A 55,736-nucleotide genomic window follows, 5' to 3' on the forward strand; every position below is an offset into this window, starting at 1 on the left:
GTCGTCTTCGCCGGTGCGACCGTCTTCATCGCCCTGGTCGGTCTCGGGGTCGTCGGAATCCCCGAACTCACCAAGATGGGCATGGGCGGCGCGGGCGCCGTGGCCGTCGCCGTACTCGTCGCACTGACCCTGGTCCCCGCGCTGTTCGGCTACTTCGGCCGGCGGATACTGTCCCGCGCCGTCCGCAAGGCCACCCGGCCGGGAACCGCGCGCCCGCACCCGGTGTCCGAGGCGCCCGGCCGACCCGGGCTCGGCACCCGCTGGGCACGGTTCGTGCTGCGCCGGCCGGCGAGGGTGCTGCTGATCGCCGTACTCGGTCTCGGCGCCGTAGCCCTCCCGGCGCTGAGCCTCGAACTCGGGCTGCCCGGGGACGAGTCCAAGTCGGTGGAGACCACCCAGCGCCGCGCCTACGACCTGCTGTCGGAAGGCTTCGGACCCGGCTTCAACGGGCCGCTCACCGTGGTCGTGGACACGGCGGCGTCCTCGGGGTCCGCGGACAACCGGGCCACCACGGACCTGGTCGCGAAGACCGTACGGGGAGTGGACGGGGTCGCGTCGGTCGGTGATCCGGTGCTCAGCCGGACCAAGGACACGGCCGTCCTCACCGCCGTGCCGCGGACCGCGCCGAACAGCGGCGAGACCAAGGACCTGGTGCACGCGATCCGGGGCGCGGTCTCCGACGTCGAGGCCGACACGGGCGCCGCCGTCCTGGTGACCGGCACCACCGCGCTGAACATCGACATCTCCGAAGCCATGTCCGATGCCCTCATCCCGTATCTGTCCGTGGTCATCGGCCTGGCGGTGCTTCTGCTGATGGTGGTCTTCCGCTCGGTCCTGGTCCCGGTCAAGGCCGCGCTCGGCTTCCTGCTGTCGGTGGGAGCCGCCTTCGGCGTCCTCGTCGCCGTCTTCCAGTGGGGCTGGGCGGCGGACCTGCTCGGCATCGAGCAGACCGGACCGGTCATGTCGCTGATGCCGATTCTCATCATCGGCATCGTGTTCGGCCTCGCCATGGACTACGAGGTCTTCCTCCTCACCCGGATGCGGGAGTCCTACGTCCATGGCGCGTCTCCCGGCGACGCGATCGTCAACGGGTTCCGGCACAGCGGACGGGTGGTGGCCGCGGCGGCGATCATCATGATCAGCGTGTTCGCCGGATTCATCGGGATGAGCAGCCCGACCATCCAGACGATGGGCGTCGGCCTGGCCGCCGCCGTGGCCTTCGACGCCTTCGTGGTCCGGATGGCGATCGCACCCGCGGTCCTGGCCCTGCTCGGCCATCGGGCCTGGTGGCTGCCCCGTATCCTGAACCGCATGCTGCCGAATGTGGATATCGAGGGTGCGGCACTGAGCAGGCAGGCCCCGCAAGTCCCGTCCTCCGCGACCGAGTCGGACGCAGCGGTGCCGCGGCTCCCCGTCCACCGGCACTGAGCCGGCCATGACGAACACGGGTGGCGGTGGCCCGCGACCACGCGGCATGTGGTGGCGGGAGGCGGCGATCATCGCGGCGGCGTTCGCGCTCTGTCTGCTCGGCGGTGCGCTGTCCGACGACGGCAGCGCGCTGTCGGCGCCGCCTGCCGCCGCCTACCTCATCGCAGTGGTGTCCTGTGCCGCACTGCCCGTGCGGCACAGGGCGCCGCTGGCCGCCATGGCGGTCACGACCGTGTGCGGTGTGCTGGTGCCCCCCCTGGGTCTCCTGCTGAGCCCGCTCATCGTGACCCCGGCCGTGATCACCGCCTACTCGCTCACCGCGCGCACGGAACGGCACGCGGTGAGCGCGCTGTCGCTCACCTCCGCGGCGCTGCTGGTCGCCTCCACCCCCCTGTTCGGGGCCCTCTCGTGGAAGGACGCGAGCAGGCTGGGAGCGGTGGCGGCGTTCCCGCTGGTGGCCGGCGTACTGGGTCACTCGACGCAGAACCGACGGGCCTATCTGGCGGCCGTGGAGGAGCGGGCCCGGCGGGCCGAACAGAGCCGGGACAGCGAGGCGCGCCGGCGAGTGGCCGAGGAACGGGTGCGCATCGCCCGGGAACTGCACGACCTCGTGGCCCATCAGATCACCCTGGCCAACGCGCAGGCCACGGTCGCCGCCCACCTCTTCGACACCCGGCCGGAGCAGACGCGTAAGAGCCTGAAGGAGCTCGTCGAGACCACCGGCGACGCGCTCGACGACCTGCGGGCCACGGTCGGTCTGCTGCGTCAGTCCGGGGACACGGCCGGGCCCGTCGAACCGGCGCCCGGACTGTCCCGGCTGCCCACGCTCCTGGAGTCCTTCCGCCGCGCGGGTCTTCAGGTGTCGGTGCACCAGGAGGGCACGGCCAGGCCACTGCCGCCGGGAGTGGACCTCACCGCCTACCGCATCGTCCAGGAGGCTTTGACCAACGTGACCAAGCACGCAGGTACCGGAAGCGCCCGCGTGGGCCTCGCCTGGAACCGCGATCGCGTGACCATCACGGTCGCCGACGACGGAGGGAGCGGCCCTGGGGCGTCGACCGCATCCACGGGACCGAGTGCGTCCACGGCGGCGGACCGTCCGCACGGTTACGGTCTGATCGGGATGCGTGAACGTGCCACCGCGGTCGGCGGACACCTCACCGCGGGCCGGCGCCCGGAGGGCGGCTTCCTCGTCTCCACCCAACTGCCCCTCCCGCCCGCCAAGCACACGACGCGGGAGACCGACGGAGGTGCGCCGTGACACTCCGAGTGCTGCTCGCCGACGATCAGGCCCTGCTGCGCGGCGCCTTCCGCCTGCTTCTCGACAGTGCCGACGACATCACCGTGGTCGGCGAGGCCGCCGACGGCAGGGAGGCGGTGAGACTCACCCGGGAGCTGCGCCCGGACGTGGTGATCATGGACATCCGGATGCCCGAGGTGGACGGTCTCACCGCCACCTCGGAGATCTGCGCGGACCCGGACCTGCGGGCCAGCCGCATCCTGATCCTCACCACCTACGAGACCGACGAATACGTCGCTCAGGCGCTGCGCGCGGGGGCCGGCGGCTTCATCGGCAAGGGCATCGGGGCCGAGGCCCTGCTGGACGCCGTGCGGACGATCGCCGACGGCGACACCCTTCTGTCCCCGGTCGCGACCCGCTCCCTGGTCGCCCGTTTCCTGGCCACACCGGACCACGCCCCGTCGCATCACGCCGAAGAGCTCGCCGTGCTCACCCCGCGCGAACGCGAGATGGTGGCCCTGGTCGCGACCGGCCTGTCCAACCAGGAGATCGCCGAGCGGATGTTCCTCAGCCCCTTCACCGTCCGCGCCCATGTGCAGCGCGCCATGACGAAGCTTCAGGCCCGCGACCGGGCGCAACTCGTCGTCATCGCCTACCGGGCGGGCCTGGCCCATGCCACGCCCGACGGCGGCAACTAGGGCCTGGCTGAGCCGAATTCGGGCAGCGTGAGGGCTGAGTGGGCCGGTCGTGCCGGGGCGGAGGGCATGGTGACGAGGTCGCGCAGCATGGTGTTGCGTTGTTCCAGGGCCTGCACCGTGGTGGGGAAGAGCGTGGCCGCGCCGTTGTCGACCAGGGCCTGGTTCATGGCCACGAACTCGCGCACGTCGCGTTCGTAGGCGGCGAAGGCCGCGGTGTGGTCCCGGTTCGTGGCCAGGGCGTGGGCGAGCATGTAGGCGCCGACCAGCGCCAGGCTCGAACCCTGTCCGGTGAGGAACGAGGGTGCGTACGCGGCGTCGCCGACGAGCGCGACGCGGCCGCTGGACCAGTGGGGCATACGGATCTGACCGGCCGTGTCGAAGAACAGGTCATCCGCGTCGCGCATGGCGTTGACGATGCCGGGGACCTCCCAGCCCTCGCCCGCGAAGGCCGTGGCGACCAGGTCCCGTTGGGCGTCGGGGTTCCGGAGGGCGTCGAAGGGTGGTTCCGGTCGGTGGAAGGTCAGGAAGGCGTGCAGCTCGTCGCCGTCCCCGACGGCGTAGAGGGCCGCGGCCTTCCCCGGGGTGTTCCACAACATGAGCTCGCGGGAGAGCCCGAGGGTGTTCGGCATGGTGAAGAGGGCGAAGCAGTAGCCGAGGTAGCGGTGGAACCGTTCTTCGGGGCCGAACAGGGACTCCCGGGTGTGGGAGTGCATACCGTCGGCGCCGACCACCAGGTCGAACGTGCGCTGTTGCCCACTGTGGAAGGTGACGTCGACCCCTTCTCCGGACTGGTCGAGGGTGTCGATGGAGTCGTCGAACAGGAATTCCACGTCGTCGCGAACCCTCGCGTAGAGGTTCGCGGCCAGATCCCCACGACGCACTTCGAGGTCCTGTCCTTCGACACCGCCGGCAACGGCGCGCGGGTCGAGCGCGGTCAGTTCACTGCCGTCGGCGTTGAGGAAGGTGAAGCGACGCGAGTCGATGTGCGCGTCCCGCAGTTGCGGCAGTATCCCCATGCGCCGGACCACCTCCGTCGCGGTACCGCGGATGTCGATCGGATAGCCACCGGCGCGCAGCGCGCCTGCCTTCTCCACCACGGTGACCTCGAACCCGGACCGGCGCAGCCAGTACGCCAGCGCGGGTCCGGCGATGCTGGCCCCGGAGATCAGGACCCTGCCCTTCGCGGTAGTAGACACGTCCGTCGAGAGACCGGTAGATGTCATGCCTGAGCTTCCTTCTTCGTGAAACGGACGACGAGCAGTGACAGGGCGGCGACGAGGCCGGCGATGACGAAGCCTGTGACGAAGGCCGATTCGGTCGGCAGGCCCGTCATCGGGTCGGCTCCGGCGTCGAGGATCGCGCCGCCGACCTGGACGCCCAGGGCGATGCCGATCACGCGTGCCGCGACGAGCAGGCCAGTGGCGATGCCGGTGTCCTCGGTCTCCACGGCGGTGGTGGCGCTGACGAGCAACGCCGTGGTGCCGACGCCCGCCGCGAACGCGGTCAGCGCCTTTGCGAGGACGAGATGCCATTCCGCGCCGTGCGCCGACGCCAGGGCGACCATCGTGGCGGCCGTGACGAGGGCGCCCACGATGACCACGGCACGCGGACCGAAACGCCGCGCCGCGATCCCGCCGACGGAATCGCTCAACGACCCGACGACGGCGCCGGGCAGCAGGAACAGCCCGATGTCGGTGGTGCTGACTCCGAAGCCGTATCCGTCGGCCGAGATCGCGAACAGCTGCGGGAGCAGAAAGAGCACCATCCCCGAACTGGCGCAGATGACCAAGGTGAGCACGCACGCGTGCCACACCGCCGGCTTGGCCAGCATGCCCAGATCGACCATCGGCGAGGCCGCCCGGCGCTCGACGACGACCCATCCGGTGGCCAGGGCGACCACGACCACCGCGATGGCGGCGACCGTGAGCAACGGCAGGCCGTTCGTCACCTTCACGAGCCCGACCATGAACACGAGCAACGCACCGCTCAGCAGAATCACGCCGGGCCAGTCGATCCCGTGGTCCGACCGGACCGGCGGATCATGCGGCATCAGCCGGGCCACGACCGACGTCGTCGCGATGATCGCGATCGTCGGCAGCGTGAACATCCAATTCCAGGACAGCGCGTCCGCGATCGGCCCGGCAACCAGCGTTCCCACCATGCCGCCGCCCGTGAACAGCGCCATGACCAGCCCGATCGCCACCGCTGACTCCCTTGCCGGGAGGTGCTTGCGGACCAGGATGAACGAGAGGGGCAGCACACCCACCATGACGCCCTGCAATACCTGACCGAGCAGCAGCACCGGCAGGTTCGGCGCCAGACCGGCCAGCAGACCACCGGCCGAGACCACGGCGCTCAGCCAGACCAGCACCCGCTTTCCGCCGTGGCGGTCGCCGAGTTTGCCTATGACGGGTGTGACGACCGCGCCGGTGACGAGCAATGCGTTGGCGACCAGTGCCGCTTCGCCGGAACTGACGGCCAGCTCACGTTGGAGCAGCGGGAGCGCGGGCTCCACCACTGACTGAAGGGTGCCGAGGGCGAGGGCCAGGATGCCGAGGGCGCCGATCGACAGCCGCCCTATCCGGACCGGGGAAACCGCAACTGCGGACATAGGTGTCCTTTTCATCATTGATACGAGGGGAAATGGGCCTCCAACATTTCCCTCCGGCGCCCGGCTGGGGCATCGTCCTCAGCCGCCGTCTTCCCCTGGTGCGCCCGGACCAGGGGAAGAGGTGTCCTGGTGCCGGCGCACCACTACCCTCGATTTCCGGTATGCGGTAACTTCTTTCCGAAACCGTCGTTGATCGTGGGCGCGAGTCACGGCGGACGAGGAGGAGGACAACCGCATGCCCATCCAGCAGTCCGAGGTGCTGTACACCGCCGTCGCCACCGCCGAGAACGGCCGTGACGGCCGGGTCGCCACCGACGACGGCAAGCTCGACGTCGTCGTCAACCCGCCCAAGGAGATGGGCGGCAGCGCCTCCGGCACCAACCCGGAGCAGCTGTTCGCCGCCGGCTACAGCGCCTGCTTCCAGGGCGCGCTCGGCGTCGTCGCCCGCCAGGAGAACGCCGACGTCTCCGGCTCGACCGTCACCGCGAAGGTCGGCATCGGCAAGAACTCGGACGGGTTCGGGATCATCGTCGAGATCTCGGCGCACATCCCGAACGTCGACGCGGCCACGGCCACGTCCCTGCTTCAGAAGGCCCACCAGGTCTGCCCGTACTCGAAGGCAACCCGCGGCAATATCACCGTGACGCTGGTCTGACCACGATCGTTGCTACGACGGAGGCCGCACCCTTGGACGTGGGGTGCGGCCTCCTTGTCGAGCCCGTGGTCCTGCCTGCGGTCAGGTCGCCTGCGCCGCCTTGTGGGCGGCCGGCACGAACCGCTCGTTCTCCGGTGCGGCGCCGCCCGGAAACGCGAAGCGACGGCGGGTGTAGCCGTACGCAAGGCCGCTCCGCGGGTCGGCGAAGGCCTGGGAGCCCGGCGCGCCGCTGTGGCCGAACGTCCCGGCGCCGAGGAACGGGTACAGGACGTCGGCCGTTGCCTGGAAGCCCAAGCCGTACGAGCGGTGCGCGCGGGCGACCAGGTCGTAGCCGGTGGAGTGGATCTGGCCTACCTCGGCCGTGGTGTCCGGCTTCAGCAGTGGTGGCCGGCCGTCCACCTCGCTGATCGCCGCCGCGTACATCCCGGCGAGGCCACGCGCGGACGCCACGCCGCCCGCCGAGGCCTGCCCCTTGGCGCGCACGGTCCGGGAGTTGGCGAAGTCGGACAGCTCGCCCGCGCCCGGTACCTGGGCGTTGAACGCGATCGAGGCCAGCGTGTGCGGGCCGGTCGGGTTCGCGTCCAGCTCGGCCTGCTGTTCCGGCGTCGGGGCCATCGGCTGCACCGAGCGGAAGCGGGGTTCCAGGGCTTCGGGCAGACCCAGGTGGAAGTCGAGGCCGTACGGCGCCCGCACCCGGTCCTCGAACAGTTCCTGGAGTGTCCGTCCCGTTGCCCGGCGCGCCACCTCGCCGGTGAGCGCACCGATGACGTAGGCGTGGTAGCCGAAGGCCGTGCCGGGGCGCCAGAACGGGCGCTGGTCCGCCAGCCGTTCGGCGATCACGCGGTCGTCGGCCAGCTCCTCGGGAGAGAAGCCGGCGTCGAGACCGATCAGGCCCGCCCGGTGCGTCACCAGATCACGCAGGGTGAGGGCGGCCTTGCCCTCGGCGCTGAACTCCGGCCAGTAGTAGGTCACTTTGCGGTCCAGCTCCAGCGTGCCCTCCTGCACGAGAAGCGCGATCACGAGGTGGGCGGCGCCCTTGGTGCAGGAGTACACGCCGTAGAGCGATGTCGCGTCGGCACCGTCGCCCGCCCACAGGTCGACGACTCTGCGGCCGTGCGCGTACACGCACAACTGCCCCTCGTAGTCGGCGCGTTCCGTCGCCACGAACGCGGCGAACTCCTCGCGTACCGCCTCGAAACCGTCCGCGACGGTGCCGTGGATCTCCTCGGTCGTCACCCACCACTCTCCTCACTCGCCTGCGCCACGGCCAACAAGGCCCGGGCGACCTGCGCGAATTCCCCCTTCGGATGGTCCCGGAAGAGGGGTTCGGTGCCGAACAGCACGGCACCTGGACCGCTGACGACCGAGGCCTGCCCGGCCGCCGCGTCCGGACCGCCGGAGCCGTCCTCCAACGGCCGCCAGTGCCCGGAGACCAGCGGGTTCCCGGTCGCGTACGACTGCTCCACCCGCACCTCCGGTCCGAGGTCGGTGAACCAGACCGGCGCGTACACGAACCCGTGCTCCGGAGCGCCGCCGGTGACCGGCCCGCCCGCGTTCACCACGCGCACCACGCCGTTGGCGTCCCCGTTGCCCTCGACCGGCTTGGCGGCGAGCAGTCCGGCCGCGGAGTTGAGTTCCGCGCCCGTGGCACCTCGGCCGACGAGACCGTGGCCGGTGAGGAAGGCGTCAAGTGCCGTGCGGGCGGCCGGATTCAGGCGGTCGTAGGACAGTCCTGCCGAGACGAAGAGGACGTCTGCGGTCGACCAGTCGAAGCCCGCGTTGAGGATGCCCGTCGAGACGGGCGTGACCTCGAAGTCCATCTCCCGCAGTGCGAACAGCTCGCCCGCCGTGACGGCGGCGGCCACCCGGAGCCGGCGCAGTTCGGTGGTGCCGCGGGTGTGGGTCGCGTCGAAGGACACGTCGTACGTCCGTGCCGCGGTGACCGCGGCCTTGCGTGCGGACGACGGGACGATCGCGCTGCCGTCCGCTGCCCGGCGTACCGAAACACCTTGCCGGAGAAGGGAGTTGAGGGCCCCGATCTCCTGCGGGGTGTCGAGGCGGAGCCGCAGGGTGCCGCGCGGGGCGACATATCCGACGGACGCGGCCGCGTCCACGGTGCGCAGCGCTCCGTACGGCAGGCTCCCGCGCTGAGCGGACTCCACCGTGGCGCCCCACAGGCGGCCGAGGCTCCAGCCCGAGATGTCGTACATCACCGACACCTTGTCGCTGATGTCGGTGCCGTCGGCCAGGAGGACGTTCGCGAGGCCCCGCTTGGACTGGTGCATGTCGACGACGTAGGAGCCGGCCGAGTAGGTGCGTCCGGCGAGGCGGAAGGGGCGGGTCGCGCGGGTGACGACGACGTCGTTGGCGAGGAGATGGTCCACGAGACGGGCCGCCGCGGTGGCGGAGCGCTGGGAGCGGGCGCCCGCAGGAATGACGTAGGCGCGGGGGAAGTCCGTGGTGTACACGTCCTCGGGGCCGATGCCGGGGACGCCCGGGACCGTCTCCTGCGACACCGGGACCTGTGCCTCGCCGGCCGCGCCGCGCCGGAAGACCTCGATCTGGTCGGCGATCAGTGTGCTGCGGTGGGTGCGGGTGAAGTCGAGGGTGGCGCGGATCGCGGCGCCGGCGACATCGACGTTCACGGCTGACCTGCGACGCAACTCGGCGGTCGGGAGGGTGTCGTACTCCTCGTTGTTCACCGCGAGCGGGATCTCGACGGTGTGCGCCGCCACCGCGCCCTGGAAGGCCGCGTACTGCGGGGTGAAGATGGGCGGCCAGTCGTCCCAGCCCTCCTCCTGGTCCCGGAACGGGATCTGGGCGGGCTCGACGCCGTCCTTCTCCGGGGTGTAGCCGAGGCCGTTGACGGCGGACTCCATGCCGAGGGCGCCCGCGTAGGTGTTCTTCAGGAACAGGTCGTACTCGTAGTTCTCGCCGTGCGGGGGAGTGGTGGGCTCGATGAGGGTGCCGTTGACGTAGCCGTGCAGGTCGAGCATGACGGCGGGTTGTTTGTCGATCTGGATCTGGCGCATCGCGCGCACCTCGGGCTGCGAGGCGGTGGCGAAGTCCCGGTTCATGTCGAAGCCGCCTGCGTTCGTGCGGGTGCCGGCGATACGGCCGTCCGGATTGGCCGTGATGTTGAAGTACAGGCGGGAGCGGGAGAGGAGGTCCCTGGTCTTCGCGTCCTTCGCGGTCGCCAGCTGCTCGATGAGGCCGAGGGAGGCGTCAGTGCCCTCCCACTCGTTGCCGTGGATGTTGTTGTTCACGAACAGCGGGACCTTGTAACCCGCCTTGATCTCCTGGGACTTGGCGGCAGCCGCGGGCGCCCTCTCGATCAGCTCGCGCATCCGCTCCTGGGAGCGGGCCTGGCGTGCGCTCTCCGGGGCGGTGACCGTGACGAGGTAGAGGCGGTGCCCGCCGGCGGAACGGCCGACGACCTCGACGCTCACCCGGTCGCCGAGCGCCTGAAGGGCGTTCAGCTTCGGGGCGATCGCGTGGTACGGGGTGAGGCCGAGCTTGATGGACTTGTCGGCGGGGTTCTCCGGGTCGGGGGTGAGGACCTGCTCCCGGGGATAGCCGGTGCCCGAATCGGTCCTGGCGGTCAGGGCGTTGAGCGCTCGCCTGGCCGCCACCGCCGGGGCTTGTGCGGCCTGCCGGTCGAGCGCGGGACCTTCCCGGGTGACCGGCTTCGGGTCGGCCCCGGCGCTGCCGGGGGTGAGGAGAAGTGAGCCCGCCGTGGTGAGGGCGAGGGCGGTGATCAGGACGGGTCTCGCCGCGGTGGTTCTCGTGGTGCGCACGCGTACCTCCTCTGAGCTTCCTGAGATCGGTACGGCGAGGTGTACCTGTTCGACTCAACGGCAACAAGAGGGAGTCCGTGTCGCGGATGCCCCGGATGGCGCATCCACGGCCGGTCGGACGGGGCATGCTGAGGGTGCCCGGCAACGGTGAGTGCGCTTGACGCGAGGAGTGCTCATGGCGACGATCCCTTCGCTCCCCAGCAGGGAAGAGATGCTGCGCATGGCCCGCAGCACGACCGACATCACCGGCCAACTCCTGGACACCGCCCAGAACATCACCAGAATCGCCATCAACACCTTCGACCCACGGGACGGTTCGGGCGCGGAAGTGCTGCGCGTCCTGCGTGAGACCACCGCCGAACTCGCCGAGGCGAGCGCCTCCCCGCAGGCCCAGGAGGCCTTCTACCGCATCGTCGACACCCTCACCCGGCTCGGCACCAGCGGCGCCCCGCTCGCCGTGCACCCGGTGAGCGAACCGGCCCAGGCGCTGCTGGCGGCGCTGAGCGACAGCCTGCTGCCGGTGCTGGACGCGGTGGAGCCGGCGGTGGAGGAGTTCGCCACCGCGCTCGGCGACTTCGTCGAGGCGACGTCACCGCTGCTGCCCGCCGCGGCCGGCCTGGCCGCGGGCCTGCTGCTCGCCCTCACCCCGCTGATCCGGGCGGCGACCGAGGTCCTGCACGAGTCGACCCCTGAACTCCGCCGTGTCGCCGACGCGTTGACCTCCGCGCTGGCCCCGCTGATGCCGCTCCAGGTGGCCCTGGCGGAGCGTGCGGCCGCCGCCGGCGCAGGCGTCGTACGCGCCACGCTCCCGCCCCTGGCGGACCTCACCGAAGCGGCGGCGGCGACCACGAAGGCGGCCCGGCCGGTCCTGATCGCCGGGGAGGAACTGGTGGTGTCGGCCCTGGAGACGGTCCAGCCCCTGCTGCTGGCCGGCGCCTCCCGCGCGGGGCGGGTGGCACGGGCGACGGCGGTACGGGTGACGGCGGCGGTGTCACCCGCGGCCGACCGGGGGGTCGTGGTGGCGGTCGCCGTGGGGGGTTGAGGCAGGGACCGACGTTGACAGGACAAAAGGGGGCCCGCACAATCGTCGACATGATCGGGCACTGGTTCGACACGACGACGGGGCCTCTGCGCGCCCCTGATCGGACCGGATGCGAACGCTCCGGTCGATAGTCGGGTTGCCGCCGAGCCGTGTGCTCGCTGCGCGCAACGCCCTTCGTTCGCGGCGCTCGAAAGCACGCGTGTCTCGCGTCGGCTGACGTCTGCCATCGCACCACGCGAACGAGGAGAGACTCCATGACCGTGACCGTTCCACCTGCCGGATCGCCGACGGCGCTGCGCGAGGCGCGTGTGCCGGAGGGCGGGATGTACGAGGGACCGCGGACCCTGCGGCGGCTGCCCGAAGGGTGGCAGGAGCAGCCGTACCGGCATGTCGAACTAGTGCCACAGGGGTGCACCATCGGGGCGGAGGTGCGGGGCATCGACCTCTCGCGCCCGCTCGGTCCCGCCCTGCGCGAGGAGCTGAACCGCGCCCTGCTGGAGTGGAAGGTCCTCTTCTTCCGCGCCCAGCACCTCACCTCCGCTCAGCAGCGCGACTTCGCCCGCAACTGGGGCGAGTTGGAGACCAACCCGCTGCTCGCCCGCGGGGCCGGCGAGGACGTGGTGCGCTTCGACAAGGGCGGCGATGCCACCCCCACCTTCGAGAACGTCTGGCACGCCGACGTCACGTTCCGTGAGCGGCCCGCGCTCGGCGCCGTGCTCCAGCTGCGCGAGGTCCCGCCGTCCGGCGGGGACACCATGTGGGCGGACATGGCCGCCGCGTACGACAACCTGCCGCGGGACGTGAAGGACCGCATCGACGGCGCCACCGCCGTGCACGACTTCATCCCCGGGTTCGCCCGCTTCTACGGCCCCGAGAGGCTCGCCGCGTTCCAGGACGCGTTCCCGCCCGTGGAGCACCCGGTGGTGCGCACCCACCCGGAGACCGGCCGCCGGCTGCTCTTCGTCAACACCTCCTTCACCACCCGGATCACGGGGATGCAGCGAGAGGAGAGCGACAGCGTGCTGCGCTTTCTCTTCCAGCAGGCGCACGTCCCGGAGTACCAGGTGCGGTTCCGCTGGCAGCCCGGCGATGTCGCCTTCTGGGACAACCGCGCCACCCAGCACTACGCCGTGAACGACTACGGCTCGCACCGCCGCGTGGCCGAACGCGTCGCCGTCGTCGGCGACCGCCCCTACTGACGCAGGCCCCGGACCTTCCCGACCGCCCACCTCATCACTGTCAGTGGTCCCCGATAGAGTTTTCCCCATGCGCGATCTTGGGGTGGGCTTCAACTACCTTCTGAAGGGCCAGCGCTGGGTGGCCCGGCACGGCAAGCAGTACGGCTTCGGGCTGCTCCCGGGCCTGATCACGCTCGTCCTCTATGCGGCGGCGCTGGTCGCCCTGGCGCTGTGGGGCGAGGACTTCGTGTCCTGGGCGACGCCGTTCGCCGACGACTGGTCGAGCCCGTGGGCCGGTCTCTTCCGCGGCTTCCTGCTCGCCGTGCTGTTCGCCCTCGGCCTTCTCCTGTCCGTCCTCACCTTCACCGCGGTCACCCTCCTGATCGGCGAGCCGTTCTACGAGAGCCTCTCCGAGAGGGTCGACCGGGACGTCTCCCCGGACGGCACTGCACCGGAGTCCGGTCTGTCGCTCTGGCACGAGCTGTGGATCTCGGGCCGTGACAGCCTGAGAATCCTCGTTCGGGCCGCGCTCTGGGCCGTTCTGCTCTTCGCCTGCGGCTTCATCCCGTTCGTCGGTCAGACGGTCGTCCCGGTGATCGGCTTCTTCGTCACCGGCTTCTTCCTCACCGAGCAGCTCACCGCCGTTTCCCTCCAGCGGCGCCGCGTCGACCTGCGCTCCCGCCTCACCCTGCTCCGCTCCCGCAAGACCCTGGTCTGGGGCTTCGGCACGCCTCTCGCCCTGGCCTTCGTGGTGCCGTTCGTCGCCGTGTTCCTGATGCCGGGCGCGGTCGCGGGCGCCACACTGATGGCCCGCGACCTGGCCGGCGAGGAGACCGTCGAGGACGGCGCCGAGGACTCCGAGGAGGAGGAAGTCACCCGGTGACGGCCACCGTCAGGATCGCCCGCACCTGAGCGATGATGTCCAGCCGGTTCTGTATGAACTCGGGGTCGGTGACGGCCCCGGTCGCCGGATCGGTGTTGCCCGTGCCGAACTGAAGCACCGGCGTGTGCACATGCCCGCCCGGCAGCGAGTCGTGCAGCCCGAGCCGGTCCCGCAACAGCGTGGCCCGGTAGGCGATCTCGTTGGACAGATAGTCGCCGCCGCCCCCGGCACGGGCCGTCGAACCGGGAGTCGGTCCGTCCGGCCGTACGACGGACTGGGTGGAGCCCGCCGGGATCTCGGTCACGCTCGTGTTGTCGTACACGGGGAACCGCCCGGTGCTCGCGGCCACGATCGCGGCATACGGCAGGCTGGTCGTCGTCCACTGCGGCTGCGAGGCCGGGTCGGTGACCGGGACGATCTCGGGCGTACCGGTGTTCTCGTTGTCCCCGAAGCCGCCCCGCCAGGCGCCGTTCGTCCGCTCGACGTCGAACCGTCCGACCCGGCCCTGGCTCACGGTCGTGAACAGGTCGACCTTCGGGAGGTACGGCCGCAGCGCCCGCTCCACCGTCCCCTCCGTGAAGTCCCGCCAGCGCACCGGGAACACGGTGGTCTCGATCCGCGCCGGACCGTCCGGCGTCTCGATCACCGTGCCGTCGAGGGCCAGCGCGGTCGCCCCGGACGGGTTGGAGATCCGGACGTCCCGGTCCAGCGTGAACGGGTCGAAACCGGTGACCAGGATCCGCTTGAGCCCCTTGCCCTGCGGATAGCGGATCGCGGTCTGCCCGCGCGAGTTCCGCTCCAACGTGTCGATCAGCGCGGCCCGTTGGGTGTCGCTCAGCCCGAACTCCGGCTCCCAGGTGCGGACTTCCCGCGTCATCCCGAGCCGCGCCCAGTACAGCGGCCGGTCGTCGTCCCGGCTCAGATCCCCGGCCGCGGGCTCACGCCCCTGCGCCCGCGCGACGGCCCGCTGCCACAGCGCCGCGCCCTGCCGCTCGACGACCCGGCGGGCCTGCGCATACGACTCCGTCGCGGCGAGCGCCCGCACCAACTCCGGTGTCACCGTGTCGAATCCGGAACGTCTGAGGATCTCCTGCGGTTGCGCCTTGTCGAGCCGCAGCTCCTCGACCGTCGGAGCCGGTGCGGTGTCCGCCGTCGCCGTCGCGGGGGCCGCGAGCCCCGCCAGCAGTGCGAGTCCGAGTACGCCGATCCGAACACGTATGGAATTCAAGGGGTTCAGGTCCTTCCGTCGCTGTGGGGGAGCGTGCTCGGCAGTATGGCGTGACGGAAGGGACATGGGTAGATCGGCAAGGGGACCGGAGTTGATGGTTGCGGTTTTGATTCCCCCGCAGGTGGCCGAGGCAGGATTGAGGTGTCCCTGGTCCCTGAAGCGGAGGCACCCTGATGGTGGCAGATCCTGCCGACCTGGCACGCGAGGTGGTCGTCGAGGCCGCGCTCGGTGGGCTCGACCTCGATGCGAAGGCGCGGTTGCTGTCCGGGCAGGACATGTGGTCGTTGGCCGCGCTGCCGCAGATCGGGCTGAAGTCGTTGGTGATGTCGGACGGGCCGATCGGCGTCCGGGGTGTGCGCTGGACCGCCGACGACCCCTCCGTCGCCCTGCCCTCCCCGACCGCGCTCGCCGCCACCTGGGACCCGGAACTCGCCCGCCGGGCCGGCGCGCTGCTCGCGCAGGAGGCACGCCGGAAGGGGGTGCACGTCCTGCTCGCGCCCACCGTCAATCTCCACCGCTCCCCGCTCGGCGGCCGTCACTTCGAGGCCTACAGCGAGGATCCGTACCTCACCGGTCTGATCGGGGCGGGCTATGTGGACGGCGTCCAGTCCGGCGGTGTCGGCACCACCGTCAAGCACTTCGTGGCCAACGACGCCGAGACCGACCGCTTCACGGTGAACAACGTGGTCTCCCAACGCACCCTGCGCGAGCTGTATTTGGCGCCCTTCGAGATCATCGTCGAGAACGCCCGCCCCTGGGGCATCATGACCGCGTACAACATGGTCAACGGCACGACGATGACCGAGCACCGCCACCTGGTGAACGAGATCCTGCGCGGCGAATGGGGCTTCGACGGCTTCAACGTCTCCGACTGGATGGCCGCCCGCTCCACCACCGGCGACATCGAGGGCGGCCTCGACGTCGCCATGCCCGGCCCGGACACGGTGTACGGCGAGGCCCTCGCGGCGGCCGTCCGGGACGGCAAGGTCGACGAGGCCACGGTCGACACCGCCGTACGCAACGTTCTGCGCCTCGCCGCCCGGGTCGGCATCCTGGACGGCGCCGACCCGGTCGTCACCGAACTGCCGGACACCGTCGACGGCGAGGCACTGGCCCGCGAGATCGCCCGCCGCGCCTTCGTCCTGGTCCGTAACCAAGGCGCTCTCCCGCTCAAGCAGGGGACGGTGGCGCTGCTCGGCGCAGCCGCCCGCGACGCCCGTGTCCTCGGCGGCGGCTCCGCCACCGTATTCCCCCGGCACACCGTCTCCCCGCTCGACGGCCTCACCGCCGCCCTCCCCGAAGGCGCCCTCACCTACGCCGTCGGCGCCGACCCCATCACCGAACTCACCGTCGCCGACAAGGGATTCGAGCTGCGGGCGGTATGCCGGAACGCCGAGGGCACCGTCATCGGCACCGCCTCCGCACCGGGCGGCCAGATCCAGTGGATGGGTTCGGACCTGCCCGAGGGCGTCACCCACGATCGCCTGCACACCGTCGAACTGACCGGCACCTTCACCCCGCGAGAGACCGGCCCGCACACCTTCGGCATCAAGGGCATCGGCGCCTTCAAGCTCACCATCGCCGGTACGACGTACTACGACGACGTCCTGCGCCCCGCAAAGGACGACCCCTTCATCACCTTCTTCGGCGCCCCGGCCCCCGTCGGCCTGCCCGAACTGACCGCGGGGGAACCGGTCGACGTCTCCCTCACCTACGTCGTGGCCTTCCGCGAGGACATCCCCATGAAGGTCGTCGGTTTCGCGCTCGCCCACCAGGCGCCGCAGCGCGACCCGGACGAGCTGATCGCCGAGGCCGTCGCGGCCGCCCGCGCCGCCGACACGGCCGTCGTCGTGGTCGCCACCACCGAACGCGTCGAGTCCGAAGGCTACGACCGCAAGGACCTCGGGCTCCCCGGCCGCCAGGACGACCTGGTCCGCGCGGTCGCCGCCGCCAACCCGAACACGGTCGTGGTGGTCAACTCCGGTTCCCCGGTGGAGCTTCCGTGGCGCGACGACGTCGCCGCGGTCCTGCTGAGCTGGTTCCCCGGCCAGGAGGGCGGCACGGCTCTCGCCGACGTACTCACCGGCGCCCACGAGCCCGGCGGCCGCCTCCCCACCACCTGGGGCTCGCTCGCCGACGCCCCGGTCACCCAGGTCGTCCCGGCCGACGGTGAACTCCCGTACACCGAGGGCGTGTTCATCGGCTACCGCGCCTGGGACAAGGAGGGCCGCACCCCGTCGTACCCCTTCGGCCACGGCCTCGGCTACACCGACTGGACGTACGAGTCCGTCGAGGTCGAGGGCGCGACGGTACGGGTCCGGGTGCGCAACTCCGGGGAACGCGTGGGCCGCGAGGTCGTCCAGGTCTATCTGGTGCCGAGCGAGCCCGACGCCGAACGCCCGACACGCGTGCTGGCCGGTTTCGCGAGCGTCGGGGCCGCGCCCGGCGAGAGCGTCGAGGTGACCGTGGAACTCCCGCGCCGCGCGTTCGAGATCTGGGACGAGATGACCACGGCGTGGTCCTTTGTGAAGGGTTCGTACGAGATCCAGGTCGGTCGCTCGATCACGGACCGCCGTCTCACCGCGACGATTAACGTCTGAGGCGGGACAGGACTTCGGGACGAGTCTCCCCACGAACAGCCCCGGCCCGGGACCTGACACCCGGGCCGGGGCTCGTGTCGTCCAGGGGGCTGTACATACAGCTCATGTCGTCCACAGGGCCGTTCACCGGACGGAGAAGCCGTACACCGTCTCCGAGCGGAACACCTCGCCCGGCCGCAGCACCGTGCTCGGGAACTCCGGCCGGTTGGGGGAGTCGGGGAAGTGCTGGGTCTCCAGCGCGACGCCGTCGCCGGGAGCGAAGGGCTCACCCAGGTGGTCGGCGGTGTAGAGCTGGAGGCCGGGCTCGGTGGTCGCGACCGTCAGCGCACGCCCGGACGCGGGGTCGTACACCTCGGCCACCTCCACCGGAGCCGGCGTCACCCCCTTGTCGAGCACGAAGTTGTGGTCGTAGCCGACGCCGACCTTGCGCTCCGCACGGAAGTCGAAGCCGGTGCCCTCGACCGGGGCGACACCGGTCGGGATCAGATCGTCGTCGACGGGAGTGAACCGCGAGGCGGCGATCCGCAGCTCGTGCCCGCTCGCGCTCCCCGAGCCGCTCAGGTTCCAGTACGAGTGGCTCGTCAGGTTCACCACGGTCGGCGCGTCGGTGACGGCCTCGTACGCGATCGACAGCGCGCCGGTGGCATCCAGCGTGTACGTCGCCGAGACGTCGAGCCGTCCCGGGAAGCCCTCCTCGCCGTACGGGCTGACGCGCGCCAGCCGTACCCCGTGCTCGACCGGCGTCATGTCCCACACCCGCTTGTCGAAGCCGCGCTCGCCGCCGTGCAGCGAATTGGGCCCGTTGTTCGGCGCCAGCGCGTACGTCACGCCGTCCAGCGGGAAACGGCCGCCCGCGATCCGGTTCGCGTACCGCCCGATCAGAGCGCCGAAGTACGGCTCCGGATGCGCCGGATAGCCCTCCAGGTCCGCGAACCCCAGCACCACGTTCCCCCGGCGGCCCTCCCGGTCCGGCACCTCGACCGACTGCACGATCCCGCCGTACGACAGAATCCGTACCCGGACGCCCGCGCGCTCCAGGGTCCAGCGGTGGACAGGGGTGCCGTCGGAAAGTGTGCCGAAGAGTTCGTTCATGTTCGGAACTCTAATTCGGAAGCCTGTCTCACGCTTTCTTGGCGGTGACCGCCCGATAGGCGATCTCGGCGAGGCGCGCCTGGCCGTTCACACTCGGATGGAACCAGTCCCAGTGGCTCAACTGGTCCGTGCCGAAGCGGAACTCGTACACCGCGCCGCCGTCGAAGCGGCAGCGGCGGTCCTTGGCGCAGACCTCCTCCAGCACTTCGTTGTACGCCTCCACCCGCTCCTGCACCGTGTCGCGCCGCTCGGTCGCCGCCGCGTCCAGCGCGTCCGCGTCGTCCAGCATCGACGGGCAGATGCCCAGCTTCCACACCTGCTTGCCCAGCGGATTGGTCCGCCCCTCGGACCACAGCCGCTTCAGATCCGGCACGCTCGCCACGAACACCTGGGCCTTGGGCAGAGCAGTGCGCACGGTGCTCATCGCGTCCTCGAACTGCGTCCGGAAGTCGGCCACCGAGGTCATCGCCGACGTGCTGGCCCGACAGGCGTCGTTCGCCCCCGCCATCACCGTCACCAACTGCGGCTTCCGGGCCACGGCCTGCGCCATCTGCCCGGGCACGTCCGCCATCAGCGCCCCGGTCTCGGCGTAGTTCCAGCTGCGCTCCGCGGCCTGCGCCTTGCCCAACAGCCGTACGGCGAGACTGTCCACGTCCTCCCTGCTGCCGGTCGCCCAGGAGGCCTCGGGACAGTCGGACAGGACCGCACAGGCGTCGAATCCGCGGGTGATGGAGTCGCCCACGGCGGCGACCGAGCTCGGGCTGCGGTCCCAGGCCGGCGTCGGCTTCGGCTTCACCTGCTTGGCCTCGGTGCCGTCGGGACCGGGGGAGTCCCCACCGACCGCGTCGCAACCCGCAACGCCCAGGACTGCCGCCGCCAGGGCGGCGAGTACGGCTGTCGAACGGTGGCTGCGCCTGCGCATCCCCTGGTGGTCCCCTCGCTCGACGTGCATTGTCACTCCCCCCATAACAACGCGCGGGAGTTCCCGACCGCAGGAGATGCAACGTTGCACCCCCGTACAAGCGTCCTGCCGGGTGAATGACGGGCGTTTCACGGCACTGGGACGGACGGTACGTCACACTCCTTGCGCCGTCGCACGGTAGCCTCGCCATCAAACGTGGCTTCTGCCACTGCCGTTCCGCCAGTTCGCAAAGATGGTCCGCTCAGTCCGGAGGTCCCGGTGACGACACGTGGAGTCCTGTACGTGCACTCCGCGCCGCGCGCGCTGTGCCCGCATGTCGAGTGGGCCGTCGCCGGGGTGCTCGGCACACGCGTCAACCTCGACTGGATCCGGCAGCCGGCGGCCCCCGGCACCTGGCGCTCCGAGTTCTCCTGGCAGGCCGAACCGGGCACCGCCTCCAAGCTCGCGTCCGCCCTGCGCGGCTGGCACCTCCTCCGCTTCGAGGTGACCGCCGAGCCCTGCCCCACCGCCGAGGGCGAGCGCTACAGCTGCACCCCCGACCTCGGCATCTTCCACGCCGTCACCGGCATCCACGGCGACATCCTCATCCCCGAGGACCGGTTGAGGGCGGCCCTGGTCCGCTCACAGCGCGGCGAGACGGACCTGGAAGCAGAGCTCGCGAAACTCCTAGGCAAGCCGTGGGACGACGAACTGGAGCCGTTCAGATACGCGGGCGAGGGAGCCCCGGTCCGCTGGCTCCACCAGGTCGTGTAGAGCGCCCCTTCAAGACGGCGATGGCCCGAACTCCCCATCGGAGTCCGGGCCACCTTCAATCAAGGCCGATTTCACACCGTACGGAACGCCAACACGACGTTGTGCCCACCGAACCCGAACGAGTCGTTCAGCGCGGCAATCCGTCCCTCGACAGGCAACTTCCGAGCCTCACCGCGCACGATGTCCGCCGCGGCCTCCGCCTCGGGGTCGAGGTTCTCGACGTTGATGGTCGGCGGCGCAACCCGGTTGTAGAGGGCGAGGACCGTCGCGACGGACTCGACGCCGCCCGCGCCACCCAGCAGGTGACCGGTCATCGACTTGGTCGCGGAGACCGCCATGTGGTCCGCGTCGTCGCCGAACACCTTGCGCAGCGCCTTCAGCTCGGCCACGTCACCGGCCGGCGTGGAGGTCGCGTGCGCGTTCACGTGCACGATCTCCGCCGCGTTCAGGTCGGTGTTGGCGAGCAGGTTCTGCAGGGCCTGCGAGATACCGCGCCCCTCCGGCTCCGGCTGCACGATGTCGTGGCTGTCGGCGGAGATGCCCTGCCCGACCGCCTCGGCGTACACGCGGGCACCGCGCTTCGCGGCGTGCTCGGCGGACTCCAGGACCAGGACGCCGGCGCCCTCGCCGAGGACGAAGCCGTCGCGGCCGACGTCGTAGGGACGGGACGCGCCCTGCGGGTCGTCGTTGTTCTTGGACATCGCCATCATGTTGCCGAACGCGGCGATGGGCAGCGGGTGGATCGCCGCCTCCGTGCCACCGGCGACGACGACGTCGGCGCGGCCGGTGCGGATCATCTCGATGGCGTAGCCGATGGCCTCGGCGCCGGAGGCGCACGCGGAGACCGGCGTGTGCACGCCCGCACGGGCGCCCACGAGCAGACCCACGTTGGCCGACGGGCCGTTCGGCATCAGCATCGGGACGGTGTGCGGGGAGACGCGGCGGACGCCCTTCTCCTTGAGCACGTCGTACTGGTCGAGCAGCGTCGTCACACCGCCGATGCCGGAGGCGATGACCGCGCCCAGCCGGTCGGGTTCGACGGCGCTGTCGTCACCGGCCTTGGCGGTGAACCCGGCGTCCGCCCAGGCCTCCTGGGCGGCGATCAGCGCGAACTGCGCCGAGCGGTCCAGGCGGCGGGCCTGCGGCCGTGGGATGACCTCGGACGGCTCCACGGCGACCGGGGCCGCGATACGGACGGCCTGCTCGGCCGCCCACTCCTGCTCCAGGGGCTTGACGCCGGACTTGCCGGCGATCAGGCCCTCCCAAGTAGAGGCTGCGTCGCCACCCAGCGGTGTGGTTGCGCCGATACCGGTGACGACCACGGTGCGATTGGTCGGGCTCACGGGAATTCTTTCTCCAACGGATCCGAGGATTCAGCGGCGCCACCGCCGGGTGGCGGGGCCATGCAGCCGGGCCTAGAGGGTGGCTCAGGCCTGGTGCTTGAGGATGTAGTCGGTCGCGTCGCCGACCGTCTTGAGGTTCTTGACGTCCTCGTCCGGGATCTTGACGTCGAAGCGCTCTTCGGCGGCGACGACGACCTCGACCATGGACAGTGAGTCGACGTCCAGGTCGTCGGTGAAGGACTTGTCCAGCTGGACGTCCTCAACCGGGATGCCGGCGATCTCGTTCACGATGTCGGCGAGACCGGCGACGATCTCTTCCTGAGTGGCGGCCATGTCAGGCGCTCCTTCGTATGTATCCAGAGGGTGTGGCGGTGCTTCCCGTACCGGAGTGTGATCCGGCACGGAGTGCCTAGGGGAGGGTAACGACCGTCGCGGCGTACACAAGACCCGCCCCGAAGCCGATGACGAGCGCGGTGTCGCCGCTCTTCGCCTCGCCGGTCGCCAGAAGCCGCTCCATCGCGAGCGGAATCGAGGCGGCCGAGGTGTTGCCGGTGGTGCGTACGTCACGCGCGACCGTGACGTGCTCCGGCAGTTTCAGCGTCTTCACCATCGAGTCGATGATCCGCTCGTTGGCCTGGTGGGGAATGAAGACGTCCAGGTCGTCCGCGGTGATTCCGGCCGCGTCCAGCGCTTGCTGGGCGACCTTCGCCATCTCGAACACGGCCCAGCGGAACACCGCCTGGCCTTCCTGCGTGATAGCAGGGAACTTGGCGACCTCGCCGTTGCGGTAGTCCGTCCACGGCACGGTCTGCTTGATGGTCTCGGACTTGTCGCCCTCCGAGCCCCAGACCGTCGGGCCGATCGCGGGTTCCTTGGCGGGGCCCACGACGACCGCGCCCGCACCGTCACCGAAGAGGAACGCGGTGGCCCGGTCCGTCAGGTCGGTCAGGTCGGACAGCCGCTCGACGCCGATGACGAGGACGTACTCCGCGGAACCCTCGACGATCATGCCCTTGGCGAGGGTGAGGCCGTAGCCGAAGCCCGCGCAGCCGGCCGAGATGTCGAAGGCGGCGGCCTTGTCGGTGCCGAGCTTGTCGGCGATCTCGGTGGCGACGGCCGGGGTCTGCTTGAAGTGCGAGACCGTCGAGACGATCACGCCGCCGATCTGTTCGGCGGAGATCCCCGCGTCGGCGATCGCCTTGCCGGACGCCTCGACCGACATCGCGGCGACCGTCTCCTCGTCGGAGGCCCAGTGCCGGGTCTCGATACCGGAGCGCGAACGGATCCACTCGTCGGACGAGTCGATCGTCTCGAGGATCACCTCGTTCGGCACGACCCGGGTGGGACGGTAACCGCCCACGCCGAGGATGCGCGCGTACGGGGCGCCCTTGCTGGGCTTGATCTTCGACATCTTCGTACGGCTCCTTAGGCGTCAGGCTTGGGCGTGCTCGGCGATGAGCTCGCGGGCCGCGTCGAGGTCGTCGGGGGTCTTCAGGGCCAGCGTCTTGACGCCGGGGAGCGCGCGCTTGGCCAGGCCGGTGAGCGTGCCGCCGGGGCAGACCTCCAGGAGGGCGGTGACGCCGAGCTCCTTGAAGGTCTCCATGCACAGGTCCCAGCGGACCGGGTTGGCGACCTGGCCGACGAGGCGGTCGAGCACCTCGGCGCCGGTCGCGACGGCCTGGCCGTCCTTGTTCGAGACGTAGGTGATCGTCGGGTCGGCGGGTGTCAGGTCCGCGGCGGCCTTGGCCAGCACATCGACCGCGGGGGCCATGTGCTGGGTGTGGAAGGCGCCGGCGACCTTCAGCGCGACGACCTTGCGCACACCCTCGGGCTTGTCCTCGGCGAGCGCGGCAAGCTGTTCCAGGGTGCCCGCGGCGACGATCTGGCCGGCGCCGTTCACGTTCGCCGGGGTCAGCCCCAGCTTCTCCAGATGCGCGACGGACACCTCCGGGTCGCCGCCGAGCAGCGCCGACATACCGGTCTCGGTCACCGCGGCGGCGTCGGCCATGGCCAGGCCCCGCTTGCGTACGAGGGTCAGCGCGGCGGTGTCGTCCAGCACGCCCGCGAAGGAGGCGGCGGTGAACTCACCGACGCTGTGGCCCGCGACGGCGCCCGGCGAGACACCGAGTGCCTCCGCCGACAGGATTCCGGCCGCGACCAGCAGCGGCTGGGCCACGGCGGTGTCGCGGATCGCGTCCGCGTCGGCCTGGGTGCCGTAGTGGACGAGGTCCAGTCCGATGGCGTCCGACCAGCCGGCGACGCGGTCCGCGGCACCGGGCAGTTCGAGCCAGGGGGTCAGGAAGCCGGGCGTCTGGGCGCCTTGGCCGGGAGCGACGAGTACGAGCACTCTCACACTCTCTCTTGGTTACGGGCACGGCCGCCCGTGGGGACAGGGACGAAGAACGTGAAGGGGTTTTGTAGGGCCCCGACAAAAGGCTAGGACTGGAGATCTCCATCGGCCAGACGTCCCAGGATCAGCGCGATCCGCAACGTGAACGCCGACCGTACATCCGATGGCGACCAGCCGGTGACGTCAGTCACACGTCGCAGCCGGTAGCGCACGGTGTTGGGATGGACGAACAGCATGCGCGCGGCACCTTCGAGGCTACTCGCCTGTTCCAGATAGACGCTCAGCGTTTCCAGCAGCGCCGAGCCGGCTTCCTGCAGCGGTCTGTAGATCTCCTCCACCAGCTGCTCACGGGCCGAGGGATCTCCGGCCATCGCGCGCTCCGGCAGCACATCGTCGGCCAGCACCGGCCGCGGGGCGTCCTGCCAGGCAGAACACGCCTTGAGCCCGGCCGCGGCAGCCTGCGCGGACCGGGTCGCGGCGAGCAGATCCGGTACGACGGGACCGGCCACGACCGGCCCGGCGGCGTACGGCCCGATCAGCGACTTGGCGACCGCGAGGGGGTTGTCGCTGCCGCCCGCGATCACCACCAGCCGGTCCCCGAGCACCCCGGTCAGCACCTGGAGCTTGGCGTGCCGGGCCGCCCGCCGGATCGCCTCCACGGTCAGCTCGCTGTCACCGTCGGGCGCCGTACCCAACACCACGCACACATGCTCGGGCGAGTTCCAGCCGAGGGCGGCGGCCCGTGACACGGCGCCCTCGTCGGCCTCGCCGCTGAGGACGGCGTTCACGACCAGCGACTCCAGCCGCGCGTCCCAGGCACCGCGTGCCTCGGCGGCCTGGGCGTAGACCTGGGCGGTGGCGAAGGCGATCTCGCGGGCGTAGACGAGCAGCGCCTCACGCAGCACGTTCTCGTCGCCGGGAGCGGCGACCTCGTCGATCGCGCTCTCCATGACCTCGATGGTGGTGCGCACCATCTCGACGGTCTGCCGCAGCGTGATGGCCCGGGTCAGCTCGCGCGGCGCCGTCCCGAAGACGTCCGTGGAGATGGCCTGCGGGGTGTCGGGATGCCGGAACCACTCGGTGAACGCGGCGATGCCCGCCTGCGCCACGAGCCCGATCCAGGAACGGTTCTCCGGGGGCATGGCCCGGTACCACGGCAGCGTCTCGTCCATGCGCGCGATGGCCTGCGCGGCGAGACTCCCCGACGACTTCTCCAGCCGCTTCAGGGTCGCGGGGTGGGGGTGGGCGGCGGAAGCTGCGTCGGGGGACTTGCTGGTTTCGGGTTCGGGCACGGGACAAGACTGCCTTATCCGGACGTCGGTGCGTGCGGGCGGGGCTGCGCTTGATTGCTCGGCCGCCCCTCGGGCGCTGAATGCAGTCCCTGCGACAGGGCTACGGTGGGGGCGTGATGGACGTACGGCGCGCGACGGAGCGCTATCAGGGCGGTGACCCCGTGGCCGGCATCGAGTCGTGGCACGCCTTCTCCTTCGGCCCGCACTACGACCCCGACAACCTCCGCTTCGGCCCGGTGATCGCCTGCAACGAGGAGCACCTGGTCCCCGGTGCCGGCTTCGACGAGCATCCGCACAGCCACACCGAGCTGGTGACCTGGGTCGTCGAGGGCGAGCTGACCCACCGGGACTCGCAGGGCCACGAGACGGTGATCCGTCCCGGCGACGTCCAGCGCCTCAGCTCGGCGGCCGGCGTCCGTCATGTCGAGCGCAACGACGGCACCGAGCCCCTCACGTTCGTGCAGATGTGGCTGGCCCCGCTGGAGCCCGGCGGCGACCCCGCCTACGAGACCGTCCGAGGCATCGCCGACTCTACGCCGTACGCCGTCCCGGAGGCGGGCGCGATGCTGCATGTGCGCCGGCTCGCGGCGGGGGAGCGCACCGCGGTGCCGGACGCGCCGTTGGCGTACGTCCATGTGGTGCGCGGCGCCGTCCGGCTCGGCCCGTATGAGCTGGGACCGGGGGACGCGGTGCGCGCGACGGCCGAGAAGGACCTCGAACTCCTCGCCGTGTCCGCGCCGGCCGAGGTGCTGGTGTGGGAACTGCCCGAGAAGTAGCCGGAGTTCAGCGGGCGTCGGCGAGCACGGCGTCCGTGAACGCCGGCCACACCTCGACCGCCCACGGCCCGAACGCCCGGTCCGTCAGCGCGACACACGCCAGCCGGGCATCAGGGTCGATCCAGAGGAACGTACCGGACTGACCGAAGTGCCCGAAGGTGCGCGGTGACGACGAGGACCCCGTCCAGTGGGGCGACTTGGAGTCCCGGATCTCGAAACCGAGCCCCCAGTCGTTGGGGTTCTGGTGTCCGTAGCCCGGCAGGACGCCCTTCGTTCCCGGGTACTGGACGGTCATGGCCGCGGCGACCGTACGGGGATCGAGGAGGCGCGGCGCCTGCACCTCGGCCGCGAACCGCACGAGGTCGTCGACGGTCGAGACGCCGTCCTTCGCGGGCGACCCCTCCAGCGAGGTCGACGTCATCCCCAGCGGCTCCAGCACCGCCTGCCGCAGATACTCGCCGAAGGGGATCTCCGTGGCCTTCGCGATGTGGTCCCCGAGCTGCTCGAAACCCGCGTTGGAGTACAGCCGCCGCTCGCCGGGCGCGGCGGTGACCCGGTGTTCGTCGAAGGCGAGCCCCGAGGTGTGGGCGAGGAGGTGACGGACGGTCGACCCGGGCGGGCCCGCCGGTTCGTCGAGCTCGACGGCCCCCTCCTCGTACGCGACGAGAGCGGCGTAAGCGGCCAGCGGCTTGGTGACCGAGGCCAGCGCGAACCGCCGGTCGGCCGGTCCGTGGGACCCGAGGACGGTGCCGTCGGCTCGTACGACGGCCGCCGCGGCGGCGGAAACCGGCCAGTTCTCGATCAACGCGAGGCTCTTCAAGGACATGCCGTCGAGCCTAAGGGCCTCAGAGCAGCAGCCGCATGGAGGGGTCGCTGTCCCTGGTGAAGCCCAGTGACGCGTACAGCGGCTCGGCGTCCGGAGAGGCGTTGAGGAGGACATGCCCGGCACCCCGCTCGCGCAGCCACGCCAGCAGCTCCTCCATGCACGCGCGCGCGTACCCGCGGCGTCGGGCGTCCGGGTCCGTCGCGACGCTGAAGACCTGCCCGACCAGCCCGTGCGGATTGCCGCTCCGCCCGATCCGGTAGTCCACCGTCCCGGCCACCATCGCGGCCAGCGCACCCGGTCGCTCCGGATGCTCGACGACGAACGCGGCGAACCCGTCGTCCGGGCCGGCGAGCCGGGCCCGCAGGGTGGGCAGGGACTCGGCATGCCAGTCGGTGTCGCCCTTGGCGGACCTTCCGGAGAAGACCGAGTCGATCATGACCTGACGCAGACGGAGCACTTCCTCCGCGTCCTCGGCAGTGGCACGGCGTACGAGACTCATGCCCCGCACGCTAGTCACACCCGCCCGCCGAGTCTTGCGCATTTCTCACGGTCCGCTTGCCTGGAGTGCACTCCAAGGTCATAGCTTTGAGGTCATGACGGTGATGGACACCACGAGTACCACGGCCGACACCTGCGCGGGGCCGCCGCATGTCGATCGGCGGCCGGACGGCCAGGACAGCTACACGATCAGCGAGGTCGCCGCGTTCACCGGACTGACCGCGCACACCCTGCGTTGGTACGAGCGAATCGGCCTGATGCCGCACATCGACCGCTCGCACACCGGTCAGCGCCGCTACAGCAACCGCGACCTGGACTGGCTCGACCTCGTCGGCAAGCTCCGGCTGACCGGTATGCCGGTCGCCGACATGGTGCGCTACGCCGAGCTGGTGCGCGAGGGCGACCACACCTACGGCGAGCGGTACGAACTCCTGGAGGCGACCCGCCGGGACGTACGCGCCCGGATCGCTGAACTCCAGGACACCCTTTCCGTACTCGACCGGAAGATCAACTTCTATGGGGACGCCGGGCGCGCCCTGGCGTCGGAGAGGCCCCGATGACCGACAGCACCAGGATCGCGACGACCCGTCTCGGCGAGCACGGCCCCGAGGTGGGCGTCCAGGGCCTCGGCTGCATGGGCATGAGCTTCGCCTACGGCCCGTCGGACGCCGATGAGTCCAGGGCCACCCTGGAGCGGGCACTGGAACTGGGCGTCACGCTGTACGACACGGCGGACGCGTACGGCGTCGGGGAGAACGAGAAGTTCCTCTCGCCGTTCTTCAAGGCACACCGCGACGAGCTTGTCATCGCGACCAAGTTCGGCCTGGCGATCCACCCGGACGACCCGACGAAGCGGATCATCCGCAACGACACGCCGTACATCCGCCAGTGCGTCGAGGCGAGCCTGAAGCGCCTGGACGTCGATGTCATCGACCTCTACTACATGCACCGCCGGGACGTGAACGTCCCCATCGAGGAGACCGTCGGCGTCATGGCCGAACTGGTCCGCGAGGGCAAGGTCAAGCACCTGGGTCTGAGCGAGGTGACAGCGGGCGAACTGCGCACCGCACACGCCCTGCACCCCATCGCGGCCGTGCAGTCGGAGTGGTCCCTGTTCAGCCGCGACATCGAGGCGAACGTCGTCCCCGCCGCGCGCGAACTGGGCGTCACACTCGTGCCGTACTCACCCCTCGGCCGAGGCTTCCTCACCGGCTCCTTCGCCGCCGCCGAGGACCTCACACCCGACGACTTCCGCCGCCAGCAGCCCCGCTTCACCGGCGACAACGCCGCGGCCAACGCGGCCCTCCTCGACCCGATCCGCACGGTCGCCCACTCCCACGACGCCTCCCTCGGCCAGATCGCCCTGGCCTGGGCCCAGCAGCAGGCAACGGTGCACGACCTTCCGGTCGTCCCGATCCCGGGCACCCGCAAGCCCAGCCGCGTCGAGGAGAACACAGCGGCGACGAGGATCGTGCTGGGCGAGGACGACCTGGCCTTGCTGGAGCCGATCGCAGCGAAGGTGGCAGGCGACCGCTACAAGGACATGACGTTCACGTCGGCCGGCAGGGAGTAATAACGCAGGGGACTGCATCGCCCCGATAGGGGCGCGGGGCTGTATCAATGTGCGACTCCGCCGCGTGGGCGCGAGCAACCCTCCACGACCCGCGCCCAACCACCGGAGGTACCCGGCAGACGCTAAAGCTCCGCCAACAACTCCGCCTTCTTGGAAGAGAACTCCTCATCCGTCACCAGCCCGGCCTGATGCAGCTCCCCGAGATGACGGATCCGCTCGGCAATATCCGCAGGATCCCGGCGCGGCGCAGCCGCAGCCGGGACAGCGGGCCCCACGGAGTGATCCCGAACCGCCGCCAGCACAGCCGCAGCGAACGGCAACGACTCATGCACGGGCCCATACCCCAACCCGAACACCACAGCCCCCGGATCCTGATCGACCTGCACAGCCGGCGCAGCCGAATCGCGCCGCAGCAGCCGCAGATACCCCTCGAACACCTCGGGTGACCGCCACTCGACCCCACCGAGGTCGGCGAGGGCGAACGTCTGATCCCCGGCCTTCCACTTCGCGGACGACGCCCCCGTCCAGAACCACCGGAAGGACACGGCCCGTCCGTCGAAGGACGCCTTGGCGTCGTACGCCTTGAAGGCCCGCGGAGCTTCCGGCGCGGGCACCAGATACCGTTCCGTCGGCCCGCTCTCGGTCAGCACGGCGCGCAGCTCGTCGGCGTAGTACTCGGCCAGGGTCTCCTTGTCGGCAGGGAGCACCAGCCGATAGGGATCGCTGCCGTCCTTGAGCTGCCCGGCGGCCGCCTCCATCAGCGGATCCGCCCCCGGTCGCGGCTCGGCCCGCAGGACCACCGTCCCGCGTTTGCCGGGAGCGATCGTGACCCCCTGGAGAGCTGCCAGCGGCACGCGTCGTTCTCCGAGCACCTGGAACAGCTTGGGTGTTCGAATCCCCCGTTCGTAACGGATGAGCACGGAGTCGGACTCGAACTCCCAGGCGGCATGAAATCCGGCCAGCACGTCACCCATGCGGCTCATCGTATGCGGCACGAGCTTCTTCGTCCCCTCCCCGCGCAAACCGCAGTTTCTTGCGTCTCTACGCGCGTCCGGCCATGGTCGTGTCGGACAAACCCGCCCGACAGGCTTTGTCATCGTCAGCGCAGTGCACCGAGCGGTACGCGCCAATGCCGATCTCGGCGAAGTTCAGCAGACTCTCCGTGCCCGGCTCGAAATAGCCGCTGTGTCCCTGCGCGTCCCGGGCCGCCAGCACCCGTGCCCCGAACGCGCGGGACATCGGATCGGCGCCGTGGCCCAGGCCCCCGAGCTCGAGGTTCGGCACGTCCTCGATCCAGTCGTCGGCGTCCCGCATCGCCCACACATGCGCGGAGGTGCGCAGATGGGACGCCTTGGCGGCCCGCATGCCGGGGCTGCCGGCCACAGCTATGTCGGCGACCCGGTCGGGCAGTGAGCGTGCGGCGATCCCGCACACCACGGAGCCGTAGCTGTGGCAGAACAGCGAGACGTCCGAGTCCCCGGGCAGCCCCCGCACCAGCGCATTCAGTCGTACGGCGCCGTCCACGGCCCGTGTCGCGGTGGCCGAGTCGATGCCGAGACCGGCGGGCGCGGTGTAGTCGGCCCAGGCGATCACGGCCGTACGCGTCGAAGGGCTCGCCTTGCGCTCGGCCGTGTAGAGGGATTCGGCCATGCCAGCGGTCGCCGTGTACTTGCGGGACGTCTTCTGGAAGCTGAGCAGGTCCGTGTCCACGCCGGGCACGACGACGGAGATGCGCTGGGCCTTGTCCAGGTTGCCGAAGACCTCGGCGACCCGTCCCGAACCCGCGGGATCGAAGGCGAGGATCGTGCGGCCGGTCCCCATCAGCGACTCGAGCCGGTGCATACGCCGGCCGGCATCCTGCTGTCCGTCGAGCGTGAGGCGGTCGTCGTGCATGCGTTTTCGCTCGACCTTGCGCGCCTGGTCGATGGCGATCCGGTTGGCCTGGTAGCGCAGCTCGACGGGGGCGCCGTTCATGTTGCCGACCGCGAGGGGATAGCGCTGCGCGAGGTCGATGCGCTGCGCCGCGGTGAGCGAGGCGAAGAACCGGGCCAGCAGAGCGGGGCCGGCGTCCGGGTCGGGGAGCAGCCGGCCGTTGATACGGCCGTGCTCCCATGCGCTGACCGAGGACTGGAGCGGGGTGGACGTCCGCTGGTGGCGCATGGCGGTCCAGCCCGATGTCGCCAGCATCACGAACACCACGGCCAGCGCGAGCAATGCGCGCCAGACGTTCAGTTGGGGGGACGTATCGAAGGAAGTCACTGGGAGGACACACTAGGAGAACGAGACGGTCTCGCGTTAACCAAGTGACGGGTATCACGTTTGGGGGTTACGTGACGATGACCTCAGTTCGTTCGCCAGTTCCCCGTGAGCGCCGGTCCCACCTGCTCCAGATACCTGGAGGCCAGCTCACGCATCGCGGACAGGCTGAAGTCGTCCCCCTCGGACCACTGCCGCTCGGCGATCCGTATCACCGAGCCGAACGCCGCCACGATGATGCGCGGCCGCGGATCGGCGTCCACGTCGAGCCCCTCGCGCCCGGCGATGATGCGCGCGATCTCCTCCTCCAGCTCCGCCGCGCGCCGCAGATGGGCCGCGAGCAGAGCGGGCGTCGACTCGATCACCCGTTGGATACGCATATGGAGTTCGAGCGGCACGACTTCCTCGACGGCTTCGCCGATGGTGTCCCAGCTCTCCAGGACGGCCAGGCGCAGCGCGTCGAGCGGGGCCTCCTCGGGCGGGCGGGCGCGCACGGCGTCGACGAAGTGCGACTCGGCGAGGCGTGCCGCGAAGAACGCGACCTCTTCCTTGCTGGTGAAGTAACGGAAGAAGGTGCGCTGCGAGACCTCGACGGCCTCGGCGATGTCGTCGACGGTCGTCTGCTCGTACCCGCGGGTGGTGAACAGTTCGAGGGCGGCGCGCAGCAGCGCGTCCCGGGTGCGCTGCTTCTTGCGCTCGCGCAGCCCGGACGGAGGTGCGGTGCCCATCAGCCTCTCCTCCGAACTGTTGCCCCAGTTCAAGCTATATACGAGTGACGTGACAGTTACCGACTTGTGAATTGGTTTGTCAACTGTCAGTGGCTGTCATTAGCCTCGAACGCATGACTAGTCAGACCACCATCGACAAGACGGGGCCGGGGGACAAGGCGCCATCAGCCCCGTCGGACGCGGCACCCGCCAAGGGACTGCGCGGCCACCCGTGGTTCACCCTCATAACCGTCGCCGTCGGCGTCATGATGGTGGCCCTTGACGGCACCATTGTCGCCATCGCCAACCCGGCCATCCAGAAGGACCTCGGCGCCACCTTCGCCCAGGTCCAGTGGATCACCAACGGCTACTTCCTCGCTCTCGCGGTGTGCCTGATCACCGCCGGCAAGCTCGGTGACCGCTTCGGCCACCGCCAGACCTTCCTCATCGGCGTCGTCGGCTTCGCCGCCGCTTCCGGCGCCATCGGCCTGTCGAGCAGCATCGGGCTCGTCGTCGCCTTCCGCGTCCTTCAGGGTCTGTTCGGCGCGCTGCTGATGCCGGCCGCGCTCGGCCTCCTGCGCGCCACCTTCCCCGCCGAGAAGCTGAACATGGCCATCGGTATCTGGGGCATGGTCATCGGCGCCTCCACCGCGGGCGGCCCGATCCTGGGCGGCGTGCTGGTCGAGCACGTCAGCTGGCAGTCGGTGTTCTTCATCAACGTGCCGGTCGGCATCCTCGCCGTGGTCCTCGGCATCGTGATCCTTTTGGACCACCGCGCCGAGAACGCCCCGCGGTCCTTCGACATCCTCGGCATCGCGCTGCTGTCCGGAGCGATGTTCTGCCTGGTCTGGGCGCTGATCAAGGCGCCCGAGTGGGGCTGGGGCGCCGGGCAGACCTGGCTGTTCGTGGCGGCGTCGGTGGTCGGCTTCGTGCTCTTCGCGATCTGGGAGAAGAGGGTCAAGGAACCCCTGATCCCGCTCGGCCTGTTCCGCTCGGTCCCGCTGTCCGCGGGCGTGATCCTCATGGTCCTGATGGCCATCGCGTTCATGGGCGGCCTGTTCTTCGTGACGTTCTACCTCCAGAACGTGCACGGGATGAGCCCCATCGACGCCGGACTGCACCTCCTCCCCCTCACCGGCATGATGATCGTCGGCTCGCCGCTCGCGGGCGCGATGATCACCAAGTTCGGCCCGCGTGTCCCGCTGGCCGGCGGTATGGCGTGCGTCGCGATCGCCATGTTCGGCATGTCCACGCTGGAGACGGACACGGGCAGCGGCATCATGTCGCTCTGGTTCGCCATGCTGGGCTTCGGCCTCGCGCCGGTCATGGTCGGCGCCACGGAGGTCATCGTCGGCCATGCCCCGATGGAGCTCTCCGGCGTCGCGGGCGGCCTCCAGCAGGCCGCGATGCAGATCGGCGGCAGCCTCGGCACGGCCGTGCTGGGCGCCGTGATGGCCTCCAAGGTCGACAGCGACCTCGCCGGGAACTGGGCGGACGCGGGCCTTCCGCAGCTCACGCCGGAGCAGCAGGCCCAGGCCTCCGAGGCGGTCCAGGTCGGCGTGGCACCGGTGGCCAAGGGCACGCCGGAGGAGATCGCCGCGAAGATCACGGACGTGGCCCATGACACCTTCATCTCCGGTATGAGCCTGGCGTCGCTGGTGGCGGCGGGCGTCGCGGTGGTGGCCGTCCTGGTCGCGTTCCTCACCAAGCGCGGTGAGAACGCGGAGGCGGGAGCGGGAGCCGCTCACATCTAGGCGCCCAACGCACGGGATTCCACGGCGATTTCGCCTATCAGGGTGACAACGCTAAAGATTCCTCGCCCCCGGTGCGCGCCGCGGTTCACAGTGGTCGAGCCCCACCCGTACGGCATGTTCCAGAGGCAAGCCCGTACGACGAGAAGGGCGACCGGGACTGCGGCGCGCCGCCGGAGGGGGGTGGCGCGCCGACAGCCCGCAGGATTGGTCCCGGTATCCGGGGTACTCGCCTCGTCGACACGAATCGACCGACAGGCCCCGGGAGTTGAAGATGGCGGGCTTCGGACACGGAACGCGCAGGTACCCCCGATCACGTAGCCGGACGAGGTCACGATGGCGGTCCCCCCGGTCGAGCGGATTCGAGACTGGGGGAGGGCCGGATCGCGCAACACTCGGCATCACCGGTGTCATCTGCGCCGTGGCCGGCTTCTTCACCCTGGGCATCATCCTCGGCCCGGTGGCCATGGTGTGCGGCTGGCTGGCCATGGGCCGGACCTGGTCGCGCTCGCGCCCCGTACCGGCCCTGATCGCACTGGTGCTGGGCGCGGTGGACACGCTCCTGGCCATCGTCTGGCTGGCAGGCACAACCCCAGGAAACGGTCTCTTCTAATCGCGCCCCAGGGACCGCGCCCCAAGGGGCCCGGGGCTGTGTCAATATGCGGCTCCGCCGCGTGGGCGCGACAAGCCACAACGAACCCGCAGTCGCGCACTCACCCTCGGCCCTACGGTCAAAGGCGCTGCTCTTCCCCGGCCCTGGGCGCGGAGCGCAACGCCGCCACCTCGGCCCGCAGTGCCCGGACCTCGTCCGTAAGCGCGACGATCGCCTCCGTCTGCCGACGTTCCTCCACGTCGTCCGACTCGAACCGCGCAATGAACCACGCGGCGATGTTGGCCGTCACCACACCCAACAAGGCGATCCCGGACAGCATCAAACCGACGGCCAGAATCCGCCCCAGCCCCGTCGTCGGCGCATGATCCCCGTACCCCACGGTCGTCATCGTCGTGAACGACCACCACAGCGCGTCACCCAGCGTTGTGATGTTCCCGTTCGGTGACTCCCGTTCCACCGACAGCACAGCCAGCGACCCGAACATCAGCAACGCCACCACGGTCCCGGCGACATACGTCGTCAGCTGGATCTGCGAAGCCATCCGCGCCCGCCGCCCCACGAGCAGCAAGGTCGAGACGAGCCGCAGAATCCGCAGCGGCTGCAACAGGGGCAGCAGCACCACGCACACGTCGATCCAGTGCCGGCGCAGAAAGTCCCTGCGGTGCGGAGCGAGCCCCAGCCGCACCGCGAAGTCGGCGGCGAACGCCCCCCACACCATCCATTCGGCGACCGTGCACGCCACCATCAACGACCGGCTCGCGGTGCTGTCCAGGATCGGCACGGCATAGGCCACGGCGAACACGACCGCGAGCGCCAGCAGGGGCCGTTGGGTGCGCCGTTCCCAACGTGCTTGCGCCGACTGTTCCTCCATGCCCCGCATCGTAGGTGTCTGCAGCGCCCCGTAAGGGGCGCGGGGAACTGCGCGACCAGCCCCCCCGCGACCCGCAGATACTTCCCGGCCTTCGCGGAGCGCTACGCGTCGCCGCCCGCGGCCCCCGGATCGGCGGCCGACACATCCAGCAGCTGGTACCGGTCGACGGCCTGCTTCAGCACCGACCGATCCACCTTCCCCGCCTTCGCCAGCTCGGTCAGTACGCCCACCACGATCGACTGCGCGTCGATGTGGAAGAACCGCCGAGCCGCCCCGCGGGTGTCCGCGAACCCGAACCCGTCGGCCCCGAGCGACTGATAGGTCCCGGGCACCCATCGCGAGATCTGGTCCGGAACCGACCGCATCCAGTCGGAAACCGCCACGAACGGACCCTCGGCCCCGCTCAGCTTCCGCGTCACATACGGCACCAGCTGCTCCTCCTCGGGATGCAGCAGGTTGTGCTCCTCGCACGCCACGGCCTCGCGCCGCAGCTCGTTCCAGGAGGTCGCCGACCATACGTCGGCCTTCACGCTCCACTCCTCGGCGAGGATCCGCTGCGCCTGAAGAGCCCACGGCACCGCGACACCGGACGCCATGATCTGCGCCGGAATCGACCCCGAAGTCCCCGCCGAGAGCCGGTGGATGCCCTTGAGGATGCCTTCCACGTCGACGCTCTCCGGCTCGGCCGGGTGCTGGATCGGCTCGTTGTAGACGGTGAGGTAGTAGAAGACGTCCTCGCCGTGCGGGTGTTCCGCGTCGCCGCCGTACATCCGGCGCAGACCGTCCTGCACGATGTGCGCGATCTCGTACGAGTAGGCCGGGTCGTACGCCACACAGGCCGGGTTGCTGGAGGCGAGCAGCTGCGAGTGGCCGTCCGCGTGCTGGAGACCCTCACCGGTCAGGGTCGTACGGCCGGCGGTCGCACCCAGCACGAAACCGCGCGCGAGCTGATCGCCCATCTGCCAGAACTGGTCGCCGGTGCGCTGGAAACCGAACATCGAGTAGAAGACGTACACCGGGATGAGCGGTTCGCCATGCGTCGCGTACGACGAACCCGCGGCGATCAGCGAGGCCGTGCAGCCCGCCTCGGAGATGCCGTCGTGCAGCATCTGGCCGGTCGGCGACTCCTTGTAGGCGAGCAGCAGATCGCGGTCCACCGACTCGTACTGCTGGCCCAGCGGGTTGTAGATCTTCGCACTCGGGAAGAAGGAGTCCATGCCGAACGTGCGGTACTCGTCCGGCGCGATCAGCACGAACCGCTTGCCGATCTCCTTGTCCCGCATGAGGTCCTTGAGCAGCCGGACGAAAGCCATCGTCGTCGCGATGGACTGTTGGCCGGAGCCCTTCTTCACGGTCGCGTACGTCTTGTCGTCCGGCAGCGCCAGCGGCTTCGAGCGCACGACGCGGGTCGGGACGTAACCGCCGAGCCCATTGCGGCGGTCGTGCATGTACTGGATCTCTTCCGAGTCCCGGCCCGGGTGGTAGTAGGGCGGCAGGCCGGAATCCAGCTCCTTGTCGGAGATCGGCAGATGCAGCCGGTCGCGGAAGCCCTTGAGGTCGGCGACCGTCAGCTTCTTCATCTGGTGCGTGGCGTTGCGGCCCTCGAAGTTCGGGCCGAGCGTCCAGCCCTTGATCGTCTTGGCCAGGATCACCGTCGGCTGGCCCTTGTGCGCCTTGGCCGCCGAGAACGCCGCGAAGATCTTCCGGTGGTCGTGCCCGCCGCGCCCCAGGTGCAGGATCTGGTCGTCGGTCATGTTCTCGACCATCGCGCGCAGCCGGTGGTCGTCCCCGAAGAAGTGCTCGCGGATGTACGCGCCGGTCTCGGTGGCGTATGTCTGGTACTGCCCGTCCGGGGTCGTGTTCATCCGGTTGACCAGCACGCCGTCCCGGTCCTGGGCCAGCAGCGGGTCCCAGGTCCGGTCCCAGACGAGCTTGATCACGTTCCAGCCGGCGCCCCGGAAGATCGACTCCAGCTCCTGGATGATCTTGCCGTTGCCGCGTACCGGTCCGTCCAGGCGCTGAAGGTTGCAGTTGACGACGAAGGTCAGGTTGTCGAGGCCCTCACGAGCCGCGATGGACAGCTGGCCGAGCGACTCCGGCTCGTCCATCTCGCCGTCCCCGAGGAACGCCCACACCTGCGACTTGGAGGTGTCCGCGATACCGCGCGCCTCCAGATAGCGGTTCATCCGCGCCTGGTAGATCGCGCCGATCGGGCCGAGGCCCATCGACACCGTCGGGAACTCCCAGAAGTCCGGCATCAGGCGCGGGTGCGGATAGCTGGACAGTCCGTACGGCGCCTTCGACTTCTCCTGCCGGAACCCGTCGAGGTTCTCCTCGCTGAGGCGGTCCAGCAGGAACGCGCGCGCGTAGATGCCCGGCGAGGCGTGGCCCTGGAAGAAGACCTGGTCGCCGCCGTCGCCCTCGTCCTTGCCGCGGAAGAAGTGGTTGAAGCCGACGTCGTAGAGCGAGGCGGAGGACGCGAAGGTGGCGATGTGGCCGCCGACGCCGATGCCGGGGCGCTGGGCACGCGAGACCATGACCGCGGCGTTCCAGCGGGTCGCGTTGAGGATGCGCCGCTCGATCTCCTCGTTGCCGGGGAAGAACGGCTCGTCCTTGGTGGCGATCGTGTTGACGTAGTCCGTGCTGCGCATCTCCGGCACGGCCACGCGCTTCTCGCGGGCCCGCTCGATCAGCCGCAGCATCAGATAGCGGGCCCGCTCCCGGCCGCGCTCGTCGACGGCGGCGTCGAGGGAGTCGAGCCACTCCTGGGTTTCCTCGGGATCGAAGTCAGGAACCTGACTCGGAAGGCCGCCAATGATGATCGGGTTGCGATCGGATCCGGAAGCCACGGTGTTCCTTACCTGTCGGAGGGCTGCTTTTTCGGGGTTTTCGGGTGCCCAGCACCGTCCACCATCGTCTACCTCGGCATGCCAAACGTCATCTCTACTTCGAGGTAACCCAAGCTTGACGCTCCTATAGGGTTCCCAAACACGCAAAGAGGGCAGAAAGGTGTGGCGTATGTCACTGAGGGCTTCGGGCGTCGTGCCTGGAGTTGCGGCGACACGGTCGGGAACGTCACCGTTTCGGCGGTCTGAACGGCCGGGTACTTGCGCGATCCGCCCCGCCCGTGTGGACTACGGCCAATGCTTCGCGCACGCGCGTGGCTGAGATATTCACCAAGACATGATCAGGAGGCAACCCGTGAGCGCGACCGCGGACCACGCGGAGACGAGCCCTGCCGTCAGGCTGGGGTTCCAGCCCGAGCAGGTGGTCCAGGAGATCGGCTACGACGAGGACGTAGACCAGGAGCTCCGCGAGGCCATTGAGCAAGTGATCGGCAGCGACCTTGTGGACGAGGACTACGACGACGTCGCCGATGCCGTGGTGCTCTGGTTCCGCGACGAGGACGGCGACCTGACGGATGTGCTGGTGGATGCCATCACGTACATCGAAGAGGGTGGCTCGATCCTGTTGCTGACGCCGAAGACCGGCCGCGACGGCTACGTGGAGCCGAGCGACATCTCTGAAGCCGCGACCACGGCGGGGCTGTCCGCGTCCAAGAGCGTCAGCGTGGGCAAGGACTGGAGCGGCAGCCGGCTGGTGACGCCCAAGGCCGCCAAGTCCAAGAAGTAACCCGGCCTCGTCCCGAACGACGGACGGGCTGAATGAATTCACTCAGCCCGTCCGACGGCCCGCGGTGGACGCTGCATAGGGTGTTCTCACCACCCGAACAGCCCCATCGAAAGGGTTCTACGACGATGGCGATCCAGGTCGGCGACAAGGCCCCCGACTTCGAGCTCAAGGACAACCACGGGGCGACCGTGAAGCTGTCCGACTTCCGCGGCGACAAGAACGTGGTGCTGCTCTTCTACCCCTTCGCCTTCACCGGCGTGTGCACCGGCGAGTTGTGCGAGCTGCGCGACAACCTGCCGAAGTTCACCGACCGCGACACCCAGCTGCTCGCCGTCTCCAACGACTCCATCCACACCCTGCGCGTCTTCGCCGAGCAGGAGGGCTTCGAGTACCCCCTGCTGTCCGACTTCTGGCCGCACGGCGAGACCTCGCGCGCGTACGGCGTGTTCGACGAGGGCAAGGGCTGCGCGGTGCGCGGGACCTTCGTCATCGACAAGGAAGGCGTCGTGCGGTGGACCGTTGTCAACGGTCTGCCCGACGCACGTGACCTGAATGAGTACGTGAAGGCGCTCGACACCCTGTGATTGTTGGGTTCCAGGGCCTGCGAGGTCCGGGAACCCGTCACTAGGATCGAGTCGTTGATCCGATACCAACGCACAAAGGGGCTGATCGCCCCTGGACACCATTGGGAGGACTCGTGGGAGTCAGCCTCAGCAAGGGCGGCAACGTATCGCTGAGCAAGGAGGCCCCTGGCCTCACCGCGGTCATCGTCGGTCTGGGGTGGGACGTCCGCACCACCACCGGCACCGACTTCGACCTGGACGCCAGCGCCATCCTGACGAACGCGGAGGGCAAGGTCAGCAGTGACGCCAACTTCGTGTTCTTCAACAACCTGAAGAGCCAGGACGGCTCGGTCGAGCACACCGGTGACAACATCACCGGTGAGGGCGAGGGCGACGACGAGCAGATCAAGGTCAACCTCGCCGCGGTCCCGGCCGACGTCGAGAAGATCGTCTTCCCGGTCTCGATCTACGACGCCGAGAACCGCCAGCAGTCCTTCGGCCAGGTCCGCAACGCGTTCATCCGCGTCGTGAACCAGGCAGGCGAGGCGGAGATCGCCCGGTACGACCTCTCCGAGGACGCCTCGACCGAGACCGCCATGGTCTTCGGCGAGCTGTACCGGCACGGTGCGGAGTGGAAGTTCCGCGCCATCGGCCAGGGCTACGCCTCGGGCCTGCGCGGCATCGCGCAGGACTTCGGCGTGAACGTCTGAGCCGGTCAGGCGGCCTCACGCGCCCGGCGCCGCACCGTTTGCGTGCGACGCCGGGCGCGCAGGACTCCGTACAACCGAAGAGGCAACACCCGGGGAGGGACCAGCATCATGGGCGTCACGCTCGCCAAGGGAGGAAATGTCTCCCTGTCCAAGGCCGCACCGAACCTCACTCAGGTGTTGATCGGGCTCGGCTGGGACGCGCGCTCCACCACCGGAGCCCCGTTCGACCTCGACGCCAGCGCGCTGATGTGCACCAGCGGACGGGTCATGGGTGACGAGTGGTTCGTCTTCTACAACCAGCTCAAGAGCCCGGACGGCTCGGTGGAGCACACCGGCGACAACCTCACCGGTGAGGGCGAGGGCGACGACGAGTCGCTGCTGATCGACCTCGCCAAGGTGCCGGCCCAGTGCGACAAGATCGTCTTCCCGGTCTCGATCCATATGGCCGACGAGCGCGGCCAGACCTTCGGTCAGGTCAGCAACGCGTTCATCCGAGTGGTCAATCAGGCCGACGGCCAGGAACTCGCCCGCTACGACCTCAGTGAGGATGCCTCCACCGAGACCGCCATGATCTTCGGCGAGGTCTACCGCTACCAGGGAGAATGGAAGTTCCGAGCGGTGGGGCAGGGGTACGCGTCGGGACTGCGGGGCATCGCTCTAGACTTTGGAGTCAACGTTTCGTAAAGCCGGGTGCGGCGCGGGGGAGACCCGTACACCCCGTACACAAGGGATTGGGTAGCCAGTGGTTCTGAAAACCTTCGGCTGGTCGTTCGCGGTCACCGCGCTCGGCCTCGTCGCGGCGGTCTTCTACGGGGGGTGGACCGGCTTCGGAATCGTGGCGATCCTCTCCATCCTCGAGATCTCGCTGTCCTTCGACAACGCAGTGGTCAACGCCGGAATCCTGAAGAAGATGTCGCCTTTCTGGCAGAAGATCTTCCTCACGATCGGTGTGCTGATCGCCGTCTTCGGCATGCGGCTGATCTTTCCCGTCGTCATCGTCGCCGTCAGCGCCAGCATGGGTCCCATCGAGGCCGTCGACCTCGCTCTGAACGACAAGGACCGGTACGAGCAGCTCGTCACCGACGCCCACCCGTCGATCGCGGCGTTCGGTGGCATGTTCCTGCTGATGATCTTCCTTGACTTCGTCTTCGAGGACCGCGACATCAAGTGGCTCGGCTGGCTGGAGCGGCCGCTGGCCAAGCTCGGCAAGGTCGACATGCTGTCGGTCTGCATCGCGCTGATCGTCCTGATGATCTCCGCCATGACCCTGGCGACCCAGGCACATCTGCACGCCGGGCACGCGGACAAGGCGGAGACGGTACTGCTCTCCGGTGTCGCCGGTCTCATCACGTACATGATCGTCGGCGGACTCTCCGGCTACTTCGAGGACAGACTCGAAGAAGAGGAGGAACGCGAGCACGAGGAGGAGGAAGAGGCCGCACGCAGCGGTAAGAAGCGCCCGGCGATCGTCATGGTCGGCAGGGCCGCGTTCTTCATGTTCCTCTACCTCGAGGTCCTGGACGCGTCCTTCTCCTTCGACGGCGTCATCGGCGCCTTCGCCATCACCAACGACATCGTCCTGATGGCCCTCGGCCTCGGTATCGGCGCCATGTACGTCCGGTCGCTCACGGTCTACCTGGTCCGCCAGGGCACCCTCGACGACTACGTCTACCTGGAGCACGGCGCGCACTACGCCATCGGCGCCCTCGCCGCGATCCTGCTGATCACCATCCGGTACGAGATCCACGAGGTCATCACCGGCCTCGTCGGCGTCGTCCTGATCGGCTGGTCCTTCTGGTCCTCCGTCCGCCGCAACCGTGCGTTGGCGGCGGCCGAGGGAAAAGCCGCGGGCTCGGACGAGAAGACTGAGGTCTCGTCCGGGGTGTGACACCCCTGCGGGTGAGGAACGCTCTGAGCGGGGCGGTGTCGAGGACGACTCCTCGATGCCGCCCCGCCGTACTGTGACGTGAAGGTGGGGGCGGGAATGGACTGGTTGGACGGACTGCTCTGGCGCGGACGGCGCGAGGCCCGGTTCGACTCGGGCAGCGCCTCGAGCAACTCGATCGTGCTGACCAAGCGGCACAGCCAGGTCTCGCTGACCAAGCAGGACGCGGCCACCGGGCATCTGCGGATCAATCTGAACTGGCGGATGCGAACCTCCGACATCTCCGGCTCACAGCGGGAGAGCCTGCTGCGGCACCCCTTCAAGGCACTCAAGCCGCCGGAGGTGATGGGCCACAGCCAGAGCATGGTCAACGTCGACCTCGACCTGGGCTGCCTCTACGAGCTCATGGACGGCACCAAGGGCGTCGTCCAGCCGCTCGGCGGCTTCTTCGGCGACGTGAACGCCGCGCCGTACGTCAAGCTCAGCGGCGACGACCGGTTCGGTTCGGCGTCCGGCGAGACGATCTACGTCAACCTCGACCATCGCGAGTCGATCAAACGCATCCTGGTCTTCGTCTACATCTACGACCAGACGCCGGCCTTCGACCGCACCCACGCCATCGTCACCCTCTACCCCAGCAACGGCCCCCGCATCGAGATAGGCCTCGACGAACGCCACCCCCAGGCCCGCTCCTGCGCGGTCGTCATGCTCGAGAACGTCAAGGGCGAGATGATCGTCCGCCGCGAGGTGAAGTTCGTGTACGGCTTCCAGGCGGAGCTGGACCGGCTGTACGGGTGGGGGCTGCAGTGGGGCCGGGGTTACAAGACCAAGGCGGAGCGCTAGTCGCCCCGGCAGCGGCGCAGGGCACCCTCGAAAACTACCGCCCGATGAACTGCGGTCCCTGCGGCGGCAGTCGGAAGTCGGTGTCCGGCACCGCGGTCATCGGCTGCGGGTAGCCGTACGCGGGCTGACTGGTCGGATGGGGGTAGCCATACGCCGGCTGCGTCGCGGCGGCGGCCGGCTGCTGCTCCGGCGGATAGCCGTACGCAGGCTGCGCGGGCACTGCGGTCGGCTGCTCCGGGGGCAACGGCTGCGCCGGAGCCACGGCGGAGGCCTGGAGGGTCGCCGCGGCCGCCGCTGCCGCTTCCGCCGCCTCCGACTCGTCCACCGAGATGCCGAAGTCCGAGGCCAGCTCCTTGAGCCCCTCCGCGTAGCCCTCTCCCAGTGCCCGGAACTTCCACCCCTCACCGCGCCGGTACAGCTCACCGCAGATCAGCGCGGTCTCCTGGCCGGTCTCGGGCTTGATGTCGAAGTGCACCAGCGGCTCACCGTCGGCGACGGCGGCGTCGTACAGCACTATGCGCAGCGCCCGTACGCGGTCGAAGGTGACCCCATCGGCCGATGCGACCAGCAGAATCTGGCTGACGTCGGCCTCGACACCGGAGAGATCTGTCTGGATCGTGTCGGTCAGGCCCTCGGCGACCCGCTTCTTGCCGAGCCACCAGACCTTCCCGGAGGGGTGCCGGGGCTGGTTGTAGAAGACAAAATCCTCGTCGGAACGCACACGTCCGTCGGGGCCGAGGAGCAGCGCCGAGGCGTCGACATCCGGGACCCCCTGCCCGGGCGCCCAGCGCACCACGGCACGTACCGTGGTGGCCTCGAGTGGGACGTTCGACCCCTTCAACATCGCGCGCGTCATGCGGTCATCCTGCCCTCTCGGTCCTGGTCACGACAACGCGGGGGTACCTGATTCCCCACTGGCTGTGTCAGCCCGCGTTACCTGAAATTCATGCCCGGCGGGAACCTCTGACATGGGCCTCTACGTACTATTACCGGCCACCTTTCACAGTCCACAGGTTGCTCAGCCGTAACGGGGGAGTCCCTATGCGTCATTTCGGGCACATCGCCCCGGAGGTGCGGCAGCGCCTCTTTCATCAGGAGCCGTGCGAGTTCACCGCCGACTCCTCGGCCCGGCTGCTCTCCGCGGCCCTCGGCGCCACCCTCTACAGCCCGGCCACCCGACCCCGGCTCGCGGACGACATCGTCAAGCAGGCCGGACGCGGCGTCGTCTCGATGGTGCTGTGCCTGGAGGACTCGATCGACGACGCGGAGGTCCCGGACGCCGAGGAGAACCTCGTTCGGCAGTTCACGGACCTGGCCGGGCGCGCCGGCGCGGATCTGCCCCTGCTCTTCATCCGGGTCCGCGCTCCCGAGCAGATCCCCGACCTGGTACGACGCCTCGGCCCCGCCGCCCGGCTGCTGTCCGGATTCGTGATGCCGAAGTTCGACGAGGAGCGCGGCATCCCCTTCCTGGAGGCGCTGGACAGCGCCTCCAGTGCCAGCGGCCGACGCCTGTTCGCCATGCCGGTGCTCGAATCGCCGGAGCTGCTGTACCGCGAGTCACGGGTGGGGACCCTCGAGGGCATCTCCCGCGCGGTCGACAAGTACCGCGACCGCGTGCTCGCGCTGCGCCTCGGCGTGACCGACTTCTGCTCGTCGTACGGCCTGCGCAGAGCACCCGACATGACGGCGTACGACGTCCAGATCGTCGCCTCCGTGATCGCCGACGTGGTGAACATGCTGGGGCGCGCCGACGGCACCGGATTCACCGTCACCGGACCGGTGTGGGAGTACTTCCGCGTGCAGGAACGTATGTTCAAGCCCCAGCTGCGCCGCAGCCCCTTCCTGGAGGGACAGGCCGACGAACTGCGCGAGGCGCTGATCGAGCACTCCATGGACGGGCTGCTGCGCGAGATCACCCTCGACCAGGCCAACGGCCTGCTCGGCAAGACCTGCATCCACCCCTCGCACGTACTGCCCGTGCACGCACTCTCCGTGGTCAGCCATGAGGAGTTCAGTGACGCACAGGACATCCTCCGGCCCGAGCGGGGCGGCGGGGGTGTGCTCAGGTCGGCGTACACGAACAAAATGAATGAAGTGAAGCCGCATCGCGCATGGGCCGAGAGGACCATGCTGCGCGCCGACGTCTTCGGTGTGGCGAACGAGGACATCGGCTTCGTCGAGCTGCTCGCCGCCGGAATCCCCGGCTGAACCGGGCCGGATCCCGCTGAACACCAAGGGACGCATGAACAAGGCAGTGAACAACGGGGGGCCGGACCAGATGTGGACCGGCAGCTGGGTCGCCGAGCGGCTCGGCGTCGAACTCGTCGGCGACGACGAGCTGACCGGTCTGCTGGGTCTCGCGCTGCGCCGCAACCCCAAACGGGCGCATCTGCTCGTCTCGAACGTGCTCGGCAAGCACGTACCGCAGTCACCCTCCGTGGTGTACGGCGCCGGCTTCGCACTCGGCCGCCGGGTCCGCGAGCTGCTCGGCGACGACGAGGCCCGTACGGCGGTGGTCCTCGGGTACGCCGAGACCGCCACCGGCCTCGGCCACTCGGTCGCCGACGGCCTGGGCCTCGCCCCCTACCTGCACTCCACCCGCCGCCCGGTCCCCGGCGTCGCCCCCGCCGGCGGCTTCGAGGAGTCCCACTCCCACGCCACCTCCCACCTCCTCCTGCCCGAGAACCCGGCCCTCCTCGCCGGGGACGGCCCGCTGGTCCTGGTCGACGACGAGTTCTCGACGGGGAACACGGTCCTGAACACCGTGCGCGATCTTCATGCGCGGTATCCGCGGCGGAGGTATGTCGTGGTGGCGCTGGTCGACATGCGCTCGGCGGTCGACGCCGGCCGGCTGGAGGACTTCGCGCGCGAGATCGGCGCGAGGGTGGACCTGGTCGCCGCCGCCTCCGGGACCGTACGCCTGCCGGCGGGGGTTCTGGAGAAGGGGCAGGCGTTGGTGGCGCGGTACGAGGCGGAGAGTGCCGCGGAGGGTTCGTTGTCGTCTGCGGGATCGTCGTGGCCGGTCGCGCAGTTCCCCGCGCCCCTTAGGGGCGATGCTGGTGCCGCCGACTTTGGAACTGACGGTCGGACCACCCACCTAGGGGCGCGGGGAACTGCGCGACCAGCCCCCACCGGCCCGCACCCGACACTCAAGCGAGTGGACCTGCACTGGCCCCCCGGCCTCCCCGACGGCGCCCGCCACGGCTTCACCCCCGCACACCGAATACGACTGGAGAACGCCCTCCCCGCGATGGCGGCAACGCTCGCCGAATCGCTCCCCTCCACAGCGCACCGCGTACACATCCTCGGCTTCGAAGAGCTGATGTACGCCCCCCTGCGCCTCGCCCGCGAGCTGGAGCAGATCACCGACGCCGAGATCCGCTACTCCACCACCACCCGCTCACCCGTCCTCGCGGTCGACGACCCCGGCTACGCGATCCGCACCCGCCTGGTCTTCCCCGCCCACGACACCCCCGCCGACGGCCCCGGCGAGCGCTACGCCTACAACACCGCGGGCGCAGGCTTCGACGCCATCGTCGCCGTGGTCGACTCGACCGCCGACACCCCTCAACTGCACGCCCCCGACGGCCTGCTCGCGCAGCTCTCCGCGCACACCCCGCAGGTCATCCTCGCGGTCGTTCCCTCGTACGTCCCTTCGTACGTCCCCGAAAGGCCAGCCATGCTGCCCGAGCCCCTCCGCGGCCCCGCCTTCTCCTCGTACGCGCCCGAGGAGGTCGGCTGGCTGCTCCAGGACCTCTCGGACGTGACGCTGGAGGCGCCGACCGAGGAGCGCGAGGAGGCGATCCAGAGTGGCGGTGCGCACTACGCGGAGTCGCTGCCGGTGGAGTACCAGCCGAGCGAGCAGTACCAGGAACTTTTCCTCGCGGCGCTGGACGTGTCCGCGGCGCGGATCGCGCAGGCGGTCGGCGCGGTGACGGAACTCGTGCTGGCCGAGCGGTCGCCGCAGCCCGTGCTCGTCTCGCTGGCCCGCGCGGGCACGCCCGTCGGCGTCCTGATGCGCCGCTGGGCCCAGTACCGGCACGGCCTCGACCTGCCGCACTACGCGGTGTCGATCGTGCGTGGCCGGGGCATCGACACCAACGCGCTGCGCTGGCTGGCCGCCCACCACGACCCCGCCGACATCGTGTTCGTCGACGGCTGGACCGGCAAGGGCGCCATCACCCGCGAACTCGCCGACGCCCTGCGGGAGTTCGAGGAGTCCGACGGGGTGTCCGGCTTCAACCCGGAGATCGCGGTGCTGGCCGACCCGGGCTCGTGCGTCCGGACGTACGGCACCCGCGAGGACTTCCTCATCCCCTCCGCGTGCCTCAACTCGACGGTGTCGGGCCTGATTTCACGTACGGTGCTCCGCGCCGACCTGGTCGGGCCGCACGATTTCCACGGCGCGAAGTTCTACCGCGAACTCGCCGGAGCCGATGTGTCGGTGGACTTCCTGGACGCGGTGGCCGCGCGCTTCCCGGAGGTGGCGGACGCGGTGGACGCGCTCGCCAAGGAGCTGCTGTCCGCGGACCGTTCGCCGACCTGGGAGGGCTGGGCGGCGGTCGAGCGGATCAGCGAGGAGTACGGCATCCACGACGTGAACCTCGTCAAGCCGGGCGTCGGCGAGACCACCCGCGTGCTGCTGCGCCGGGTGCCGTGGCGGATCCTGGCGCGGGCCGGGGCGGGCGCCGACCTGGACCACGTACGACTGCTGGCCGAACAGAGAGGTGTCCCGGTGGAAGAGGTCGCCGAACTCCCTTACACCTGCGTGGGGTTGATCCACCCCAAGTACACGCGCGGTGCGACGGGCGCCGACGGCAGGGCGGTGACGGTCTGATGCCGGTGCTTGTCGCAAGCGACCTCGACCGCACGCTGATCTACTCCGCGGGAGCCCTCGCCCTGACCATGCCGGACCCGCGGGCGCCCCGGCTGCTCTGCGTCGAGGTGCATGAGAGCAAGCCGCTGTCGTACATGACGGAGACGGCGGCCGGGCTGTTGACGGAACTGGGCGACGCGGCCGTGTTCGTGCCGACGACCACCCGGACCCGCAAGCAGTACGAGCGCATCAACCTGCCGGGCCCGGCGCCCAGATACGCGATCTGCGCCAACGGCGGGCATCTGCTGGTGGACGGGGTCTCCGACCCGGACTGGTATGCGCAGGTCACGGCTCGTCTGGCGGACGAGTGCGCGTCGCTGGCGGAGGTGCGGGAGCATCTGATGGAGACGGCCGATCCGCTGTGGGTGCGCAAGCACCGGATCGCCGAGGACCTCTTCGCCTACCTGGTCGTGGAGCGCGAGCTGCTGCCCGAGGACTGGGTGAAGGAGCTGGCGGTCTGGGCGGAGAACCGCGGCTGGACCGTGTCGCTCCAGGGCCGCAAGATCTACGCCGTCCCGAAGCCGCTGACCAAGAGTGCGGCGATGCGGGAGCTGGCCCGCCGCACGGGCGCCGACCTGACCCTTGCCGCCGGCGACTCCCTCCTCGACGCCGACCTGCTCCTCGCGGCCGACCAGGGCTGGCGGCCGGGACACGGAGAGCTGGCCGACAGCGGCTGGTCGGCACCGGCGATCACCGCGCTGCCGGAGCGCGGGGTGCTGGCGGGGGAGCGAATCCTGCGGGAGTTCTTGAAGGCGACGCGCCCAACAGCGCCCTAAGGGGCGCGTAGCGCCTCAGGGGCGCGGGGCTGTATCGATATGCGGCTCCGCCACGTGGGCGCGACCGGCCCCCACAGACCCGCAGCCGCCCGACTAGCTGCAGCACCCCCCACCGCAGCATCCCCCACCGGCCGGAGCGGCTGGAGGTGCACCCGCGCTGGCTGTGCCCCCCACAGCAACCGTCGACAACAACTTCACCGTGTCCCCATGCCCCGCAGGGCACGCGGCGGGGTCGGAGGACTCGGCCATGGGCCGGCTCAGTTCAAACGTGTCTCCGCAGGTGCGGCAGCGGTACTCGTAGCGAGGCATGCGCACAGGTTAACGGTCAGTGCGGCGCAGCCCCCCGCTCCTCCCGGATCTGCGCCACCACCCGCGCCACCGTCTGCCGTACCGCCTCCGTCTCCGTCAGGAAGTGCCAGTAGTCGGGGTGCCGGCCCTCCAGCGTGGTGATCGCGCGGTCCAGCCGGGCCACGGAGTCGTCCAGCGGGCGGGCGTGACGGGGATCGGGGGTGTTCCGGCCGGCCATGGCGAGCCGCTGGGCGTCGCGGATGGCGAAGCGGGTGCGGTCGATCTCCTGCTGGGGATCCTTCTGTACGGCGTTCAGCCGGCGCAGCCGGTCGCCGGCGGCGGAGACGGACTCGTCGGTGGTGTTCAGCAGCGCCCGAACCGTCGACAGCAGCGAGGTCGCGTCCGGCCAGCGCTGTTCGTCGCGCGCGGTCTGCGCCTCCTTCAGCTTCAGCTCGGCCTGCCGTACGTTCTCGGCGGCCTCCGCGGGGACCTGCTGGAGGTCCTGCCAGCACGCCGCCACGAAGCGCCGCCGCAGCTCGCTCAGCACCGGGTCCACCTGACCCGACCGGGTGGTGAGCGCCTGTGCGCGGGTGCGCAGCGAGACCAGCCGGTGGTCGATCTCGGCCGCCCGCTCGGGGAGCCGCTCGGACTCCACCTTGATCGTCTCGGCCTCGCGGGCGACCCGCTCGGCACGCTCCAGCGTCTGTGGGACGCCGTGCTGTCCGGCGCCTTGGTTGAGCTTCGTCAGGTCCGAGCCGAGGGCGGCGAGACGGGCGGCGAGGTCGTCCGCCTTCAGCCCTGATTCCCGTACCGCGTCCAGCGCGTTGGACGCGGCCAGTAGCCCCTGCCGGGCCCGCTCGACCGCGGGGGCGAGCCGGGCGAGCTGGGTCTCGGCCTTGCCGAGCAGCGGGCCGAGCCCGTCCGCGAACCGGTCCAGGTCCTGCTTGACCCGTCCCAGTTCGTCCTTGGCGGCGGTCAGCTCGGTACGCGCGCGTGCCGCGACCGAGGCCTCCAGGTCGTCGCGGTCGAGGTCGTGGGCGTCGACGGCGTTGATGTACTGGTGGCTGGCCTCGTCGATACGCCGGCCGAGCGCGTCGAAGTCGCCCACCGCGCGCCGGGCGGCGGGGGAGTCGTCGACCGCGGTGATCGTCTCTATCGAGATCCGCAGATCGCGCTGGGCGGTGTCCAGTTCGTAGAACGCGGCGGCCGCGGCGTCCTTCGCGGCCTGTGCCTCCGCCCGCTGGTTCTCAGAGCGTCCGCCGAACCAGCGCCGGGTACCGCCGCCCGCGAAGGCGGCCGGCAGCGCCAGCGCCGCGACGAGGGGCAGGCTCATGAGAGTGAGGGCGTCACGCAGCGCGGAGGGCGCCGAGCGGGGACGGCGCGCAGGTCGTGCGCACGGCACCACCGGTGAATACGGCTGCGATGGTGTCGCCGTCACATCCCTCTCCCGTGCCGTGGTCAGCCCTGCCCGGTTCATTCTCCCACCGGTTAAGGACGAACACACGGGCCGGTTAGTTCGCGCTGCGAACCGTGACTTTCCCGTCGCCGGTCTGCGCGGACACGACATGCGAGCTGGACTCGTCCCGGGGCACGGACACATCGACCCCGCCGTCGCCCGTCCGGGTCTCCACCTTGTACGTCGCCTTGGGCAGCACCATGGTCACGGAGCCGTCTCCCGTGCGGGACTCCACCAGGTCCGGTACGGCGCCGAGTTCGAGGTTGACCGAGCCGTCGCCGGTCCGGGCGCGCACCCGCTGCGAGGTGACGTCCGCGCGGATGGATCCGTCGCCGGTGCGCAGGTCGAGCGGTCCGCTGCTGTCGGTGACCCGGACCGAGCCGTCGCCCGTACGGATACTCAGCGGGTCCTCGAAGCCACGCGCGCGTACGCTGCCGTCGCCCTCCTCGACCTTGACCGTGATCCCGCGCGGTACCTCGATACGGTGCTTGGACGCGCAGTCGGCGACCACGCCGGAGCACTTCATCCGCAGCTTCAGCCGGTCGTCCGCCATGGACCAGGTCACCTTGGGATCGCTGCCGAAGGCGACGGAGCCCTGGAACCACCGGGTGACCTCGATCCGGCCCTCCGGGTTCTCGTCCGCGGCGACGATCTCCAGCGCCGAGTCGTCGGAGTCGATGGTGAGGGTGCTGCCCTTCAGGTCGAAGGAGCGGTGATCGGGGTCCTTGTCGTCCCCGGCGGAGGCACCGCAGGCGGTGGCGCCCGCGACGAGAAGCGCCACCATGCCGGTGACGGCTGCCGCGCGGACAGGAACGGTACGGGCCATGACGGTCTCCCCCTGAGTCGGAGTACGAGGACTCTGTTTACGACTCTTCGACCGTACGGAGCCGGGCTCCGGCTGAGGATCCGGGCCGCTCCCGGATCCGCCCTGGGGTTAACCCCCGGACCGACCCCGACTCCCGCCCGCCCCGCAATACGGGTTTGCGGGGCAGTCCCTCCGGCAAGGTAGGCTGTCGACTCGTCCTGAGCACGTCTGCTCAGGTCCCGGGTGCGTAGCTCAGGGGTAGAGCGCCTGCCTTACAAGCAGGATGTCGGCGGTTCGAAACCGTCCGCGCCCACACCGGAAGAAGACCCCGGCCGATCCCGGCCGGGGTCTTCTTGTTCTGCCCCAGGGGCGCATGCCCGTTCAGGGCGTCTCGGCCTCCTCCGGGATCTCATGGGCGTGCTTCAGCTCCATACGGGCGTCCACGCGCTCCGCCGCCGCGACCTCCGCCCAGAAGCGGTGGCCGCTGACGAACACCGCGAGCTCGTGCTCGCGCTGTCTGAGCTTCTCCACCTCTGCCTGTTCGTCGGCCGTCCAGCCGGGGGACGCGGGGCGCTCCACCTTGCGCCAGCCGCCCGTGTCACTGAAGCCGTCCAGGGGCTCGACCGACCAGGGCAGCCGCTTCAGCAGGGCCGACAGCTCGGCCCGGACCTGATGCAGCTCCTCCTGACCGGCACGGAGGTCACTCGGAAAGTCATAGGTCGTAGCCACGCGGCAATGCTACGCCTGTTCGATTTTGGGTTGCGAGTCTCTTTGGGGGGTTCATGCGAACGGGTGTGACTGAGCGCCGAAGCCGCATGGCGCACCATGGATGACAGGGGGCGTCGGATCGGGCGCCTACGGGGAGGAGGAGCTGTGGGTGGGGAGCAAGTGAAGGCGGCGGCCTTGGAGATGCGGGAGGCCGTGCGGGCGTTGCTGGCCGTGTTGGAGCCGGAGCAGGTGCGTGAGCTGCGGGCGGGGCCCGGCCGGTTGGACGCGGCCGAGTTGCGGGAATGGACGTATCTGCCGGGTCCGCGGCCAGGGCTGTCCACCGAGGGGCTCGGTGGTGAGCAACGCGAGGCTGTCGACGGCTTGTTGGCCACGGCGCACAGTGCGGCCGGGGCGGAGCTGGCGCGTGGGGCGATCGAGGTGGAGCGGCACCGCCGTGGCACGGTCGGAGTTGCGGGTGCAGATCGCTACTGGGTGCGGCTGCTGGGTGACCCTGAGGGCGAGGGTCCTTGGGGCTGGCGGATGAACGGCCACCATCTCGCCGTACACGTACTGATCACGACGGCCGGGATGCGGGTGACGCCGCACTTCATCGGGTCGGAGCCGGCGCGGATCGGGGACGGTCCCCAGGCCGGCCGTCGGCTGCTGGGGCCGGAGGAGGATCTGGCCCGGGAGCTGGTCGTGGACCTGGACGCCGGGCGACGGGCGAAGGCGGTCTTCGCCGCGGCGCCGCCGGACGACATCCTGACCCGCGCCGACCCGTTCGCCGATCCGGACCTGCTGCCCGCCGGCCTGCCGTACGCGGATCTGGCCTCCGGTCAGCAGCGGCTGCTGGAGCGCCTGGTGCGCCGCTACCTCGACCGCGCGCCCGCCGCGTACGCGCAGGAATGCTGGTCCGATGCCGTGGCGCGAGGGCTGGACGCGCTCTCCTTCGCCTGGGCCGGCGGCCTCGTTCCCGGGGACCGGCACTACTACTGCGTGCGGGCCCCGGACTTCCTCATCGAGTACGACAACACCCAGGACGACGGCAACCACGCCCACTCCGTCTGGCGGCACGTCCGCCATGACTGGGGCGCCGACCTGCTGCGCGCGCACTACAGCGAACAGCACGGGTAGGTGCGGTCCCGTTCGCGAGCGGGCCTCAGGCGACCGAGCCGGCGGCGAAGCCTCCAATGGTCGTCCGGCGACAGAAGCGGCGCCTTGCCCTCCGGATAGCGCGTGTATCCCGCCGGGGGCTTCTCGCCGTCGGTGACGCACGCCGAACCGGTGCCGTTCACGGTCAGGACGGGGTCGTCTCCTGTCGTTCGGTCTGTCTCCACTCTTGCCGCCGACGACGATGTGACACAGGCGATCGGTCAGGCCAAGGAGCTCACGACCACCGCCTACCCTTGCCGCATGGTGCAGAGCAAGGCGACCGACGTCGACGGCTACCTCGCCGAGGTCCCCGAGGGCGGCCGCAGGGACGCGCTGACCGGGTTGCGGCAGTTGTGCCGCGCCGAACTCAAGGGGTTCGACGAGGTGATGGCGTACGGCATGCCCGTGTACCAGCGGGACGGGGTCGCCGAGATCGCCTTCGCCGGCCAGAAGCAGTACATCTCCTTCTATCTGATGCGCACCGACGTCCGTGAGGCCTTCGAGGAGCGGCTGGCCGGACAGGACATGGGCAAGGGGTGTCTGCGGTTCCGTAAGCCGGAGGCCGTGGACTTCGATCTCGTACGGGATCTGCTGCGGGCCACCGCGACCCGCCCAGGGCAGGTCTGCTGACCCGCCGCCCGGTTCAGTCGGGCAGGCCGGCGAGCCAGGTCGTCAGATGGTGGTTGACCTCGTCGGGGCGTTCCTGCTGGATCCAGTGGCCGCAGCCCTCCAGCAGGTGTGAGCCGCGCAGGCCCGGGAGGGTCGTGGGGTAGGCCTCGATCGCGTCGGCAAGCCAGGTGGTGGACGCGTCGAGAGCGCCGCCCAGGAACAGGGACGGCTGCGTGACGGGGGCACCGGCGAAGGACTGCAGGTCCTCCCAGTCGCGGTCCATGCAGCGATAGCGGTTCAGGGCGCCGGTCAGGCCCGTGCGCTCGAACTCCGCCGCGTAGGCGTCGAGGTCCGCCTCGCTGAGCCAGGACGGCAGCCGGCCTGCGGGGAAGCGGTCGCGCAGGGTTTTGCCGGGGGTCACGAAGTGCGGGTCGGGGGCGCCCGGCGCGGGCATCGTGTCGGCGGAGAGGGCGGCGTAGAAGCCGGCGAGCCAGCCCCGTACGTCCGGTTCGATCTCGCGCTCGGCGCGGCCCGGCTCCTGGAAGTAGGGGACGTAGAACTCCTCCTCCCCGCCCATGCCCGCGAACACCTCGCTCGGCCTGGGGCCACCGGGCGGGGTGTACGGGACGCTCAGCAGGCCGACCGCGCGGAAGACATCGGGGCGCAGCAGCGCGGAGTGCGCTGCGATCGTCGCGCCCCAGTCGTGCCCGACGATCACCGCGGACGTCTCGCCCAGCGCCTCCACCACGGCGACGTTGTCCGCCACCAGCTCGACCGCCCGGTACGCCTCCACCGCCTCCGGCCGCGACGAACGCCCGTAGCCGCGGACATCCACGGCGACCGCGCGGTATCCCGCCGCGGCCAGCGCCGGCAGCTGGCGGCGCCACGAGTACCAGGACTCCGGGAAGCCGTGCACCAGCAGGACGAGCGGGCCGCTGCCCTGTTCTGCCAGGTGGATCCGGCCGGCCGAGGAGGGGACGAGTCGGTGCGTGACGTTCGGGAGCATGTCCGGGTGGGGCATGGATCCGATCCTCCGTGCGTGAGGGGAATTGCGCTCGTACGGCGATCCTGCGGGGGCCGGGCGGACGCGGGCGAGACTTGTTGCCGGTTCGGCAAACGGCGGCGGACGGCGCGGCGGATGCAGCGGGCGGACACCGCGGCTCGGGGTGACTGTCAGACCCGGGGCCTACTGTGATCGGTATGGATGCGGCGAGCGCGGAGACGGTGCGGCTGGTGCCCTGGGCGGAGGGGGACTTCTGGCTGCTGCGGAGGAACAACAGCCCTGAGATGACCGAGCACTTGGGCGGACCGGAGACGGAGGAGAAGCTGCTCGCCCGGCATCGGCGGTATGTCGAGCCGGCGACCGGCGGGATGTTCCGGGTGGTCCTGGCGGACGGCGGCGAGAGCGCCGGGGCGATCGGGTTCTGGGAGCGGGAGTGGCAGGGGGCGACCGTGTGGGAGACGGGGTGGGCGGTGCTGCCCGAGTTCCAGGGGCGGGGGCTTGCGGCGGCGGCCGCCCGCGCAGTCGTCGAGACCGCGCGGGCGGCCGGTCGGCACCGCTGTCTGCACGCCTTTCCGAAGGCGGACCATGCCGCGTCGAACGGCGTCTGCCGAAGAGCCGGGTTCACGCTTCTCGGACAGTCGCGGGTCGAGTACCCGAAGGGGCACTGGATCACGTCCAACGACTGGCGGGTGGACCTCGGAGACGTCCGCGCCCCTTAGTGGCCGGCGTCCCTCAACTCCCGTACCACCCTTGCCGTCACCGGCACCGGCACTCCGTGCCGCGTCGCCGCGCGCAGCAACGCCCCGCCGATCGCGTCGATTTCCAGCGCACGGCCGGCCTCGGCGTCGCGTTGCATCGACGACTTGGTCCGGGCCGGGAAGGCGTCGTAGCGGGCGAGCGACTGGGCCGGGTCCGCGGGGCCGCCGCTGGCTTTGCTGACCGCCGCCGTCTCCTCCACCAGGGCGGTCAACTCCTCGCGATGGCTGGTGCGTACGTCGCCGAGCGGGAGTCCGTAGCGGGTGGTCAGCAGGGCGAAGGGCGCCAGGAAGGACATCTTCGCCCAGAGGGTCGCGGTCTCGTCGGGCAGGACACGGGTGGTCGGGCCCGCGGCGTGGAGGGCCGCGGCGAGCGTGTCGAGGCGGTCCTGGGGTACGTCGGTGCCGGTCAGGTCGATTTCGGCGAAGGGGCTGCCGTGCTCGATCCGCCCGGCCGCGACGCGCGTCGACTCCGCGCGGATGACGGCCGGGGCGACCCGGTCCGGGCGGTAGCGGGCGCGCAGGGTCGCGGGGTGGTCGACGCCGTTCAGGAACGGCACGAGCAGGGCGTCGCCGAGCGCGGCGGGCGGGACGCGGTCGAGGGCCGCGTCAAGTGCCGTGTGCTTGACGGCGATCAGACAGGCGTCGACCGGTTCGCGCAGTTCGGTGTCGGCCTCGACGGGGGCCGTGA

At 70.2% G+C, this 55,736-nt stretch carries 52 protein-coding genes and 1 tRNA gene (2 of these 53 only partly in view); 27 read left to right on the forward strand and 26 right to left on the reverse strand.

Annotated features, from left to right (window positions below; translation table 11 throughout):
- The 3 genes in view from ACIHFB_RS08765 to ACIHFB_RS08775 are tightly spaced (at most 7 nt apart) and all read left to right on the forward strand, a layout consistent with a single transcriptional unit that may run on beyond the window.
- Positions 1-1,428, forward strand: the 3' portion of a protein-coding gene (locus ACIHFB_RS08765) for an MMPL family transporter (protein ID WP_400126045.1). Its footprint begins 834 nt before the window's first position; only the last 1,428 of its 2,262 coding nucleotides appear in the window; its start codon lies off the left edge, out of view; its stop codon occupies positions 1,426-1,428.
- 7 nt (positions 1,429-1,435) lie between these two features.
- Entirely contained in the window at positions 1,436-2,689 is a 1,254-nt protein-coding gene (locus tag ACIHFB_RS08770; protein ID WP_400126047.1) for a sensor histidine kinase, read from the forward strand.
- Positions 2,686-3,366 carry a response regulator gene (locus tag ACIHFB_RS08775; protein WP_400126049.1) on the forward strand — a complete coding sequence of 227 codons (681 nt, stop codon included), beginning with the start codon at positions 2,686-2,688 and terminating at the stop codon, positions 3,364-3,366. Before ACIHFB_RS08770 ends, ACIHFB_RS08775 begins: the two co-directional genes overlap by 4 nt.
- Here the strand turns inward: ACIHFB_RS08775 and ACIHFB_RS08780 are convergent.
- Together ACIHFB_RS08780 and ACIHFB_RS08785 are read right to left on the reverse strand one after the other, a co-directional pair.
- Complete coding sequence (locus tag ACIHFB_RS08780) at positions 3,363-4,589, reverse strand: FAD-dependent monooxygenase (protein ID WP_400126051.1); 1,227 nt, start codon at positions 4,587-4,589, stop codon at positions 3,363-3,365. The genes ACIHFB_RS08775 and ACIHFB_RS08780 overlap by 4 nt on opposite strands.
- Positions 4,586-5,977, reverse strand: coding sequence for an MFS transporter (locus ACIHFB_RS08785; RefSeq protein ID WP_365278508.1), 1,392 nt, complete (start codon positions 5,975-5,977; stop codon positions 4,586-4,588). The genes ACIHFB_RS08780 and ACIHFB_RS08785 overlap by 4 nt, the downstream gene beginning before the upstream one ends.
- A 235-nt stretch (positions 5,978-6,212) precedes the next feature.
- Between ACIHFB_RS08785 and ACIHFB_RS08790 the strand changes: the two genes are divergently transcribed.
- The gene (locus tag ACIHFB_RS08790) at positions 6,213-6,632 is read left to right on the forward strand and encodes an organic hydroperoxide resistance protein (RefSeq protein WP_400126053.1); all 420 of its coding nucleotides are present in this window, start codon (positions 6,213-6,215) and stop codon (positions 6,630-6,632) included.
- An 81-nt stretch (positions 6,633-6,713) separates the two neighbouring features.
- Here ACIHFB_RS08790 and ACIHFB_RS08795 read toward each other — a convergent pair whose 3' ends face one another.
- Positions 6,714-7,868, reverse strand: a complete 1,155-nt coding sequence (locus tag ACIHFB_RS08795) for a serine hydrolase domain-containing protein (RefSeq protein ID WP_400126055.1) — start codon at positions 7,866-7,868, stop codon at positions 6,714-6,716.
- The gene (locus ACIHFB_RS08800; RefSeq protein WP_400126057.1) at positions 7,865-10,429 is read right to left on the reverse strand and encodes a M14 family zinc carboxypeptidase; all 2,565 of its coding nucleotides are present in this window, start codon (positions 10,427-10,429) and stop codon (positions 7,865-7,867) included. Before ACIHFB_RS08800 ends, ACIHFB_RS08795 begins: the two co-directional genes overlap by 4 nt.
- Before the next feature lie 175 nt (positions 10,430-10,604).
- On the opposite strand from ACIHFB_RS08800, the gene ACIHFB_RS08805 reads away from it, so the two are divergent.
- The 3 genes from ACIHFB_RS08805 (at position 10,605) to ACIHFB_RS08815 (ending at position 13,532) form a co-directional block, all read left to right on the forward strand.
- On the forward strand, positions 10,605-11,471 hold the full coding sequence (locus ACIHFB_RS08805) for a hypothetical protein (protein ID WP_365278496.1): 867 nt from the start codon (positions 10,605-10,607) through the stop codon (positions 11,469-11,471).
- Between the two features lie 254 nt (positions 11,472-11,725).
- Complete coding sequence (locus tag ACIHFB_RS08810; protein WP_400126059.1) at positions 11,726-12,670, forward strand: TauD/TfdA dioxygenase family protein; 945 nt, start codon at positions 11,726-11,728, stop codon at positions 12,668-12,670.
- 67 nt (positions 12,671-12,737) lie between these two features.
- Positions 12,738-13,532, forward strand: a complete 795-nt coding sequence (locus ACIHFB_RS08815) for an EI24 domain-containing protein (RefSeq protein WP_365278490.1) — start codon at positions 12,738-12,740, stop codon at positions 13,530-13,532.
- On the opposite strand, the gene ACIHFB_RS08820 is transcribed toward ACIHFB_RS08815, so the two are convergent.
- On the reverse strand, positions 13,522-14,760 hold the full coding sequence (locus tag ACIHFB_RS08820) for a pyroglutamyl peptidase (RefSeq protein WP_400126061.1): 1,239 nt from the start codon (positions 14,758-14,760) through the stop codon (positions 13,522-13,524). The two genes, ACIHFB_RS08815 and ACIHFB_RS08820, sit on opposite strands and share 11 nt — an antisense overlap.
- 173 nt (positions 14,761-14,933) lie before the next feature.
- On the opposite strand from ACIHFB_RS08820, the gene ACIHFB_RS08825 reads away from it, so the two are divergent.
- Positions 14,934-17,360, forward strand: a complete 2,427-nt coding sequence (locus ACIHFB_RS08825; protein ID WP_400126063.1) for a beta-glucosidase — start codon at positions 14,934-14,936, stop codon at positions 17,358-17,360.
- A gap of 123 nt (positions 17,361-17,483) precedes the next feature.
- On the opposite strand, the gene ACIHFB_RS08830 is transcribed toward ACIHFB_RS08825, so the two are convergent.
- Positions 17,484-18,452: an aldose epimerase family protein gene (locus ACIHFB_RS08830; RefSeq protein ID WP_365278481.1), complete on the reverse strand. Its 969-nt coding sequence runs from the start codon at positions 18,450-18,452 to the stop codon at positions 17,484-17,486.
- 28 nt (positions 18,453-18,480) lie between these two features.
- On the reverse strand, positions 18,481-19,374 hold the full coding sequence (locus ACIHFB_RS08835) for an SGNH/GDSL hydrolase family protein (protein WP_400126758.1): 894 nt from the start codon (positions 19,372-19,374) through the stop codon (positions 18,481-18,483).
- Positions 19,375-19,632: 258 nt separating this feature from the next.
- On the opposite strand from ACIHFB_RS08835, the gene ACIHFB_RS08840 reads away from it, so the two are divergent.
- On the forward strand, positions 19,633-20,127 hold the full coding sequence (locus tag ACIHFB_RS08840) for a DUF3145 domain-containing protein (protein ID WP_210586705.1): 495 nt from the start codon (positions 19,633-19,635) through the stop codon (positions 20,125-20,127).
- Positions 20,128-20,198: 71 nt separating this feature from the next.
- Here ACIHFB_RS08840 and ACIHFB_RS08845 read toward each other — a convergent pair whose 3' ends face one another.
- The 5 genes from ACIHFB_RS08845 to fasR all read right to left on the reverse strand — a co-directional run bounded on the left by ACIHFB_RS08845 (position 20,199) and on the right by fasR (position 25,112).
- Entirely contained in the window at positions 20,199-21,470 is a 1,272-nt protein-coding gene (locus ACIHFB_RS08845) for a beta-ketoacyl-[acyl-carrier-protein] synthase family protein (RefSeq protein WP_365278477.1), read from the reverse strand.
- Between the two features lie 84 nt (positions 21,471-21,554).
- On the reverse strand, positions 21,555-21,803 hold the full coding sequence (locus ACIHFB_RS08850) for an acyl carrier protein (protein ID WP_015660680.1): 249 nt from the start codon (positions 21,801-21,803) through the stop codon (positions 21,555-21,557).
- Positions 21,804-21,879: 76 nt separating this feature from the next.
- Positions 21,880-22,881 (reverse strand): ketoacyl-ACP synthase III, encoded by a 1,002-nt coding sequence (locus ACIHFB_RS08855; RefSeq protein ID WP_365278473.1) that lies wholly within the window; start codon positions 22,879-22,881, stop codon positions 21,880-21,882.
- Between the two features lie 21 nt (positions 22,882-22,902).
- A complete protein-coding gene (locus tag ACIHFB_RS08860) occupies positions 22,903-23,817 on the reverse strand; it encodes an ACP S-malonyltransferase (protein ID WP_365278470.1) in 915 nt (304 codons plus the stop codon).
- Between the two features lie 89 nt (positions 23,818-23,906).
- A complete protein-coding gene (gene fasR, locus ACIHFB_RS08865; RefSeq protein WP_365278467.1) occupies positions 23,907-25,112 on the reverse strand; it encodes a fatty acid biosynthesis transcriptional regulator FasR in 1,206 nt (401 codons plus the stop codon).
- A gap of 113 nt (positions 25,113-25,225) precedes the next feature.
- On the opposite strand from fasR, the gene ACIHFB_RS08870 reads away from it, so the two are divergent.
- A complete protein-coding gene (locus tag ACIHFB_RS08870) occupies positions 25,226-25,888 on the forward strand; it encodes a pirin family protein (protein ID WP_400126065.1) in 663 nt (220 codons plus the stop codon).
- Between the two features lie 7 nt (positions 25,889-25,895).
- On the opposite strand, the gene ACIHFB_RS08875 is transcribed toward ACIHFB_RS08870, so the two are convergent.
- Positions 25,896-26,714 (reverse strand): serine hydrolase domain-containing protein, encoded by an 819-nt coding sequence (locus tag ACIHFB_RS08875; RefSeq protein ID WP_365278461.1) that lies wholly within the window; start codon positions 26,712-26,714, stop codon positions 25,896-25,898.
- 19 nt (positions 26,715-26,733) lie between these two features.
- Positions 26,734-27,213, reverse strand: coding sequence for a GNAT family N-acetyltransferase (locus ACIHFB_RS08880; RefSeq protein WP_400126067.1), 480 nt, complete (start codon positions 27,211-27,213; stop codon positions 26,734-26,736).
- A gap of 94 nt (positions 27,214-27,307) precedes the next feature.
- On the opposite strand from ACIHFB_RS08880, the gene ACIHFB_RS08885 reads away from it, so the two are divergent.
- Together ACIHFB_RS08885 and ACIHFB_RS08890 are read left to right on the forward strand one after the other, a co-directional pair.
- Positions 27,308-27,772, forward strand: a complete 465-nt coding sequence (locus ACIHFB_RS08885) for a MerR family transcriptional regulator (RefSeq protein WP_365278456.1) — start codon at positions 27,308-27,310, stop codon at positions 27,770-27,772.
- Positions 27,769-28,785, forward strand: coding sequence for an aldo/keto reductase (locus ACIHFB_RS08890; protein WP_400126070.1), 1,017 nt, complete (start codon positions 27,769-27,771; stop codon positions 28,783-28,785). Before ACIHFB_RS08885 ends, ACIHFB_RS08890 begins: the two co-directional genes overlap by 4 nt.
- Before the next feature lie 122 nt (positions 28,786-28,907).
- Here the strand turns inward: ACIHFB_RS08890 and ACIHFB_RS08895 are convergent, their stop codons facing one another.
- The 3 genes from ACIHFB_RS08895 to ACIHFB_RS08905 all read right to left on the reverse strand — a co-directional run bounded on the left by ACIHFB_RS08895 (position 28,908) and on the right by ACIHFB_RS08905 (position 31,769).
- The gene (locus tag ACIHFB_RS08895) at positions 28,908-29,759 is read right to left on the reverse strand and encodes a DUF4429 domain-containing protein (RefSeq protein WP_365278450.1); all 852 of its coding nucleotides are present in this window, start codon (positions 29,757-29,759) and stop codon (positions 28,908-28,910) included.
- 67 nt (positions 29,760-29,826) lie between these two features.
- On the reverse strand, positions 29,827-31,044 hold the full coding sequence (locus tag ACIHFB_RS08900; RefSeq protein WP_365278447.1) for an alpha/beta hydrolase: 1,218 nt from the start codon (positions 31,042-31,044) through the stop codon (positions 29,827-29,829).
- 83 nt (positions 31,045-31,127) lie between these two features.
- The gene (locus ACIHFB_RS08905; RefSeq protein WP_400126072.1) at positions 31,128-31,769 is read right to left on the reverse strand and encodes a TetR family transcriptional regulator; all 642 of its coding nucleotides are present in this window, start codon (positions 31,767-31,769) and stop codon (positions 31,128-31,130) included.
- Positions 31,770-31,882: 113 nt separating this feature from the next.
- On the opposite strand from ACIHFB_RS08905, the gene ACIHFB_RS08910 reads away from it, so the two are divergent.
- Both ACIHFB_RS08910 and ACIHFB_RS08915 read left to right on the forward strand, forming a co-directional pair.
- Complete coding sequence (locus ACIHFB_RS08910; RefSeq protein WP_400126074.1) at positions 31,883-33,502, forward strand: MFS transporter; 1,620 nt, start codon at positions 31,883-31,885, stop codon at positions 33,500-33,502.
- 271 nt (positions 33,503-33,773) lie between these two features.
- Entirely contained in the window at positions 33,774-34,112 is a 339-nt protein-coding gene (locus ACIHFB_RS08915) for a small hydrophobic protein (protein WP_400126076.1), read from the forward strand.
- Between the two features lie 118 nt (positions 34,113-34,230).
- On the opposite strand, the gene ACIHFB_RS08920 is transcribed toward ACIHFB_RS08915, so the two are convergent.
- Positions 34,231-34,983: a potassium channel family protein gene (locus ACIHFB_RS08920; protein ID WP_400126078.1), complete on the reverse strand. Its 753-nt coding sequence runs from the start codon at positions 34,981-34,983 to the stop codon at positions 34,231-34,233.
- Between the two features lie 101 nt (positions 34,984-35,084).
- Positions 35,085-37,832, reverse strand: coding sequence for a pyruvate dehydrogenase (acetyl-transferring), homodimeric type (gene aceE, locus ACIHFB_RS08925; RefSeq protein ID WP_400126080.1), 2,748 nt, complete (start codon positions 37,830-37,832; stop codon positions 35,085-35,087).
- A 352-nt stretch (positions 37,833-38,184) separates the two neighbouring features.
- On the opposite strand from aceE, the gene ACIHFB_RS08930 reads away from it, so the two are divergent.
- The 6 genes from ACIHFB_RS08930 to ACIHFB_RS08955 all read left to right on the forward strand — a co-directional run bounded on the left by ACIHFB_RS08930 (position 38,185) and on the right by ACIHFB_RS08955 (position 42,617).
- A complete protein-coding gene (locus ACIHFB_RS08930; RefSeq protein ID WP_210586721.1) occupies positions 38,185-38,616 on the forward strand; it encodes a DUF3052 domain-containing protein in 432 nt (143 codons plus the stop codon).
- A gap of 125 nt (positions 38,617-38,741) precedes the next feature.
- The gene (locus tag ACIHFB_RS08935) at positions 38,742-39,200 is read left to right on the forward strand and encodes a peroxiredoxin (RefSeq protein WP_365278432.1); all 459 of its coding nucleotides are present in this window, start codon (positions 38,742-38,744) and stop codon (positions 39,198-39,200) included.
- Positions 39,201-39,313: 113 nt separating this feature from the next.
- Positions 39,314-39,889 carry a TerD family protein gene (locus ACIHFB_RS08940; protein WP_210573912.1) on the forward strand — a complete coding sequence of 192 codons (576 nt, stop codon included), beginning with the start codon at positions 39,314-39,316 and terminating at the stop codon, positions 39,887-39,889.
- A 108-nt stretch (positions 39,890-39,997) separates the two neighbouring features.
- Complete coding sequence (locus tag ACIHFB_RS08945) at positions 39,998-40,573, forward strand: TerD family protein (RefSeq protein WP_365278429.1); 576 nt, start codon at positions 39,998-40,000, stop codon at positions 40,571-40,573.
- A 58-nt stretch (positions 40,574-40,631) separates the two neighbouring features.
- The gene (locus ACIHFB_RS08950; protein ID WP_400126083.1) at positions 40,632-41,777 is read left to right on the forward strand and encodes a DUF475 domain-containing protein; all 1,146 of its coding nucleotides are present in this window, start codon (positions 40,632-40,634) and stop codon (positions 41,775-41,777) included.
- 96 nt (positions 41,778-41,873) lie between these two features.
- Complete coding sequence (locus ACIHFB_RS08955) at positions 41,874-42,617, forward strand: Tellurium resistance (RefSeq protein WP_365278423.1); 744 nt, start codon at positions 41,874-41,876, stop codon at positions 42,615-42,617.
- Between the two features lie 34 nt (positions 42,618-42,651).
- Here the strand turns inward: ACIHFB_RS08955 and ACIHFB_RS08960 are convergent, their stop codons facing one another.
- The gene (locus ACIHFB_RS08960) at positions 42,652-43,473 is read right to left on the reverse strand and encodes a TerD family protein (protein ID WP_400126085.1); all 822 of its coding nucleotides are present in this window, start codon (positions 43,471-43,473) and stop codon (positions 42,652-42,654) included.
- Between the two features lie 185 nt (positions 43,474-43,658).
- Here ACIHFB_RS08960 and ACIHFB_RS08965 point away from each other — a divergent pair, with 185 nt between their 5' ends.
- Genes ACIHFB_RS08965 through ACIHFB_RS08975 form a run of 3 tightly spaced genes read left to right on the forward strand, consistent with a single transcriptional unit; the run spans position 43,659 to position 48,269 of the window.
- Complete coding sequence (locus ACIHFB_RS08965) at positions 43,659-44,825, forward strand: HpcH/HpaI aldolase/citrate lyase family protein (RefSeq protein ID WP_400126087.1); 1,167 nt, start codon at positions 43,659-43,661, stop codon at positions 44,823-44,825.
- A gap of 34 nt (positions 44,826-44,859) precedes the next feature.
- Positions 44,860-47,454 (forward strand): phosphoribosyltransferase, encoded by a 2,595-nt coding sequence (locus tag ACIHFB_RS08970; RefSeq protein ID WP_365278413.1) that lies wholly within the window; start codon positions 44,860-44,862, stop codon positions 47,452-47,454.
- Positions 47,454-48,269, forward strand: coding sequence for an HAD family hydrolase (locus ACIHFB_RS08975; RefSeq protein ID WP_365278411.1), 816 nt, complete (start codon positions 47,454-47,456; stop codon positions 48,267-48,269). Before ACIHFB_RS08970 ends, ACIHFB_RS08975 begins: the two co-directional genes overlap by 1 nt.
- Before the next feature lie 93 nt (positions 48,270-48,362).
- Here ACIHFB_RS08975 and ACIHFB_RS08980 read toward each other — a convergent pair whose 3' ends face one another.
- The 3 genes from ACIHFB_RS08980 to ACIHFB_RS08990 all read right to left on the reverse strand — a co-directional run bounded on the left by ACIHFB_RS08980 (position 48,363) and on the right by ACIHFB_RS08990 (position 50,839).
- Complete coding sequence (locus ACIHFB_RS08980) at positions 48,363-48,578, reverse strand: zinc ribbon domain-containing protein (protein ID WP_365278408.1); 216 nt, start codon at positions 48,576-48,578, stop codon at positions 48,363-48,365.
- 16 nt (positions 48,579-48,594) lie between these two features.
- Positions 48,595-49,995, reverse strand: coding sequence for a hypothetical protein (locus ACIHFB_RS08985; RefSeq protein WP_365278405.1), 1,401 nt, complete (start codon positions 49,993-49,995; stop codon positions 48,595-48,597).
- A 73-nt stretch (positions 49,996-50,068) separates the two neighbouring features.
- A complete protein-coding gene (locus ACIHFB_RS08990) occupies positions 50,069-50,839 on the reverse strand; it encodes a DUF4097 family beta strand repeat-containing protein (protein WP_365278402.1) in 771 nt (256 codons plus the stop codon).
- Between the two features lie 220 nt (positions 50,840-51,059).
- Between ACIHFB_RS08990 and ACIHFB_RS08995 the strand changes: the two genes are divergently transcribed.
- Positions 51,060-51,131: transfer RNA gene (locus ACIHFB_RS08995), tRNA-Val, on the forward strand.
- A gap of 68 nt (positions 51,132-51,199) precedes the next feature.
- Here ACIHFB_RS08995 and ACIHFB_RS09000 read toward each other — a convergent pair.
- Positions 51,200-51,547: a hypothetical protein gene (locus ACIHFB_RS09000; protein ID WP_210586734.1), complete on the reverse strand. Its 348-nt coding sequence runs from the start codon at positions 51,545-51,547 to the stop codon at positions 51,200-51,202.
- Between the two features lie 144 nt (positions 51,548-51,691).
- Here ACIHFB_RS09000 and ACIHFB_RS09005 point away from each other — a divergent pair, with 144 nt between their 5' ends.
- A complete protein-coding gene (locus tag ACIHFB_RS09005; RefSeq protein ID WP_400126089.1) occupies positions 51,692-52,660 on the forward strand; it encodes a DUF3500 domain-containing protein in 969 nt (322 codons plus the stop codon).
- A 279-nt stretch (positions 52,661-52,939) separates the two neighbouring features.
- A complete protein-coding gene (locus ACIHFB_RS09010) occupies positions 52,940-53,308 on the forward strand; it encodes an iron chaperone (RefSeq protein ID WP_400126090.1) in 369 nt (122 codons plus the stop codon).
- Between the two features lie 13 nt (positions 53,309-53,321).
- Here ACIHFB_RS09010 and ACIHFB_RS09015 read toward each other — a convergent pair whose 3' ends face one another.
- The gene (locus tag ACIHFB_RS09015) at positions 53,322-54,308 is read right to left on the reverse strand and encodes an alpha/beta hydrolase (RefSeq protein ID WP_400126092.1); all 987 of its coding nucleotides are present in this window, start codon (positions 54,306-54,308) and stop codon (positions 53,322-53,324) included.
- A gap of 179 nt (positions 54,309-54,487) precedes the next feature.
- Between ACIHFB_RS09015 and ACIHFB_RS09020 the strand changes: the two genes are divergently transcribed.
- On the forward strand, positions 54,488-55,009 hold the full coding sequence (locus ACIHFB_RS09020; protein ID WP_400126093.1) for a GNAT family N-acetyltransferase: 522 nt from the start codon (positions 54,488-54,490) through the stop codon (positions 55,007-55,009).
- On the opposite strand, the gene ACIHFB_RS09025 is transcribed toward ACIHFB_RS09020, so the two are convergent.
- On the reverse strand, positions 55,006-55,736 hold the 3' portion of the coding sequence (locus tag ACIHFB_RS09025; protein WP_400126095.1) for a ketopantoate reductase family protein. Its footprint extends 172 nt past the window's final position; only the last 731 of its 903 coding nucleotides appear in the window; the start codon falls outside the window, past its right edge; it ends in the stop codon at positions 55,006-55,008. The two genes, ACIHFB_RS09020 and ACIHFB_RS09025, sit on opposite strands and share 4 nt — an antisense overlap.

The organism is Streptomyces sp. NPDC051963, from assembly GCF_044593495.1.
Taxonomy (GTDB): domain Bacteria; phylum Actinomycetota; class Actinomycetes; order Streptomycetales; family Streptomycetaceae; genus Streptomyces.

What these genes read in the sequence shown, in the direction of transcription:
- ACIHFB_RS08770 (WP_400126047.1), top strand. Translation starts at nt 1,436, where the DNA reads ATGACGAACACGGGTGGCGGTGGCCCGCGACCACGCGGCATGTGGTGG.
- ACIHFB_RS08980 (WP_365278408.1), bottom strand. Translation starts at nt 48,578, where the DNA reads ATGCCTCGCTACGAGTACCGCTGCCGCACCTGCGGAGACACGTTTGAA.
- ACIHFB_RS08875 (WP_365278461.1), bottom strand. Translation starts at nt 26,714, where the DNA reads ATGTCCTTGAAGAGCCTCGCGTTGATCGAGAACTGGCCGGTTTCCGCC.
- ACIHFB_RS08965 (WP_400126087.1), top strand. Translation starts at nt 43,659, where the DNA reads ATGCGTCATTTCGGGCACATCGCCCCGGAGGTGCGGCAGCGCCTCTTT.
- ACIHFB_RS08895 (WP_365278450.1), bottom strand. Translation starts at nt 29,759, where the DNA reads ATGGGTGACGTGCTGGCCGGATTTCATGCCGCCTGGGAGTTCGAGTCC.
- ACIHFB_RS09010 (WP_400126090.1), top strand. Translation starts at nt 52,940, where the DNA reads ATGGTGCAGAGCAAGGCGACCGACGTCGACGGCTACCTCGCCGAGGTC.
- ACIHFB_RS08945 (WP_365278429.1), top strand. Translation starts at nt 39,998, where the DNA reads ATGGGCGTCACGCTCGCCAAGGGAGGAAATGTCTCCCTGTCCAAGGCC.
- ACIHFB_RS08960 (WP_400126085.1), bottom strand. Translation starts at nt 43,473, where the DNA reads ATGACGCGCGCGATGTTGAAGGGGTCGAACGTCCCACTCGAGGCCACC.
- ACIHFB_RS08825 (WP_400126063.1), top strand. Translation starts at nt 14,934, where the DNA reads ATGGTGGCAGATCCTGCCGACCTGGCACGCGAGGTGGTCGTCGAGGCC.
- ACIHFB_RS08885 (WP_365278456.1), top strand. Translation starts at nt 27,308, where the DNA reads ATGACGGTGATGGACACCACGAGTACCACGGCCGACACCTGCGCGGGG.
- ACIHFB_RS08975 (WP_365278411.1), top strand. Translation starts at nt 47,454, where the DNA reads ATGCCGGTGCTTGTCGCAAGCGACCTCGACCGCACGCTGATCTACTCC.
- ACIHFB_RS08935 (WP_365278432.1), top strand. Translation starts at nt 38,742, where the DNA reads ATGGCGATCCAGGTCGGCGACAAGGCCCCCGACTTCGAGCTCAAGGAC.
- ACIHFB_RS08850 (WP_015660680.1), bottom strand. Translation starts at nt 21,803, where the DNA reads ATGGCCGCCACTCAGGAAGAGATCGTCGCCGGTCTCGCCGACATCGTG.
- ACIHFB_RS08855 (WP_365278473.1), bottom strand. Translation starts at nt 22,881, where the DNA reads ATGTCGAAGATCAAGCCCAGCAAGGGCGCCCCGTACGCGCGCATCCTC.
- ACIHFB_RS08990 (WP_365278402.1), bottom strand. Translation starts at nt 50,839, where the DNA reads ATGGCCCGTACCGTTCCTGTCCGCGCGGCAGCCGTCACCGGCATGGTG.
- ACIHFB_RS09015 (WP_400126092.1), bottom strand. Translation starts at nt 54,308, where the DNA reads ATGCCCCACCCGGACATGCTCCCGAACGTCACGCACCGACTCGTCCCC.
- ACIHFB_RS08915 (WP_400126076.1), top strand. Translation starts at nt 33,774, where the DNA reads ATGGCGGGCTTCGGACACGGAACGCGCAGGTACCCCCGATCACGTAGC.
- ACIHFB_RS08920 (WP_400126078.1), bottom strand. Translation starts at nt 34,983, where the DNA reads ATGGAGGAACAGTCGGCGCAAGCACGTTGGGAACGGCGCACCCAACGG.
- ACIHFB_RS08830 (WP_365278481.1), bottom strand. Translation starts at nt 18,452, where the DNA reads ATGAACGAACTCTTCGGCACACTTTCCGACGGCACCCCTGTCCACCGC.
- ACIHFB_RS08955 (WP_365278423.1), top strand. Translation starts at nt 41,874, where the DNA reads ATGGACTGGTTGGACGGACTGCTCTGGCGCGGACGGCGCGAGGCCCGG.
- ACIHFB_RS08835 (WP_400126758.1), bottom strand. Translation starts at nt 19,374, where the DNA reads ATGCGCAGGCGCAGCCACCGTTCGACAGCCGTACTCGCCGCCCTGGCG.
- ACIHFB_RS08790 (WP_400126053.1), top strand. Translation starts at nt 6,213, where the DNA reads ATGCCCATCCAGCAGTCCGAGGTGCTGTACACCGCCGTCGCCACCGCC.
- ACIHFB_RS08910 (WP_400126074.1), top strand. Translation starts at nt 31,883, where the DNA reads ATGACTAGTCAGACCACCATCGACAAGACGGGGCCGGGGGACAAGGCG.
- ACIHFB_RS08970 (WP_365278413.1), top strand. Translation starts at nt 44,860, where the DNA reads ATGAACAAGGCAGTGAACAACGGGGGGCCGGACCAGATGTGGACCGGC.
- ACIHFB_RS08880 (WP_400126067.1), bottom strand. Translation starts at nt 27,213, where the DNA reads ATGAGTCTCGTACGCCGTGCCACTGCCGAGGACGCGGAGGAAGTGCTC.
- ACIHFB_RS08780 (WP_400126051.1), bottom strand. Translation starts at nt 4,589, where the DNA reads ATGACATCTACCGGTCTCTCGACGGACGTGTCTACTACCGCGAAGGGC.
- ACIHFB_RS08905 (WP_400126072.1), bottom strand. Translation starts at nt 31,769, where the DNA reads ATGGGCACCGCACCTCCGTCCGGGCTGCGCGAGCGCAAGAAGCAGCGC.
- ACIHFB_RS08810 (WP_400126059.1), top strand. Translation starts at nt 11,726, where the DNA reads ATGACCGTGACCGTTCCACCTGCCGGATCGCCGACGGCGCTGCGCGAG.
- ACIHFB_RS09020 (WP_400126093.1), top strand. Translation starts at nt 54,488, where the DNA reads ATGGATGCGGCGAGCGCGGAGACGGTGCGGCTGGTGCCCTGGGCGGAG.
- ACIHFB_RS08890 (WP_400126070.1), top strand. Translation starts at nt 27,769, where the DNA reads ATGACCGACAGCACCAGGATCGCGACGACCCGTCTCGGCGAGCACGGC.
- ACIHFB_RS08785 (WP_365278508.1), bottom strand. Translation starts at nt 5,977, where the DNA reads ATGTCCGCAGTTGCGGTTTCCCCGGTCCGGATAGGGCGGCTGTCGATC.
- ACIHFB_RS08815 (WP_365278490.1), top strand. Translation starts at nt 12,738, where the DNA reads ATGCGCGATCTTGGGGTGGGCTTCAACTACCTTCTGAAGGGCCAGCGC.
- ACIHFB_RS08805 (WP_365278496.1), top strand. Translation starts at nt 10,605, where the DNA reads ATGGCGACGATCCCTTCGCTCCCCAGCAGGGAAGAGATGCTGCGCATG.